Origin of the sequence: Thiohalophilus sp. (assembly GCF_034522235.1) — a bacterium.
Classification (GTDB): domain Bacteria; phylum Pseudomonadota; class Gammaproteobacteria; order UBA6429; family Thiohalophilaceae; genus Thiohalophilus.
Genome location: NZ_JAXHLN010000002.1, coordinates 342040 through 397158, shown reverse-complemented (window position 1 = coordinate 397158; position 55119 = coordinate 342040). Strand labels below are relative to the sequence as shown.

The 55119-nt window shown below is 55.3% G+C and carries 61 protein-coding genes and 2 pseudogenes (2 of these 63 cut by a window edge); 26 read left to right on the top strand and 37 right to left on the bottom strand.

What is annotated here, in order from left to right; all coding sequences use genetic code 11:
* On the bottom strand, nt 1-547 hold the 5' portion of the coding sequence (locus tag U5J94_RS02160; protein WP_322564010.1) for a carbamate kinase. It extends 365 nt beyond the left edge of the window; the window shows 547 of its 912 coding nt (coding positions 1-547); it begins with the start codon at nt 545-547; its stop codon lies beyond the left edge, outside the window.
* Between the two features lie 85 nt (nt 548-632).
* Between U5J94_RS02160 and U5J94_RS02155 the strand changes: the two genes are divergently transcribed.
* Complete coding sequence (locus U5J94_RS02155; RefSeq protein ID WP_322564009.1) at nt 633-839, top strand: dodecin; 207 nt, start codon at nt 633-635, stop codon at nt 837-839.
* 101 nt (nt 840-940) lie between these two features.
* Here U5J94_RS02155 and U5J94_RS02150 read toward each other — a convergent pair whose 3' ends face one another.
* The 3 genes from U5J94_RS02150 to U5J94_RS02140 are packed head-to-tail and all read right to left on the bottom strand — an operon-like array spanning nt 941 to nt 2803.
* Nucleotides 941-1198 carry a hypothetical protein gene (locus tag U5J94_RS02150; RefSeq protein WP_322564008.1) on the bottom strand — a complete coding sequence of 86 codons (258 nt, stop codon included), beginning with the start codon at nt 1196-1198 and terminating at the stop codon, nt 941-943.
* A 52-nt stretch (nt 1199-1250) separates the two neighbouring features.
* Nucleotides 1251-1520 (bottom strand): RNA-binding protein, encoded by a 270-nt coding sequence (locus U5J94_RS02145; RefSeq protein WP_322564007.1) that lies wholly within the window; start codon nt 1518-1520, stop codon nt 1251-1253.
* Between the two features lie 14 nt (nt 1521-1534).
* Complete coding sequence (locus U5J94_RS02140; RefSeq protein WP_322564006.1) at nt 1535-2803, bottom strand: DEAD/DEAH box helicase; 1269 nt, start codon at nt 2801-2803, stop codon at nt 1535-1537.
* Between the two features lie 412 nt (nt 2804-3215).
* On the opposite strand from U5J94_RS02140, the gene U5J94_RS02135 reads away from it, so the two are divergent.
* From U5J94_RS02135 to U5J94_RS02120, 4 genes are all read left to right on the top strand, one after another.
* The gene (locus U5J94_RS02135) at nt 3216-3419 is read left to right on the top strand and encodes a cold-shock protein (RefSeq protein ID WP_322564005.1); all 204 of its coding nucleotides are present in this window, start codon (nt 3216-3218) and stop codon (nt 3417-3419) included.
* Between the two features lie 134 nt (nt 3420-3553).
* Complete coding sequence (locus tag U5J94_RS02130) at nt 3554-4207, top strand: TetR family transcriptional regulator (RefSeq protein WP_322564004.1); 654 nt, start codon at nt 3554-3556, stop codon at nt 4205-4207.
* Between the two features lie 65 nt (nt 4208-4272).
* Entirely contained in the window at nt 4273-5082 is an 810-nt protein-coding gene (locus tag U5J94_RS02125) for an alpha/beta hydrolase (RefSeq protein WP_322564003.1), read from the top strand.
* 135 nt (nt 5083-5217) lie between these two features.
* Entirely contained in the window at nt 5218-5727 is a 510-nt protein-coding gene (locus U5J94_RS02120; protein ID WP_322564002.1) for a heme-binding protein, read from the top strand.
* Between the two features lie 33 nt (nt 5728-5760).
* Here U5J94_RS02120 and U5J94_RS02115 read toward each other — a convergent pair whose 3' ends face one another.
* Together U5J94_RS02115 and U5J94_RS02110 are read right to left on the bottom strand one after the other, a co-directional pair.
* A complete protein-coding gene (locus tag U5J94_RS02115) occupies nt 5761-7140 on the bottom strand; it encodes an ATP-binding protein (protein WP_322564001.1) in 1380 nt (459 codons plus the stop codon).
* A complete protein-coding gene (locus tag U5J94_RS02110; RefSeq protein ID WP_322564000.1) occupies nt 7140-7829 on the bottom strand; it encodes a response regulator transcription factor in 690 nt (229 codons plus the stop codon). Before U5J94_RS02110 ends, U5J94_RS02115 begins: the two co-directional genes overlap by 1 nt.
* Nucleotides 7830-8022: 193 nt before the next feature.
* On the opposite strand from U5J94_RS02110, the gene U5J94_RS02105 reads away from it, so the two are divergent.
* Complete coding sequence (locus tag U5J94_RS02105; RefSeq protein ID WP_322563999.1) at nt 8023-8493, top strand: Spy/CpxP family protein refolding chaperone; 471 nt, start codon at nt 8023-8025, stop codon at nt 8491-8493.
* Between the two features lie 655 nt (nt 8494-9148).
* On the opposite strand, the gene U5J94_RS02100 is transcribed toward U5J94_RS02105, so the two are convergent.
* Nucleotides 9149-9781 (bottom strand): cation transporter, encoded by a 633-nt coding sequence (locus tag U5J94_RS02100; protein WP_322563998.1) that lies wholly within the window; start codon nt 9779-9781, stop codon nt 9149-9151.
* Nucleotides 9782-9964: 183 nt separating this feature from the next.
* Between U5J94_RS02100 and U5J94_RS02095 the strand changes: the two genes are divergently transcribed.
* Nucleotides 9965-10414 (top strand): Rrf2 family transcriptional regulator, encoded by a 450-nt coding sequence (locus U5J94_RS02095; RefSeq protein WP_322563997.1) that lies wholly within the window; start codon nt 9965-9967, stop codon nt 10412-10414.
* Nucleotides 10407-11003, top strand: coding sequence for a CBS domain-containing protein (locus U5J94_RS02090; RefSeq protein ID WP_322563996.1), 597 nt, complete (start codon nt 10407-10409; stop codon nt 11001-11003). The genes U5J94_RS02095 and U5J94_RS02090 overlap by 8 nt, the downstream gene beginning before the upstream one ends.
* A 252-nt stretch (nt 11004-11255) precedes the next feature.
* Here U5J94_RS02090 and U5J94_RS02085 read toward each other — a convergent pair whose 3' ends face one another.
* From U5J94_RS02085 to U5J94_RS02075, 3 genes are all read right to left on the bottom strand, one after another.
* Nucleotides 11256-11753, bottom strand: coding sequence for a bacteriohemerythrin (locus tag U5J94_RS02085; RefSeq protein WP_322563995.1), 498 nt, complete (start codon nt 11751-11753; stop codon nt 11256-11258).
* Nucleotides 11754-11955: 202 nt separating this feature from the next.
* Entirely contained in the window at nt 11956-14037 is a 2082-nt protein-coding gene (gene fusA / locus U5J94_RS02080; RefSeq protein ID WP_322563994.1) for an elongation factor G, read from the bottom strand.
* Between the two features lie 320 nt (nt 14038-14357).
* On the bottom strand, nt 14358-15218 hold the full coding sequence (locus U5J94_RS02075) for a tetratricopeptide repeat protein (protein ID WP_322563993.1): 861 nt from the start codon (nt 15216-15218) through the stop codon (nt 14358-14360).
* 314 nt (nt 15219-15532) lie between these two features.
* Between U5J94_RS02075 and U5J94_RS02070 the strand changes: the two genes are divergently transcribed.
* The 7 genes from U5J94_RS02070 to U5J94_RS02045 all read left to right on the top strand — a co-directional run bounded on the left by U5J94_RS02070 (nt 15533) and on the right by U5J94_RS02045 (nt 19421).
* Entirely contained in the window at nt 15533-15736 is a 204-nt protein-coding gene (locus U5J94_RS02070) for a cold-shock protein (protein ID WP_322563992.1), read from the top strand.
* Between the two features lie 122 nt (nt 15737-15858).
* A complete protein-coding gene (locus tag U5J94_RS02065; RefSeq protein WP_322563991.1) occupies nt 15859-16092 on the top strand; it encodes a hypothetical protein in 234 nt (77 codons plus the stop codon).
* Between the two features lie 207 nt (nt 16093-16299).
* Nucleotides 16300-17244: an MBL fold metallo-hydrolase gene (locus U5J94_RS02060; protein WP_322563990.1), complete on the top strand. Its 945-nt coding sequence runs from the start codon at nt 16300-16302 to the stop codon at nt 17242-17244.
* A gap of 330 nt (nt 17245-17574) precedes the next feature.
* Nucleotides 17575-18117: a cytochrome b gene (locus tag U5J94_RS02055; protein ID WP_322563989.1), complete on the top strand. Its 543-nt coding sequence runs from the start codon at nt 17575-17577 to the stop codon at nt 18115-18117.
* Nucleotides 18118-18139: 22 nt separating this feature from the next.
* Complete coding sequence (locus tag U5J94_RS02050) at nt 18140-18718, top strand: YceI family protein (RefSeq protein WP_322563988.1); 579 nt, start codon at nt 18140-18142, stop codon at nt 18716-18718.
* Nucleotides 18719-18877: 159 nt separating this feature from the next.
* Nucleotides 18878-19159 (top strand): type II toxin-antitoxin system mRNA interferase toxin, RelE/StbE family, encoded by a 282-nt coding sequence (locus U5J94_RS15195; protein WP_416224132.1) that lies wholly within the window; start codon nt 18878-18880, stop codon nt 19157-19159.
* Nucleotide 19160: 1 nt separating this feature from the next.
* A complete protein-coding gene (locus tag U5J94_RS02045) occupies nt 19161-19421 on the top strand; it encodes a helix-turn-helix transcriptional regulator (RefSeq protein WP_322563987.1) in 261 nt (86 codons plus the stop codon).
* Nucleotides 19422-19557: 136 nt separating this feature from the next.
* Here U5J94_RS02045 and U5J94_RS02040 read toward each other — a convergent pair whose 3' ends face one another.
* From U5J94_RS02040 to aceA, 7 genes are all read right to left on the bottom strand, one after another.
* On the bottom strand, nt 19558-22641 hold the full coding sequence (locus U5J94_RS02040) for an efflux RND transporter permease subunit (protein ID WP_322563986.1): 3084 nt from the start codon (nt 22639-22641) through the stop codon (nt 19558-19560).
* Nucleotides 22642-22647: 6 nt separating this feature from the next.
* Entirely contained in the window at nt 22648-23817 is a 1170-nt protein-coding gene (locus tag U5J94_RS02035; RefSeq protein WP_322563985.1) for an efflux RND transporter periplasmic adaptor subunit, read from the bottom strand.
* 215 nt (nt 23818-24032) lie between these two features.
* A complete protein-coding gene (locus U5J94_RS02030; protein WP_322563984.1) occupies nt 24033-24224 on the bottom strand; it encodes a hypothetical protein in 192 nt (63 codons plus the stop codon).
* On the bottom strand, nt 24214-25695 hold the full coding sequence (locus tag U5J94_RS02025; RefSeq protein WP_322563983.1) for a DASS family sodium-coupled anion symporter: 1482 nt from the start codon (nt 25693-25695) through the stop codon (nt 24214-24216). The genes U5J94_RS02030 and U5J94_RS02025 overlap by 11 nt, the downstream gene beginning before the upstream one ends.
* 352 nt (nt 25696-26047) lie before the next feature.
* Complete coding sequence (locus U5J94_RS02020) at nt 26048-26302, bottom strand: hypothetical protein (RefSeq protein ID WP_416224145.1); 255 nt, start codon at nt 26300-26302, stop codon at nt 26048-26050.
* A gap of 65 nt (nt 26303-26367) precedes the next feature.
* Complete coding sequence (gene aceK / locus U5J94_RS02015) at nt 26368-28038, bottom strand: bifunctional isocitrate dehydrogenase kinase/phosphatase (protein ID WP_322563981.1); 1671 nt, start codon at nt 28036-28038, stop codon at nt 26368-26370.
* Nucleotides 28039-28114: 76 nt separating this feature from the next.
* Nucleotides 28115-29446 (bottom strand): isocitrate lyase, encoded by a 1332-nt coding sequence (aceA, locus tag U5J94_RS02010; protein ID WP_322563980.1) that lies wholly within the window; start codon nt 29444-29446, stop codon nt 28115-28117.
* Nucleotides 29447-29873: 427 nt separating this feature from the next.
* On the opposite strand from aceA, the gene U5J94_RS02005 reads away from it, so the two are divergent.
* Complete coding sequence (locus U5J94_RS02005; protein ID WP_322563979.1) at nt 29874-31082, top strand: HD-GYP domain-containing protein; 1209 nt, start codon at nt 29874-29876, stop codon at nt 31080-31082.
* A 46-nt stretch (nt 31083-31128) separates the two neighbouring features.
* On the opposite strand, the gene U5J94_RS02000 is transcribed toward U5J94_RS02005, so the two are convergent.
* The gene (locus U5J94_RS02000; RefSeq protein WP_322563978.1) at nt 31129-31293 is read right to left on the bottom strand and encodes a hypothetical protein; all 165 of its coding nucleotides are present in this window, start codon (nt 31291-31293) and stop codon (nt 31129-31131) included.
* A 563-nt stretch (nt 31294-31856) separates the two neighbouring features.
* On the opposite strand from U5J94_RS02000, the gene U5J94_RS01995 reads away from it, so the two are divergent.
* Nucleotides 31857-32219: an FHA domain-containing protein gene (locus tag U5J94_RS01995; protein ID WP_322563977.1), complete on the top strand. Its 363-nt coding sequence runs from the start codon at nt 31857-31859 to the stop codon at nt 32217-32219.
* 76 nt (nt 32220-32295) lie between these two features.
* Here the strand turns inward: U5J94_RS01995 and U5J94_RS01990 are convergent, their stop codons facing one another.
* Entirely contained in the window at nt 32296-33336 is a 1041-nt protein-coding gene (locus tag U5J94_RS01990) for a class I fructose-bisphosphate aldolase (RefSeq protein ID WP_322563976.1), read from the bottom strand.
* Between the two features lie 777 nt (nt 33337-34113).
* Here U5J94_RS01990 and U5J94_RS01985 point away from each other — a divergent pair.
* Nucleotides 34114-35163: a class I fructose-bisphosphate aldolase gene (locus U5J94_RS01985; RefSeq protein WP_322563975.1), complete on the top strand. Its 1050-nt coding sequence runs from the start codon at nt 34114-34116 to the stop codon at nt 35161-35163.
* A 25-nt stretch (nt 35164-35188) separates the two neighbouring features.
* Here U5J94_RS01985 and U5J94_RS01980 read toward each other — a convergent pair whose 3' ends face one another.
* The 4 genes from U5J94_RS01980 to U5J94_RS01965 form a co-directional block, all read right to left on the bottom strand.
* A complete protein-coding gene (locus U5J94_RS01980) occupies nt 35189-35659 on the bottom strand; it encodes a hemerythrin domain-containing protein (RefSeq protein WP_322563974.1) in 471 nt (156 codons plus the stop codon).
* A gap of 27 nt (nt 35660-35686) precedes the next feature.
* Nucleotides 35687-36961: an NAD(P)/FAD-dependent oxidoreductase gene (locus U5J94_RS01975; protein WP_322563973.1), complete on the bottom strand. Its 1275-nt coding sequence runs from the start codon at nt 36959-36961 to the stop codon at nt 35687-35689.
* A gap of 101 nt (nt 36962-37062) precedes the next feature.
* The gene (locus U5J94_RS01970; protein ID WP_322563972.1) at nt 37063-37692 is read right to left on the bottom strand and encodes a class I SAM-dependent methyltransferase; all 630 of its coding nucleotides are present in this window, start codon (nt 37690-37692) and stop codon (nt 37063-37065) included.
* 144 nt (nt 37693-37836) lie between these two features.
* Nucleotides 37837-38712 carry an ion transporter gene (locus U5J94_RS01965; RefSeq protein WP_322563971.1) on the bottom strand — a complete coding sequence of 292 codons (876 nt, stop codon included), beginning with the start codon at nt 38710-38712 and terminating at the stop codon, nt 37837-37839.
* 193 nt (nt 38713-38905) lie between these two features.
* Here U5J94_RS01965 and U5J94_RS01960 point away from each other — a divergent pair, with 193 nt between their 5' ends.
* The 3 genes from U5J94_RS01960 to U5J94_RS01950 all read left to right on the top strand — a co-directional run bounded on the left by U5J94_RS01960 (nt 38906) and on the right by U5J94_RS01950 (nt 40784).
* Nucleotides 38906-39646 carry a sulfite exporter TauE/SafE family protein gene (locus U5J94_RS01960; RefSeq protein WP_322563970.1) on the top strand — a complete coding sequence of 247 codons (741 nt, stop codon included), beginning with the start codon at nt 38906-38908 and terminating at the stop codon, nt 39644-39646.
* Between the two features lie 326 nt (nt 39647-39972).
* Nucleotides 39973-40269: a hypothetical protein gene (locus tag U5J94_RS01955; protein WP_322563969.1), complete on the top strand. Its 297-nt coding sequence runs from the start codon at nt 39973-39975 to the stop codon at nt 40267-40269.
* Between the two features lie 104 nt (nt 40270-40373).
* Nucleotides 40374-40784 (top strand): hypothetical protein, encoded by a 411-nt coding sequence (locus U5J94_RS01950; protein ID WP_322563968.1) that lies wholly within the window; start codon nt 40374-40376, stop codon nt 40782-40784.
* Nucleotides 40785-40880: 96 nt separating this feature from the next.
* On the opposite strand, the gene U5J94_RS01945 is transcribed toward U5J94_RS01950, so the two are convergent.
* The 5 genes from U5J94_RS01945 to U5J94_RS01925 form a co-directional block, all read right to left on the bottom strand.
* Nucleotides 40881-41843, bottom strand: coding sequence for a GGDEF domain-containing protein (locus U5J94_RS01945; RefSeq protein ID WP_322563967.1), 963 nt, complete (start codon nt 41841-41843; stop codon nt 40881-40883).
* Between the two features lie 349 nt (nt 41844-42192).
* Entirely contained in the window at nt 42193-42378 is a 186-nt protein-coding gene (locus tag U5J94_RS01940) for a hypothetical protein (protein WP_322563966.1), read from the bottom strand.
* Between the two features lie 142 nt (nt 42379-42520).
* Nucleotides 42521-43381: a DMT family transporter gene (locus tag U5J94_RS01935; RefSeq protein ID WP_322563965.1), complete on the bottom strand. Its 861-nt coding sequence runs from the start codon at nt 43379-43381 to the stop codon at nt 42521-42523.
* 105 nt (nt 43382-43486) lie between these two features.
* Nucleotides 43487-44581: an alkene reductase gene (locus U5J94_RS01930; protein WP_322563964.1), complete on the bottom strand. Its 1095-nt coding sequence runs from the start codon at nt 44579-44581 to the stop codon at nt 43487-43489.
* 52 nt (nt 44582-44633) lie between these two features.
* Complete coding sequence (locus U5J94_RS01925; protein ID WP_322563963.1) at nt 44634-45191, bottom strand: carboxymuconolactone decarboxylase family protein; 558 nt, start codon at nt 45189-45191, stop codon at nt 44634-44636.
* A gap of 249 nt (nt 45192-45440) precedes the next feature.
* On the opposite strand from U5J94_RS01925, the gene U5J94_RS01920 reads away from it, so the two are divergent.
* On the top strand, nt 45441-46037 hold the full coding sequence (locus U5J94_RS01920; RefSeq protein WP_322563962.1) for a TetR/AcrR family transcriptional regulator: 597 nt from the start codon (nt 45441-45443) through the stop codon (nt 46035-46037).
* An 18-nt stretch (nt 46038-46055) separates the two neighbouring features.
* Here the strand turns inward: U5J94_RS01920 and U5J94_RS01915 are convergent, their stop codons facing one another.
* From U5J94_RS01915 to U5J94_RS01905, 3 genes are all read right to left on the bottom strand, one after another.
* A complete protein-coding gene (locus tag U5J94_RS01915; RefSeq protein ID WP_322563961.1) occupies nt 46056-46802 on the bottom strand; it encodes a peroxiredoxin-like family protein in 747 nt (248 codons plus the stop codon).
* A gap of 76 nt (nt 46803-46878) precedes the next feature.
* Entirely contained in the window at nt 46879-47361 is a 483-nt protein-coding gene (dsrE2, locus tag U5J94_RS01910; protein ID WP_322563960.1) for a sulfur carrier protein DsrE2, read from the bottom strand.
* 16 nt (nt 47362-47377) lie between these two features.
* Nucleotides 47378-47608, bottom strand: a complete 231-nt coding sequence (locus U5J94_RS01905; protein ID WP_322563959.1) for a sulfurtransferase TusA family protein — start codon at nt 47606-47608, stop codon at nt 47378-47380.
* Between the two features lie 275 nt (nt 47609-47883).
* Between U5J94_RS01905 and U5J94_RS01900 the strand changes: the two genes are divergently transcribed.
* Nucleotides 47884-48681, top strand: a complete 798-nt coding sequence (locus U5J94_RS01900; RefSeq protein WP_322563958.1) for a transglutaminase family protein — start codon at nt 47884-47886, stop codon at nt 48679-48681.
* Nucleotides 48682-48952: 271 nt separating this feature from the next.
* Here U5J94_RS01900 and U5J94_RS15190 read toward each other — a convergent pair whose 3' ends face one another.
* From U5J94_RS15190 to U5J94_RS01890, 3 genes are all read right to left on the bottom strand, one after another.
* Complete coding sequence (locus U5J94_RS15190) at nt 48953-49120, bottom strand: ClpX C4-type zinc finger protein (protein WP_416224035.1); 168 nt, start codon at nt 49118-49120, stop codon at nt 48953-48955.
* A gap of 550 nt (nt 49121-49670) precedes the next feature.
* Nucleotides 49671-50618 carry a lipase family protein gene (locus U5J94_RS01895; protein ID WP_322563957.1) on the bottom strand — a complete coding sequence of 316 codons (948 nt, stop codon included), beginning with the start codon at nt 50616-50618 and terminating at the stop codon, nt 49671-49673.
* A 45-nt stretch (nt 50619-50663) separates the two neighbouring features.
* Nucleotides 50664-51464 (bottom strand): AsmA family protein, encoded by an 801-nt coding sequence (locus U5J94_RS01890; RefSeq protein WP_322563956.1) that lies wholly within the window; start codon nt 51462-51464, stop codon nt 50664-50666.
* Nucleotides 51465-51690: 226 nt separating this feature from the next.
* Between U5J94_RS01890 and U5J94_RS01885 the strand changes: the two are divergent.
* Nucleotides 51691-52431 (top strand): annotated as a pseudogene (locus U5J94_RS01885) (BCCT family transporter); the annotation flags it as partial.
* 211 nt (nt 52432-52642) lie between these two features.
* Here the strand turns inward: U5J94_RS01885 and U5J94_RS01880 are convergent.
* Nucleotides 52643-53116 (bottom strand): annotated as a pseudogene (locus U5J94_RS01880) (OmpP1/FadL family transporter); the annotation flags it as partial.
* 575 nt (nt 53117-53691) lie between these two features.
* Here U5J94_RS01880 and U5J94_RS01875 point away from each other — a divergent pair.
* Both U5J94_RS01875 and U5J94_RS01870 read left to right on the top strand, forming a co-directional pair.
* Nucleotides 53692-53940, top strand: a complete 249-nt coding sequence (locus U5J94_RS01875) for a hypothetical protein (RefSeq protein ID WP_322563954.1) — start codon at nt 53692-53694, stop codon at nt 53938-53940.
* 20 nt (nt 53941-53960) lie between these two features.
* Nucleotides 53961-54368: a hypothetical protein gene (locus U5J94_RS01870; RefSeq protein ID WP_322563953.1), complete on the top strand. Its 408-nt coding sequence runs from the start codon at nt 53961-53963 to the stop codon at nt 54366-54368.
* A gap of 132 nt (nt 54369-54500) precedes the next feature.
* On the opposite strand, the gene U5J94_RS01865 is transcribed toward U5J94_RS01870, so the two are convergent.
* On the bottom strand, nt 54501-54833 hold the full coding sequence (locus tag U5J94_RS01865; protein ID WP_322563952.1) for a TusE/DsrC/DsvC family sulfur relay protein: 333 nt from the start codon (nt 54831-54833) through the stop codon (nt 54501-54503).
* Between the two features lie 175 nt (nt 54834-55008).
* Nucleotides 55009-55119 carry the final stretch of a chalcone isomerase family protein gene (locus U5J94_RS01860; protein ID WP_322563951.1) on the bottom strand. 465 nt of this gene lie beyond the right edge of the window, so only the last 111 of its 576 coding nucleotides appear in the window; its start codon lies beyond the right edge, outside the window; the stop codon is at nt 55009-55011.

Here is a 55119-nt window from a genome sequence, read left to right as displayed (position 1 = left end):
GGATACCACCACCTCCGGCGCAGATGACACAATAGCCCTGTTTTGACAGGGTTGCGATAGCCTGCCTTTCAACAACTCTGATCGGATGAGGGGAAGCAACCACACGACGTTTTCCTCCTGCCACGGCCTTGAATTGCCAGCCTTGCTGACGCGCCAACCGTTCGGCTCGACCTTCTTCCAGCACCGGGCCGACCGGCTTGGTAGGGTTGGTGAACGCCGGATCCGCCAGGTCAACTTCAACCCGGGTCAACAGCGTGACAGCACGTTCCGTTTGACGATAGTTATCCATGGCCTGTGCCAATCGATAGCCGAGCAGTCCTTCACTCTGGGCATCCAGCATATCCATGGACATATTCGCTTCCACTTCCTGCATGGCCAACCAGCCTACCTGAGGTCCATTGCCGTGGGTAATAATCAAGGTATGTGCCTGTTCCAGATCGACCAGCGTACGGGCAACGGCATCCACCTTGCCCTGATCGATCTGCCCCTGTTGATTATTGCTGTCAGTCAGTGCATTACCGCCAATAGCTACCAGTATTCTCATCATACGACCTGTATCGGAACTGCCGGTTTTCTTCCGATCACATTACTGCTATGTTTTTCACGGAACAAGACCCGACAGGAGATCAAAAATGTCAGATAATGTATACAAAGTGATTGAGCTTGTTGGTTCATCCGCCAAAGGCAGCGATGAAGCCATTCAACAGGCTATTGCCAAGGCAGGCACCAGTCTGCATAACCTCGACTGGTTTGAAGTGGTGGAAACCCGCGGCCATATTGTGGAAGGAAAAATCGGCCATTATCAGGTCAAGATTAAAGTGGGCTTTCGCCTGGACTGAGCAGACGGAAGGGTCCGGCAGAATAGCCAAACCGGTGTCATTTAGCCGGCGACCCGTTGCCGGGCCGGATTGAGGAAACCCGGCCTGAGGCCGGGGCGATACTATTTCTTGTTACGCGAGGACCACTGTGACGGCCCATTGCCACCGCTGCGAGAATTGACATCATCGGCCAACTCCTCCGCATAACGGGTCACCTGGTTCAAGGTCCCCCGGCGCTGACCTACCAGAGTCGAGCCGTTACGTTCCAGCACATAACGGTACCAGTTATTGCCATCGCAGCCGGCCGGCGTAGTCGTCTTCTCCACCGCCTTGACCATATAGCGCGCACTCGTCAAATCGATTGTATTGATGGTATCCATACTGTTCACCTCGGTTGCCGACAGGTTGCCGGGCGACAACCTGCCGGAATTTCTAACGACGACCCCGTGTCTTGCCCTTCATACGCTTGCGCTCTTCGCTGACACGCAGGGCATTGCCTTTAAAGTCACGACCATTCAGACCGGACATCGCAGCCCGGGCCTCATGGCCTTCCATGTCCACTGTGGCATGACCACGGCACTGGCCACTGAAAACATCCATGGCAATCTTGATCCCGCGGACAGTGCCGAACTCGCCGAACAATTGTTCAATTTGCGCATCATCTGTATCGGGGGCCAAATTGGACACAAATAGGGTCTTCATAATCTCTCCCGTGTTTAGGTGTGACGGCTCTGCGCCCTGGCAGGACGGCGTTTGCTCCTGACCGGTTGAGCGGCCGGTGCCGCACCGCGACGGCCGCGGTTCTGGTTCGGTTTACCCGGCCGTGACGCGTCGCGCTCATTTGCGGCGCTGCGTGCCTGGGGTTCAAAACCGGTCATGGTCTTGCCTGGAATCGTGGTCTTGAGCAGCCGCTGAATCGAGGTAACCCGCTGGCGCTCGTCCGCACCGACCAGAGAGATTGCGGTGCCGGATTTGCCGCCACGCCCGGTCCGACCGATGCGATGCAGGTAATCTTCCGGGTTATCGGGCAATTCAAAGTTGATCACCAGCGGCAGGTGATCGATATCCAGACCCCGTGCCGCCACATCGGTAGCAATCAGTGCAGTCACCTTGTGATGTTTGAAATCACGCAACGCCCGGGTACGGGCATTCTGGGTCTTATCGCCGTGGATCGCCGTGGCACGCACGCCGTCGGCCTGCAATTGTTTGGCCAGTTTGTCGGCACCCCGTTTGGTGCGGGTGAAAACCAGTAATTGTTGCCAGTCACCACCGTCGATCATATGGGACAGCAATTCGCGTTTGCGCGGACCATCCACCCAGTAAAACGACTGATCGATGTTCAGTGCGGCGCTGTTGGCTTCGGCCACCTGGATATATTCCGGCTTATTAAGAAAACGGGCTGACATTTTCTTGATTGCGTCGGAGAACGTGGCCGACAGCAGCAGGGTCTGGCGTTCGGCCGGGATCAGCTTGAAAATCTGCTCGATCGCGGGCAAAAACCCCATATCCAGCATGCGATCAGCCTCATCCAGTACCACCGACTCCACCCGGGAGAGGTCCACGGAACGGCGGTTGACCAGATCCAGCAGACGCCCGGGGGTTGCGATCAGCAGATCCACACCGTCTTTCAACTGCTTGATCTGATTACTGATGTTTGTTCCACCGTAAACCACGGTGCTGCGCAACGGCAGATGTTTGCCATAGGTGCGGACGCTGTCCGCTACCTGCTGGGCCAGCTCACGGGTCGGCGTGACCATCAGGACGCGGACGCGACGTGGCGAGTCACTGGTCTGGCTCAGACGCTGCAACAACGGCAGCGTGAATGCCGCGGTCTTGCCGGTCCCGGTCTGGGCACCGGCCAGAATGTCCCGACCCGCCAAAATAGCCGGAATTGCCCGGGATTGAATGGCTGTCGGGGAAGAATAACCTTGATCTGCAATAGCAGTGAGTAGCTCGGTACGCAGACCGAGATCAGAAAACGACATAAATTTCGCCTTATTTGAAAATGAAAAAGCCAAGCATCGAGCCTGGCAGAAAAAATGCGTGACAGGACCGAAACGATTGTGCGGGGAATGGCCCGGGAGGTCATACCACGGCGGGTTTGTGTCCGATCCGGGTAGACTATACCGGCCGACACCTGGATCCCGCCGATGGTTCATGAGCGAGAAGTCAGACAAACTATGTTATTTAGTATACCACAAATCGCCGCCGCTAACCCCACTCGATACAAATATTTGCCCTCAAACGGTGGCAGCCCCCTGCAAAGTGTCGTACATTCAAAAAGGCTGCAGAAATGTCGGGGGATAGATTGATCGTCCCGGGACGCCCTCAAGCTGCTCCGCCTGACAGGCTGCTGCCGCATCCGGTTTGATTTTCAAAGGTTAAAGGTTAAGTGTCATGGCTACAGGTAAAGTGAAGTGGTTTAACGAACGCAAGGGGTATGGTTTCATCGCCCAGGATAACGGTGAAGGCGATGTTTTCGTCCATTTTCGCGCCATTCAGGGCGAAGGATTTCGTACTCTGGCGGAGGGCCAGAGCGTCAGTTTTGACGTGGAAGACGGTCCCAAGGGTCCCCAGGCGACAAACGTGGTCCCCCAGTAATTTCCCTCCCACGACAATCCCGCAGCAATACACCCCCGCTTCGACGGGGGTTCATCATTCGTCTATTCCCTTACCTTTGAAATCCGCCTCGCTTGTTGGCTATGCTTGATCCCAGTCAACCCGGAGGCACCAACATGCCAAAACCAACCGCCGATACCATTCTCGATACCGCCATGCATCTGGCCAACGAGCGTTCGTGGGAAAAACTCTATCTGCACGACATCGCCCGGGAACTGGAAATTCCGCTACACGCGATCCACCAGCACTACCGACAAAAAGACGATCTGGTCGAAGCCTGGTATGACCGCGCCGATCGGGCCATGTTAAAGGCGGCCCAGGCACCGGGCTACAGCGAGCTGACGCTGCACGAACGGCTGCATCTGCTGATCATGCGCTGGCTCGACACGCTGGCTGAATACAAGACCGTCTCCCGCGACATGCTGTTGTATAAACTGGAACCGGCGCATGTGCACCTGCAACTGCAGGGGCTGCTGCGCGTCAGCCGCACCGTGCAGTGGATCCGCGAGGCCGCCCTGCAGGACAGCACCCACCTGCGACGGATTATCGAGGAAGTGGGGCTGACCGGCCTCTATCTGCAAACCTTCCTCTACTGGATGGGCGACAGTTCCGCCGGCCAGAGCAAGACGCGCCGCTTTTTGCATCGGCGTCTGGGGCTGGTCGATCGCTGCGAAAAAGGCATGGCCCGGGTTCAATCCTGGCTGCCCGGCTTCGGCCGGCGACAGGCCCGGCACACCGCCGCTCATGATACCGCGCAACCGGACACCTGAATCCCGGTGACCTGGCGAGCCCGGCGTAACGTACCCCCGGCCCCGGGTTCGACATGTGGCGCACCATGACCACGTGGCTGCTGGCCCTGGCCGGCGGCTATCTGCTGCTGGTGGCCGCGGTCTATTTCTACCAGCCACACCTGTTGTTTTTACCCGCTCTGCCCTCGCGCGAGCTGACACGCACGCCGGCGGACATCGATCTGGTCTACGAGGCGGTGCATCTGTCGACCCGCGATGGCGTGCGTCTGCACGGCTGGTGGGTGGGCCATCCCCAACCACGGGGGACGATCCTGTTTTTTCACGGCAATGCCGGCAATATCAGTCACCGGCTGCAGACGCTGCGCCTGTTCCACGAGCTGGGCTACCGCAGCCTGATCATCGATTATCGCGGTTACGGGCAAAGCGGGGGCAAACCTTCGGAACAGGGCCTGTATGCCGACGCCGAAGCAGCCTGGCGCTATCTGCGCCAGGACCGCCAGTTATCGTCCGGGGAGATTGTCCTCAGCGGCCGCTCGCTGGGTGCCGCCGTGGCGTTGTATCTGGCCGAACAACACCGCCCTCGCGCCCTGATAATGGAATCGGCCTTTACCTCCATCCCCGACATGGCCGCCGTGCATTACGGCTGGTTACCGGTGCGCTGGTTAAGTCGCTATCAATTTGATAACCGCCAGCGCATCGTCAGGCTGGACTGCCCGGTGCTGTTCGTACACGCGACGGAGGATGCGATCGCCCCGTATGAACAGGGCCGAGAACTGTATCAGCTCGCCTCGCAACCCAAACAGTGGCTGGCCCTCAATGGCGGCCACAACGATGCCCAGCTGAACGATTATCAGACCTACACCCGCGGACTGCAGGCGTTTCTGGTCCGCCACTGAACCCGAAAGACCGAATCACACTCGGGTGATTAACCCGAATCGGGTTGCACTTTTCTGGCTGTCGATGGTCTACAGTGTTACGTACGCGTTAATAATCTCTCACTCACAATCAATAAAGCGACGAGGAGCTCTTCCATGAAACTGAACATCAAACCCCTGTTTGCCGCGCTGCTGGGGCTGTCTTTGCTGACACCGGCCGCCGTGCAGGCCGAGAAGATGACCATCGATATCAAGCGTCTGAAGATGCATACCGCCTTGAAAATCGCCGAAGCGGCGATTGAACAGTGCCGCAAGGAAGGGGTGCAGATCGCCGTCACCGTGGTGGATCGCGGCGGCCATATCCAGGCCGTGCTGCGCGATGATCTGGCCATGGACATCACCCTCCCCATCAGCAAGCAAAAAGCCCATACCGCGATGGCCTTCAACAGCCCGTTGTCACAGATGGAAGGTCGCTTCGAAGGCGCCTATTCGGTTCCCAAAATTGACGGCCTGGTGATCAGTGCCGGCGGGATCCCGATCAACGTCGGCGGCAGCATCATGGGCGGCATCGGCGTCAGCGGTGCCCCCTCCGGCGAGATCGATGAAAAATGCGCCGTCGCCGGCCTCAAGGCAGTGGAAACCGATCTGGAAATGGAAGGCATGTAAATCAACCCGTCGACGGAGTGAGGCCGTGGCGCCTCATTCCGTCGGACGTTTTCCCCCCTTCCCCGCGTTGTTCATCAGAGGCAAAGTGAGTTCGATACACAGGCCACCCCCCTCACGCTGACTCGCCGCCACCTGGCCGCCGTGGGCCATCACCGCCCGCTTGGCAATAGCCAGTCCCAGACCGTAACCTTCACGACCGCCGGTCGCGCCTTCGCCCGCACGGACAAACGGCTCGAAAATTGTCGCCAGATCCGCGGACGCCACCCCCGGCCCCCGATCGCAAACCCGAACCATCACTTCAGTTCCGCCCGGATCCGGTTGGACACTCACCACCACATTCGTTTCGGGCGCGGTATAGCGCACAGCGTTGCGAATCACATTCTCAAATGCCCGGCGCAACAACTCCGGTTTGCCAATCAGGTTCGCCTCACCGTCAATGGCCAGCTCCACACCGCGCCCGCTCGCCCCGGCTTCGAAACGGGCGTCTTCGACGACCGTCTCCAGTAAGACCGGCACATCAACCTGCTCATCGTGCTCGCTGTCCACGTGGGCTTCCAGCCGTGACAGGGTCAGCAGCTCGCCGACCAGCTCATCCAGCCGTCCGGTCTCACGCTCGATGCGCACCAGCATCGCGGCCAGTTTATCCGGCTGTTGTTGGCCCAGACCGACCGCCACCTGCAGTCGCGCCAGCGGTGAACGCAACTCGTGTGAGACGTCGTGCAGCAGCCGCTGTTGGGCGGACACCAGGGCCTGGAGTTGGGCCGCCATATGGTCAAAATCACGCCCCAGATCGGCGATTTCGTCACGGCGGCGGCCGATGCGGGGCATCACCCGGGTCGCCAGCTCACCGCGAGCCAGCCGATTGGCGGCCGACTGCAGGTGGCGAACCGGGCGGGTCAGATACCAGGCCAGGACCGCGCTGAACAACAGACTGGCGATTAACGCCGCCACCAGCTGAAAACCCAGTGACATCTGGCGCGAGGGCGTTTGTGGCAACCCTTCGGGGCCGGGACGGGGAATAAAAATGACATATTCATGGCCGTTATGGCCCAGCACCCGGCGCACCCCGGATAACACCTGCGCCCCGCGCAACTGCTCGCGGGCCCGCTCCAGCGCCACAGTGGGCACCGGTCGATCAAAAATATCCCGGCCCTGTTCATCAACGATCAACACCAGTGGCAGACGTTGTCCGGGCCAGCTGCGGAACAGGGACTCCACCGACTCCGGCCCGCCCTGGGCCAGCGCCAGTGCCGTGGCATTGACCACGAAACTGGCCCGCGGCCCCGCCGCCAGATCGGTGATCGCCTCGATCCGGCTTTGATTGTAAAAATGCACGGCCAGCCCGACGCCGATGGCAATCAACACCAGCGTCAGCCAGAAGCCCAGAAAGATTTTCCAGAACAGGCGGCCCATCACTCGTCCTGCAGCAGTTGGTAGCCGACTCCGCGCACCGTCTGGATAGGGGAACGCCCGTCGGCGAGCGTGCCCAGCTTGCGCCGCAGATTACTGACATGCATGTCCAGCCCGCGATCATAGCGCTCCAGCTCGCGCCCGAGCGCCTCGCTGGACAGGTCCGCCTTGCTCACCACCTGGCCGGCATGGCGCATGAGCGTGTCGAGGATATTGAATTCGGTGCTGGTCAGATCGAGGCGCTGCCCGTCCCAGCAGGCCACCCGCTTGCCCGGTTGCAGACTGATGCGCCCCACCATCCGATCCTCGACCCCGCCGGGCGCCCCCGGGGCGGCGGCACGCCGCAGGATAGCCCGCAGCCGGGCCACCAGCTCGCGCGGATTGCAGGGTTTGGGCAGATAATCGTCGGCCCCCAGCTCCAGGCCGACGATGCGATCCACATCGTCGCCCTTGGCGGTCAGCATCAGCACCGGCACCCGCGATTGCTGGCGAATCCGGCGCAGGGCTTCGACACCACTGAGCCGGGGGAGCATGATGTCCAGCACCACCACATCGTGCTGCCCCGACAGCGCCGCCTCGACCCCGGTTTCACCATCGTATACGGCCTCCACCGTGAAATCCTCGGCGCTCAGGTAGTCGCTCAACATCTCGGTCAGCTCGGTATCGTCATCGATCAGCAGGACCCGGTTCATTCGTGCAGGGATTCCGTTATTAACAACCGACGCTTATGTTGCCACAGACCCGACCACAAAATCAGGGATTTACCTACCTTTACATTCATTTACCTCCCCGTGACCCAAGTTTGCGGTCAGCCTGTCCATACTCTGCACATCGGATGACGGCAGAGCGCCCCATCCATACCGATTAACCAGCGAGGAACGGGTTATGAAAATGAAACAGTTCATTGTCACCACGGTCATGACGAGCGGCCTGCTGGCCGGTGCCAGCACGCCGGCCCTGGCCGACAATGGCGACCTCTGTAACAAAGGCGGCAAACATGCCGCATACAAGGATCACAAACGCGGCGCCCGGCCCATGCAGCGGCTGATGGAGAAGCTGGACATGGAACAGGCCCAGCGCGAACAGGTAGAAAAAATTGTCACCAGTCGGCACGACGCCATGCAGGAACAACGCCAGGCCATGCGGGACATTCGCGAAAAACTGCGTCAGATCGTCACCAGTGATGAGTATGATGCGGCGAAGGTCAAACAACTGGCCGAACAAAAAGCTCGCCTGGCAGGCGAGATGACGCTACAGCGGACCAGGATGATGCACAACATCTATCAGCAACTGACCCCGGAACAGCAGAAGAAGCTCCAGGCGATGCGCGGCCAGCATCGCCATCACAAAAGTTAAACCCTTTCTTGTTCATGCTCTCTCTCCCCTGAGTGTGTTTTGCGGGCCATCCCTGGCCCGCTTTTTTTTGCCCGAGCACAAACTTTTGTTTGACGCACAACCTCTCTGCTTGTTATCTCGAGTGTCTCACCACTTGCATCGCCACGGACAAGCCGAAAATAAAACCACCTTATAACTGGAAAGGGGCAGTTACGAAGTCAACATCCATGAATATGCGACCTGCCACGGCCGCTACAACGACGACGGGAGTATCGAACCCGGCGCCTCCGCCGGCAATCCGATCGCCAACCTACCGGTACTGGAGCTGCGCGAAGGGCAGACCCCGCAAGCGATAATCTCGCGCAATATGCGTCTACAGGATATAAAAAACCGCAGCATCATGCTCTCGCGACTGGACGAAACCGCGCCGATGGATGCCATTTCCAGTAAAGTGGCCTGCGGGGCTCTGGAAAACTGAACAGGCGATCCGAATAGCCGTACCGGTGAGAGCCCCATGCCTCCGGACCGTCGGCCAGGGATGTGGCCGTCGAGCGGACAGGGCGGTCGCGACTGCGATCCAGGCAGGCACGGGGCACTTTGTTACCATCACAAGGTTCGGCAATTCGGAATTTCTATTCAGGCACCGCTGGTTGTAGTCGATGGGTCGGCTGTTCCGTCAGCCGACTTTTTTGACTACTGCAGCGCGGTGTAGTTCATTCAACGCCGAGGTAATGACCCGCAGGGCGGAACGCAGCAACAGAATCACCAGAGCCAGTGCCACAATCCAGTCAGGCCAGGGCGAACCTGTTAGCCACACACCGCCGGCGGCCAGGAATACCGAGATGTTCGCGGCAATGTCGTTGCGTGAGCATTCCCATACTGAACTCATGTTGACATCTTCGTGTCGGTGTCGCCACAACAGGTATAGACACACACTATTGGCAGCCAGGGCCAACACGCTGAACAGGCCCATCAGTTCAAATACCGGCACAGCAGGAACAATCAGACGATAGACAAGCTGTCCGGCCACCACACAGGCGGCAAGAAAAATCAGTGCGCCCTTGAACAAAGCCACCCTGGCCTTGATCGTGGCACCCCGTGACACAGCGTAGAGACTGAGGGCGTAGGTCAGGGCATCACCCAGGTTATCCAGACTGTCCGCCAATAGCGCGCTCGAATCCGCATACAGCGCGGCGGTGACAATAACCCCGAACATCACCGCATTAATCAGCAACACCGCCTGCAGCGTGCCCCGTTGACGCGTGTGAAGCTGCTCCACGGAACAGTCGTTGTCGCAACAACCGCTCATCATCGCTCCTGTCCTGTTTGTCGCCTCTGCCCGCCCTGCGGTGAAGTCTTTACTCGCGTAATAACCACACCTTATAAATCACTTTTATCGCATCTATGAGCAGGAACAGGGCAAATGCCAAAAATGACTTTTCCAGTCAAATATAGTAACTTTAATACTACATATATTCAGCGTACAAGAGCCATGCATCTGAAACGTTTTACCGATTTTGCCCTGCGCGTGCTGATCTATCTGGCGCTGCACCCACAACGGATCATTTCGATCAACGAGATCGCCCGGGCATTTGATATGTCACGCAATCACCTGCTCAAAGTCGTCAATGAACTGGTGGCCAGCAAATTAGTCACCACCTACCGCGGTAAAAGCGGTGGTCTGCAACTGAGCAAGTTACCGGCCGACATCAACGTCGGCCATCTGACCAGAAAGCTGGAAGGCGAGTCGCCCCTGATCAATTGTACAAAACCGCTTTGCCCTATCCTGCCGGCTTGCACGCTGAACCAGGCATTGGATGAGGCGCAACAGGCATTTTTTGATCAGCTGGATCGTTATACACTCGCGGATCTGATTGGCAATCAACAGGACAGACTGGTCAACTTGCTGGCTCAAACCGGTTCGGAGGCAAATTATGAGTGATAAGTCATCCCGTGAATTACGCCGAGAGGACTTCCAGCAGGCGCTCAAGGAGTTCGACACCTATATCGACATCACGCTGGAGGATATCATGCAAATTGATCGCATGGCCAACAAGCATGCCCGCCTGCGCGAAACAGAGGTGCTAACAGTCCGTGAAATCATGACCCCGAAGGTGATTACCGTCACACCCGACACACCCTTGTCCGATGCAGCGCGTATCCTTGTGGAACAACGTATCAGCGGACTACCGGTCACCAACGATGAGAGCAAACTGGTTGGCGTGGTCACCGAGGCCGATTTTCTTTGTGCCATGGGTATACCCTGCCATCATCCAACGCACAGCGTCTGGCAGACCCTGGAGAATATGTTCCGACACCCGCCGCGTACCACAGACATGCCTTCGAAGGTGGGTGATATCATGGTTGACCAGGTCGTCAGCATTAATGAAAACAAAACTCTGCATGACGTTATTGAACTGATGAAAAAACACCACATCAAGCGGGTTATCGTCACTGACGATCAAGACCGGGTCTGCGGTATTATCACCCGCTCCAACCTGGTACAGGTCCTGCTCCGGCAGATGTTATAGATCGTTGTCCGCCAGTGAACGCGAACAACACGCTGAAACCGACATTTTTCGCGCTGAATAATAGCCGTCGGACAATCATCTGCGTCAATTTGAGCCCGCGCGAACTACCGCCTTACCGGCCCACCTTCAGCACCGCGATGCGTTCAGCCCGCGGTGGATGGGATATAAACAGACGTAAGAAGCCCTGCCCGATTTTGCCCGAAATCCTCAATGCTGCCAGCTGATTCGGTAAATAGCCCGCCATGGCGTAGTCTATTTGTGTTGCAGGGAATTCCAGAATTTACCCACCCAGGAGCGTTTTTCATAACTTTGCTGGACGCCCCTGGAGATAAAGTGTGACGTATATTGCCGGTCCTCTTCCATGATGTGCTTGGTCAGCCACATCTTGAGAAAATGGAGCAATTCAAAGTTGACCGATTTTTTGCCTTCGGCCAGCTTCTGGCTCAGTGTATGGACTTCATTGAGCAATAATTCATGATGATGCTTGTGCTCGTCATACTCGGGATAACCGAGAATTCGCATCAGGCTCTCTTCGACCGCAAAATGAATTCGAGTGTATTCCAAAAGCTCTGCCAGAATCCGTTGCGCCGCTTCGGAGCCGTGGTGTTCCACGATCGCCTTGTGCAGTTCATTCAATAAATCAACAAGAATTTTATGCTGATTATCGATCTCCTCGATACCGACACTTAACTCTTCGGACCATTCGACCAGTTTCTCTTCCGAACCCATGTTGATGGCAGGTTGCGACATAATGCTTTCTCCGAAAAAATGCCACGCCTTACGACGTGGCAAGGGGCTTGCGATGACTTGATTTGGCTAACACGGCCGATCATACCGAGCTCCGGTGGCCGTATTCTGATCCAGATCAAACCTGTCGCAATTGAGCCAATAATAAACAGATACAAAAAAAGGGACCCGAAGGCCCCTTTTTTATCACAACATAACGCCCGGTTTATCTGGCGTTGCGCTCCTTGGCTTCCTTGATCACCTCTTCGGCGACATTGGCCGGACACGGCATGTAGTGCGAGAACTCCATGGAGAACTGGCCACGGCCGGAGGTCATGGTACGCAGATCGCCGATGTAGCCGAACATTTCGCTCAGCGGGCAATCGGCTTTGACGCGCACGCCGGTGGGGCCCGGTTCCTGGGATTTGATCATGCCGCGGCGGCGGTTGAGGTCACCGATGACATCACCCACGTTATCTTCCGGAGAAAACACGTCGACCTTCATGACCGGTTCCATCAGCTGCGGACCGGCCTTGGGCATGGATTGACGATAGGCCGCAGCCGCAGCCAGCTCATAGGCCACCGCCGAGGAATCCACCGGGTGATAGCCACCGTCGACCAGGGTCACCTTGAAGTCCAGGCAGGGGTATCCGGCCAACACACCTTTATCCAGGCTCTTTTGGAAGCCCTTTTGCACGGCGGGCCAGAATTCACGCGGCACGTTACCGCCGGTGACCACGGATTCAAACTCGAACCCGCTGCCCTGTTCGCCCGGCTCGATGGTGTAATCGATTTTGGCGAACTGACCGGAACCGCCGGTCTGTTTCTTGTGGGTGTAGGTATCTTCCACCTTCTGGGTAATGGTTTCGCGATAGGCTACCTGCGGCTTGCCGACCACGACTTCCACGTTGTGGGTTCGCTTGAGGATGTCCACCTTGATATCCAGATGCAACTCGCCCATGCCCTTGAGGATGGTCTCGCCACTGTCCTCGTCGGTTTCGACGCGGAATGAGGGATCCTCGGCTACCATCTTGCCGATAGCGATACCCATTTTCTCGGCAGCCGCCTTGTCTTTCGGCGCGACCGCGACGGAGATCACCGGATCCGGGAACACCATCGGTTCCAGGGTGGCCGGCTTGTTGGGATCGCACAGAGTGTGACCGGTCTGGGTGTGCTTGAGACCGATCAGGGCCACGATGTCACCGGCCTGGGCAGAATCGCGTTCTTCACGATCGTCAGCGCTCATTTCCACGATGCGGCCGATCCGCTCGGTCTTGCCGGTGAAAGTATTCAGAACGCTATCGCCTTTTTTCAGCTTACCCGAGTAGATTCGGGTAAAGGTCAGCGCGCCGTAGCGGTCGTCCATGATCTTGAAGGCCAGCGCGCGCAGCGGCTTGTCGGGATCGACAATCGCGAATTCACCCGTCTCGTTACCTTCCAGGTCGACTTCCGGCTGCGGCAGGACCTGGGTCGGATCGGGCAGATAATCCACGACTGCGTCCAGCACCAGCTGCATGCCCTTGTTCTTGAAAGCAGAACCGCAATAAGTGGGGAAAAAGTCCAGCGCGATGGTGCCCTTGCGGACGCAACGCTTGATATCCTCGACCGACGGTTCCTCGCCTTCGAGGTATTTTCCCATCAGATCGTCGTCCTGCTCGACGGCGGTTTCGATCAGCTTTTCACGCCACTCTTCGACCTGATCGACCATCTCGGCCGGGACGTCCTGGATTTCGTAATTTTCCGGCAGGCCGGTATCGTCCCAGACCCAGGCTTTACGGGTCAGCAGGTCGACCACCCCGGAGAACTGATCCTCGATACCGATGGGCAACACCATGACCAGCGGGGTGGCGGCCAGTACTTTTTCCACCTGGGCGACCACCCGATAGAAATCGGCACCCACGCGATCCAGCTTATTGACGAAAATCAGGCGCGACACGCCGGATTCGTTGGCGTAGCGCCAGTTGGTTTCCGACTGGGGCTCGACACCGCCGGAGCCACAGAACACACCGATACCGCCGTCCAGTACTTTCAGGGAACGGTAAACCTCAATGGTGAAATCCACGTGACCGGGGGTATCGATGATGTTAAGACGGTGATCCTTCCAGGCACAGCTGGTGGCCGCGGACTGGATGGTGATGCCGCGCTCGGATTCCTGGTCCATAAAGTCCATGGTGGACTCGCCATCATGCACCTCGCCCAGCTTGTGGATTTTTCCGCTCAGCTTGAGGATACGTTCGGTGGTGGTGGTCTTGCCGGCATCCACGTGCGCGAAAATGCCGATGTTTCTGTATTTGCTCAAATCAATCATGTTTCTACCTGCAATTCATTCAATTGCCCGTCACTGAGCCCGGGCCGGTTTGTGAGATGGTAATAAGCCTGGACCACCACCAGGAGACTGCCTGTGCGGCGCTGGCGCCAAAATAAGCCGCGCATTATACCCAAAGTGACAAAAAATGTGCATGACAATCGGGTGCCGGAGGGTCGATTTTACGGAAAATCGGTCGGGCGCAGGCCTGTTTGGCGTTGTCGAGCCGATATGGGGCCGGATTTGCCCGCTTCAAGCGGGGCAGAGGCCGGGATATAAACGGGAATATATATAAATTGGAATCCTTGCCTGTGCCGGGCGAATCAGTGCAAATAGCGGCGATACGCCAGGACAAGCGAGTGCGCTTCCCCCAGCAGGTTGAAAATGCGTCGCATGGCCTGCGCGGCGTACCCCTCTTCAAAGTCAGGGGACTGCTCGAAAATAGTCCCCAATTCCTGCAGCGCCGAGGCGTAGTCTTCGCTTACTACGTGGTGAGCCACCAGCTGCCGGCGTATTTCCAGCGCGCCCGGCGCCTCGCTCAGCTGCGCTTGCAGGCTGGCACAGTCCTGATCGGGATCACGCTCGGCAAAAAACGTCAGCTGATCGTGCAGGCGGCGAATTTCCGGGTGTTCGGCGTGATAATCGGGCAGGCTGTCCAGGACCTTCAGTGCGTCCGCGTAGCGTTGCTCATGCTTGAGCAGTTTGCACAGGGTCAACGGCAGGCGCGGGTTGTCATGATCGTTCGCCACGGCTTCGGCAATCGTCTCGTAAGCGGCCTGTTGCTCACCACGGGCATACAGATCGACCGCGTCGGCCAGCGCCAGATCCGACTCCCGGGCCACGTAGTGATCCAGCAGCCGGCGCACGGCCTGTTCCGGCTGGTAGCCGTGTCGGCTGACCACCACCTCACCGCGGCGAAACAGTTTCAGGGTCGGAACGCTGATAACGCCGTAACGGCGGGCCAGCGCCGGTTCGGCATCCAGATCGATGGTGACCAGCAGGGCACGGCCCTCGTACTGCTGTACCACCTTCTCCAGCACCGGCGACAGATCTGTACAGACGGTTGCGCCGGGCGAGCAGAAGTTGACCAGCACCGGTCCCTGATGGGAGTTTTCCAGCACGCGCGCGGCAAAATTCTCGCCATCGGCGCTCAGGATGTAGGGGGAATCAGGCGTCTCGCTCATCGTCTGTGACACTGGCTTTGCAGGAATTGGGCCATCTACTGAAACACATCCCCCTCTGCGGTTCAATTCGGGCGGCAACTGCGCTGGCCGGAATTAAATTTTTTGTTGTTGTGTGGCGTTGAAACGGGGTATCATGGCCCTACTTCGTGAGAAGTCATGGTTCCGAAAGGCACCGTGTTACTAACTGCATATTATTAAGGTTCTTCAAGAAATACCGGCGCGACCTCAGTTGTACCTTCCCGATTTTTCCTGAATTCTGCCTCAAATGATTTGCACGACCATTATTTACATATAGAAAGATTGAGGTATTTTCCATGACTAACGGTACCGTTAAGTGGTTTAACGAATCCAAGGGTTTCGGCTTTATCACCCCGGAAGACGGTGGCAAGGACGTCTTTGTCCATTTCTCCGCCATTGTCGGTGATGGCTTCCGGACTCTGGCTGAAGGCCAACAGGTCAGCTTTGAAGTCGAACAGGGCCCCAAAGGCCCGCAGGCAGCCCGCGTTACCGCCGCCTGAGCCGGATTTCTACAATCCGCACAGCGAAACGGCAGCCCCAGGGCTGCCGTTTCTTTTTTCGGCTCGCCAAAATATTCCGCCCTTATATCCTCCCGGGGCGAAAATCGCGCTTCGCCAGCGGCGTGCTATCTTTAGCTGACCACCTCACAAATCAGCGTATCGCCGATCTCGAGGGCCGGCCGATCGCTTTTGGTACCCGGGCCTCCGGGTTGCGGATTCTGGCGGCTGACATCCTTGATGGCCTCGGGCTCAGCCCCGAACAGGATTTCGAACCCATCATTCTGGACAGGGCCGCTGACGGACCGGTGCTGGTGCTGGAACAAAACGCCGCCGCAACGGAACGGTCCGTGCGGTAATCACTGTGCCCGGACAGTATTCATGTATAACGCGGACACGTTGTCCGGATAAGACATGGTTCTCGAACAACCCGCCACAATGTTACAGACTTGTTGCAATGTTGCCCGACAAACGACATAGCCCGCAAATAACTCACCGAACCGCTTCACGACAAGCGCCTGCCTGATAGAATGAAATCCATTCACGTTTTGAAGGATTCAAACACCATGTTCCGACGCCTTGTGTGCGGTATATTCAGCCTGACTATTTTACTGGCGACGAGCGCAGCGGCCGCGTCCGAGATCACCATGCAACCGCAACAGGTTGCCGACGGTATCTACGCCGTTATCCCGCCGACCCGGGAGTTACCCAATCCGCAAAATCGTGGCTGGAATTCGAACAGCGCCTTTGTCGTTACCGGCAACGGCGTACTGGTGGTGGATACCGGCAGTTCCACCGAGATCGGCGACGCCTTGAAAACGGCCATTGCCGGGGTAACCGATCAACCGGTGCGCTGGATTCTCAACACCCACGCCCACGGCGATCACTGGCTGGGTAACGCGGCCTTCGAAGACACTGTCGAGCAAATCTATGCGACCCAATCAGTCATCGATCAGATCAAATCACAGGGAGAAAACTGGGTTGCCAGTTTCAAACGCCTGACCGACGGCGCCACCGGCGATTCCAGAATTGTCCCGCCCGACACCCCCATTGACTCACGCCAGGAACGGCTACCGGGTAACAAACGAATCGTGCTGTTTCCTTCCGGTGACAGCCACTCACCGGGCGATCTGCTGCTCTGGTTGCCGGATGACAGGGTGCTGATCAGCGGCGATGTCATCTACGCCGATCGCATGCCCTCGACCATCAATTCAAACCTGCAGCAATGGATCACGCTGCTGCCCGAGCTGGAACAATTGCAGCCCGACGTGGTCATACCGGGACACGGCAGCGTCACGGATGTCCGTGGCATTGAACGGCTGCATGAACTGCTGAGCGCGCTATGGCAGGCCGTGGAAGAAGGGGTTAATAACGGCCTGGCCGCCTATGAGACCGTACCGCTGGTACGCGAACAACTGTCTGATTTTGCCGACAGGTATCCCGGCATGGACGAAAAGCTGCCACGGGATGTGCCGCGGGTCTATTTACAGGTTGAAGCCGCGACTTTTTAATACGCATTCCAATACCAGACGTCGATCAGGTTGCGCACAGCGCTGCCTGACATTTTAGCGACAAGGCCGGGGTATAAAACCCGAACCACGAAGGCTCGAAGTCACGAAGAGTCGTTGTCACTATGCAGACGGTGTAATTGCGGCTCAAGGCAAAACGCCATACTGCGTTCCTTCGTGTCTTCGTGTCTTCGTGTCTTCGTGTCTTCGTGTCTTCGTGTCTTCGTGTCTTCGTGTCTTCGTGGTGAAACTTAACCCGGGATATCATTGTCGCACGCATGCATGATTCAACACCGATGTCCCTTATTCAATCGACAGGAGCTCTATAGTTTTATGCGCCTGGGTAACACGACAAGCGGTTACGGCCCGGTGGCCATTATTCTCCACTGGCTGACGGCGCTGGCCGTCATCGGCCTGTTTGCACTGGGGCTGTGGATGGTGGAGCTGACCTACTACGACAGCTGGTATACCACGGCCCCGGCAATCCACAAGTCGGTGGGGTTGCTGTTGTTTGTGCTGGTCCTGCTGCGACTGCTATGGCGATGGGGCAATCCCCATCCCGAGCCGATCGGCCCACCGCTGGAAAAACGCCTGGCCGGTGTCATGCACTGGCTGCTCTATCTTTTTCTGTTGGCAGTACTGATCAGCGGTTATCTCATTTCCACCGCCAAGGGCAAGCCGATCGAGGTGTTTGACTGGTTTGCCGTGCCGGCCAGCGTGCACGGTTTGCCCAACCAGGAAGATATTGCCGGCCTGATTCATCTGTGGCTGGCCTGGGGGCTGATTGTCCTGAGCAGCGGCCATACCCTGGCGGCACTCAAACACCATTTTTTCGACCGCGACGCTACCCTGCGTCGCATATTACGTTCCACTTAAGACAAATAACAAGGAGTTCATTATGTCACGCATGCGCATTACTTCATTTATAACCGGCCTGTTATTACTTGCCTCCGGCCCGCTGATGGCCGCAGAGTACAAAATCGACACCGAAGGGCAACATGCCTTTGTTCAGTTCCGCATTCAGCACCTGGGCTACAGCTGGCTGTATGGCCGCTTCAATGATTTTGACGGCAGCTTCACCTACGATGAAGATAATCCGAATAACTCGAAGGTCAACATCACCATCGACATGGATAGTATCGATTCCAACCATGCCGAACGCGACAAGCACCTGCGCGAGGAAGATTTCTTCCACGTCAGCAAATACCCCGAGGCCCGTTTTGTCAGCACCTCCTTCGAAGATCATGGTAACGGGACCGCCACCCTGAAAGGTGACCTGACCATCAAGGATGCGACTCGCAATGTCACCATCGACGTTAAACATATCGGTCACGGCGAGGACCCCTGGGGCGGTTATCGCCGCGGGTTTTCAGGCACCACCACCATCAAGCTGAAGGATTTCAATATCGATTACGATCTGGGCCCGGCCTCGACCTATGCCGAGCTGGAACTCTCGATCGAAGGGATTCGTCAGTAACGTTCCGCGCATAACAGCCGACATCTCAAACGGGCCCACCGGGGTCAGGTCTTGCCTTTTGCCTTTCAAGAAAAAACACGCATGACCTGACCCCAGGAATTGGTCGTTATGCGAAAAAATCATTGACATACCATAATTGGTATATATACTATATATAGTATGTGGACTATATATGAACACAGGCGCGTTTCCAAACAACTCGATTCAATTCCAACCGACGTACTAAAACGGTACGAGAAGTGGAAGGATATCGTGACCCTGTCTGGTCCTCATGGATTGCGTAAAATCAAAGGATTACGTGATGAATCGTTAAGTGGGGAGTGGAAGGGGCACAGGTCATCCCGCTTAAATCAGCAATATAGAGTTATCTATAAGGTCGAGAAGGATAGAATTCTCATAGAAGTTGTAAGTGTCACGCCTCACGATTATCGGAGGAAATAGTATGAAAGATTATTCCAAAGCCAAACCACGTATTGATGTCTCCGTAGGAGAATCTGTCAGAATCCTGCGTGAGTTGCAGGAACTCAGCCAAAACGAGCTGGCCGAATTAACAGGCATTCCACAGTCAACGATTTCCGCGATAGAAAATGATCGTGTTCAACTCGGAGTTGAACGAGCAAAAGTATTGGCACGAGCACTGAATTGCCATCCGGCTGTACTGGTATTTCCTGGCTGGGATATTGAGCGCGAATCAGCCGCATAACAATCGGTTCTTCGCGACCGGCTTCCCCGGCGCATGAACCAGAACGTTAACGCTTGATTAATCAGAAGAAAATAATCACTGTTTCGATCACCCCAAAACTGTCCCGGCAGGCCACGGCCGCCGTTCAATCAGTAGGCTAACGCTCACGCTGATGCACAATGGTGTAGAGAACCGGAATCAATACCAGGGTGATCAGGGTCGAGGCGGTCAGGCCGCCAATGACCGCCCGGGCCATCGGTGCCTGGGCATCCGCGCCCTCGCCGATCCCCAGTGCCAGCGGCAACAGGGCGAGAATGGTGGTCAGGGTCGTCATCAGGATCGGTCGCAGGCGGCGGCGACCGGCCTCGATCACCGCCGGCTGCAGCTCGAATCCTTCACGGCGCAGGCGACCGGCCTGATCCACCAGCAGAATCGCATTATTGACCACGATTCCGCCGAGCATGATACAGCCAATATAGGATTGCAGATTAAGGGTCGTCCCGGTTATGAACAATATGCTGATTACGCCGATCGCCGCCAGGGGGACCGAGATCATGACAATGAGCGGATCACGAAACGATTCATACTGGGACGCCAGCACCATGTAAACCAGCAAGACCGCCAGCAGTAAGGAGATCAGCAATTGCTGAAACGCTTCCTGCTGCTCCTCGAACTTGCCGACGATCAGCAGCTCATAGCCGCGCGGCCGCGGGATCTGATCCAGCCGGGTCTGGATAGCCGCCGCCACCGAGCCCAGATCCCGGCCGGCGATATTGCCGGTGACGGTGATCAGCCGCTCCTGATCCTTGCGTTCGATGATCACCGGGCCCTGACTGAAATCGACCGTCACCAGATTGCGCAGGGTGACCTGCTCGCCGCGCGGGGTACTCAGCGCCAGATTCAGCACTTCCTCGATATCGCGCTGCTCGACGTCCTCGATCTGGACCAGAATGCGATAGGAATCGCCTTCAGTACGGTATTCACCGGCCTGCGATCCGGCCACGGCCGTCTCGAAGACCTCGGCCACATCACGCGGACTCAGGCCCAGATCCGCCGCCTTGTTGCGATCGATGTCGATCGCCAGTTGTGGAATGCCGGCACGACGGCTGATTTCCACATCGGTAATGCCCTCGACTTCGGCCACCGTCCCGGCCACCCGTTTCGATAGCTGGTCGATCGTATCGAAATCGAAACCGCGGACTTCCACATTGATGCCCTCTCCCCCGGCCAGCAAACGCTCCAGCAGGAACTGTCCCTGTGGCGCGCGGGTGCGGATTTGCATGCCCGCGATCTTGCCCTCCAGCCGCTGGCGCAAATCCTGTGCGATCTCGGTATTGGAACGCTCACGTTCGGTGGCGGGGACCAGTGACAGGCGGATCTCCCCGCGCGAGGCACCGCCGGCCCGCCGGCTGGCGGTCACCACGCTGGCGACCGAGGAGACCATCTCGGGTACCGCCGCATACACAATGGATTCCATCTTGCGGGTCTGGCGATCCACCAGATCCAGCCGGGTCCCGACTTCCATTTCCCCGCTGATCCGCACCTCGCCCTCGTCACTGGGCGGCAGAAACTCGGTGCCGATAAACGGTAATAACAACAGGCTGCCCAGCAACAATCCGACCGCGCTCAGAATACTGCGGCGCCGATAACGCAGGGCCAGGGACAGTATCTGCTGATAGCGGTCCGCCAGTTTATCCAGCCCCTTGCCACTGGCGTCAATCAGCCGGTTCAACCCGGCATAACGACTGCGATATGTCCCGGAAGCGGACTGCCCCGCAAGCAACCGCCCCGCCATCATCGGCACCAGGCTCAGGGAAACCAGCAGGGCACATAACAGGGAAAATACCACCACCAGCCCCAGATCCTGAAACAGGATACCGGTCACCCCTTCGACGAAGACCAGCGGCAAGAAGATCACCAGCGTGGTGAGGGTACTGGCAATGATGGCCGTGCCAACTTCGCGGGTGCCTTCGACGGCGGCCACCGGCGTAGGCTCGTTGAGTTCCTGGCGACGTCGAAAGACGTTTTCCATCACCACCACCGAGCTGTCGACCATCATCCCGACCCCCAGCGCCAGTCCCGCCAGGGTCATGAGATTGATGGTCAGCCCGGCGAAATACAACAGGGCAAAGGTGGCGATCACCGAAATGGGGATCGCCACCGAGATAACCGCGGTACTGCGGATGTTACGCAGGAAAAACAGCAGCACCAGAATCGCCAGCGCCCCGCCATAGAGCACCGAGCGGGACACATTGGTAATCGAGCGTTCGATAAAGTTACCCTGATTAATCACCGGCACGATCTTCAACTGCGGATAAGCGCGATTGACCGAGTCGATCTCCTGCAAGATCCGGCGCGAGACATCCACGGTATTGGCGCCCGACTGTTTACGCACCGCCAGGCGCACGCCCTGTTTGCCGTTGATCCGGATGATCCGATCCTGCTTCGCATAGGTATCCACCACCCGCGCAATCTGGCCGATGGTGACAAAACCGTCCTCGCGCCGAACAATGACCGTATCGCGGATCTGATCCAGGCTGGCAAACTCGGCCGGGACCCGCAAAGTCATCTGGTAACGGCCCTGATCCAGATTGCCGGCCGGCAGATCGAGGTTGGCATCGCGCAGGGCGGCCAGGATCTGGTTCATCGGCAGTTGCAGGGCATTGATGCGATCCGGATCCAGCGCCACGCGCACTTCCCGATTGAAGCCGCCCCAGGGATCTACCTGCGCCACCCCGGGGATCCGGGTAAAGCGATGGCGGATATGGTCCTCGATGATCCGGGTCAGCTCGACCGGGTCGATATCGCTCGACACCCCCATCAACACCACCGGGAAACTGTCGATGTCGTACTTGCGCACCCGCAGCCCGGTCACCTCGTCCGGTAATTCACTGCGCTCATCATCAAGCCGGGCGCGCATGTCGGAGGCGGCGACATTGATATCCGTATCCCAGGAAAAACTGACCCGCACGTTGGCCGTGCCTTCGGAGGATTGCGAAACGATCTCCTCGACGCCGGGCACCGTGGCCACGATCTCCTCGAGGATCTGGGTAACCATGCGCTCCATGACTTCGGGGCTGGCATTTTCGTACTGGGCGCGGACATTCAGGGTGGGCAGTTCGACACTGGGCAGCAGATCGATCTGCAGCCGGGTCATCGATACCAGGCCGATAATGATGATCGCCAGCGCCACCATGCTGGTGAAAACCGGTCGTCTGACACTGGCGTCGGCAAGAATCATCCGTGCCTACTCAACGACCCTGACAGCAACACCGTCATCAAGAAACTGCTGGCCCAGAGTAACGACCCGGCCACGCAGATCAGCCGGTTCGAGAATGCGCCGCCAGTCGTCCTGGCGAAAGTCCGCAGTCACCGGCTGCCAGCGCACCTGCTGTGTCTCCTCGTCGAGCACGAACACACCCTGTTCACCCTCGCGCACGGTCAGGGCCAGTTCCGGTACGCTGATCGCCGCCTCGAACTCCTGCAGTGTAATCGTGGCACGAATAAACATGCCGGGTTTGAGCCGATGCGTGGGATTATTCACCCGCAACTCAACCCGGGCCTGGCGCGTGGCTTCACTGAACAGCGGGGCGATGCGTTCGATACGCGCCGCGAACGATTCGCCCGGGTAGGCGGCGGTGGTCAGGGTGGCCGGTTGCCCGGCTTGCAGATGGGCATAACCGGCCTCGGTCACCTGAATCACCGCCATCAGGGGATCCGGTTCGACCACGCGCAACAAGGCCGCATTGGCCGACACGGTATCGCCCTCATCCACATAGCGTTCGCCCACCACCCGCAGCTCCTGACCCTCGCTCCATTCCGCCCTGACCCGGGTATAACCCAGCTGGATGCGACTGGTTTCCAGCACCGATTCGGCCTTGCGCAAATTGGCCCGGGCCACCTCCACTTCTGCCTGCTTGGCCAGCTGATTGGCCTTGGCGACATCGTACTGGGTATCGGTGGTCAACCCCTGCTTGCGCAGTTGATCCACCCGGGCCAGTTCCCGCCGGGCGATTTCCAGCGCGCTTTTGGCGGCTTCGAGATTGGCGCGGGCGACCTCGAGATCCGCTTCGGCCCGGGCCACGGCCTGCTGGTACTCTTCATCGTCCAGTTCCGCCACCACCTGTCCGCGGGTGACCGAATCGGCCAGGTCCACATAGAGTTTCTTGACCCGGCCGCTGATCTTGGGCGCTACCACAAACTGGGCGCGGGCCTGCAGTGTCCCGCTGAAGGTCCGCTGCATCTGCATGGGGCCCCGGCGCACCTCGGCAACTTCAACAGGCAGGGCCCGATCGGACTCCCTGCCCTGCTGCCGGGGTGCTTCATTAAGGTTGGTGTACAGCAACCAGCCGATCGCAATCAGCACTGGCAGCAATAACAGCAGCCAGGTTTTTCGTTTACGCCAGATCATAGCCATTCAATTCACTCGGTTACGGGAAACGGGGCACCCCGGGATGACGCCAGTGTCACGGCCAGGCTGTATGGCCAGATGGCAAGGTTCTGATAATAAAGTTTGAGTTCCGACTGGCGCCGGGGTTCCATTCTATCACTGTCAATACGCCGCAGCGCCTGTCGGACCGATCAGGCCGGCAAGGCGGCAATCGCGCCACCGGCATCAGAGTTTTCGTGGTATCACAGGAACTTTGTTCGGGCAGCCAGCGCCTCCTGGCTCAGTGTCACATCACGCAGCCCCGATCCGTCTTCTTCGGCGCCCATCACCACGCCGTTGCCGGAGACGGGAATCAGGCTGTCGATCTGAAAGCGTCCCTCGCTGCCGCGCAGGAAACACTCTTCATCAAAAAAAGACAGGGCGTCAGTTGACACCCAGTTCCAGCACCGACGGCAAGACCAGTGTAATAAAGCCGGTAATCAGTACGGCACCGATGAGATTCAATAACACGCCGACCCGTGCCATCTGTGGAATCGTCACCTGCCGACTGGCGAACACAATCGCGTTGGGCGGGGTGGCGACCGGCAGCATAAACGCAAAGGAGGCGGCCAGGGCCGCGGAGGCCATCAACGCCAGCGGTGCAATTTCCGCTGCCAGGGCGAAGCCGGACATCACCGGTAATAACAGCGAGGCGGTCGCAGTGTTGGAGGTGACTTCCGTCATGAAGATCACCAGCAAGACCACCGCCCCCACCAGGATAACCACGTTCGCGCCCTGTAACAGGGTCAATTGCTGCCCCAGCCACTCGGTGAGGCCACTGGCAGCAAAGCCGCTGGCCAGGGCAAAACCCCCGCCGAACAGAATAATAATATCCCAGGGAATACGCACGGCGGTTTTCCAGTTGAGCAGAAACTGCCCTTTTTTGATGTCTGCCGGGATCACAAACAATAACAACGCGCCGAGGATCGCCACACTGGAGTCGGTGATCTCGCTCAGCGCCGGGATATCGTTTATCAGGCCCCGAAACAACCAGACCAGCACCACGAAACCGAACACGATCAACACCCGCTTTTCCTGCCTGCTCATCGGCCCGAGTTCATCCAGTTGCTGGCGGATAACACGACGTCCCCCACTTAATCCCTCGGCCATGGTCTGGCGAAACGCCACCCGGGTCAGGAACCACCAGGTAATAAACAGCATTACCACCGACAAGGGCGCGGCGAACAGCATCCACTCGGCAAAACCGATGCTGTAGCCGTACTGTTTTTCCACCACGCCGGCGAGGATCGCATTGGGCGGTGTCCCGATCAGGGTGGCGATCCCGCCGATGGAAGCGGCATAGGCAATGCCCAGCATCAGTGAAATGCCAAACCAGGTCGGTGTCAGGGCTTCATCTTCCGCCGGCTGTTCCGGCGATAACTGGCGCAGAACCGCGATGCCGATGGTCACCATCAACATGGCGGTGGCGGTATTGCTGATCCAGCAGGACAAAAAGGCCGTCGCGAGCATAAAGCCCAGCAATACCCGGCTCGGCGTGGTGCCGACCAGGCGAATGGTCTGCAGGGCGATACGTTTGTGCAGTCCCCAGCGCTCGATCGCCATGGCGATCAGAAAACCGCCCATGAACAGATAAATCAGATGATTGGCGTAGGAGGCCGTGACCTTCGCCGTGGGCATCACGCCCAGTAACGGAAACAAAGCAATGGGAATCAAGGCGGTAGCCGGAATCGGGATGGCTTCGGTAATCCACAGGGTCGCCATCAACAGGGTGACCGCCGCGGCCTTCTGGCCTTCGGGTGACATCCCCTCCGGGGTAGGCAACGACAGCATTAGTGCAAATAACAAAGGGCCAAGCACCAGCCCGATCAATTGCCGCCGACTGAAACCAGTATCCGCAACTCTCATTACCCCCCCCCTGTTATTGTATTTTCATCAGGTTCACAATGGTCCGCTGCATCTACCATACTGAAACCGCCCAGGCCGGGCAATCATCAGCATATGTGGATACAACCTCAGAGTTTATGTCAAACCGTCAGGGTATTGGCAATATTAGCGATAGTAAAAATACTCTTCCTGGTGGATGCTGGTGGATGCAATATCGCAAAATTGTGCTACAAACCAGAGAAATTAAATCTCGGAGTATTACATGTCCAAAGCCGGAAAATTGCTGCTCGCATGCCTGATTTGTATCTCAGTAATCTGGGGGATTGTCTGGCTGGCCCAACAGGTGCTGTAAGGTTTTTTAGCCAGAGCAGAATTATGCGATTTTAATTCTGACCACGCTCATCACTTCCATTTCTATGCCTGCTACGCTTATTTGATCCGGGTAATAGGTCAGATTAACTCGCGCGCCGGTCAGGTCCTTGTATTTTTTCTTGCGCTTATAACGAAACGGAACATCAACCTCCTCAATCATCACGGTATTGATTATCCATTCACCTTCCTCTCGCTGCACATGTGAGACAACCTTGACATCCTCCGAATGAACAAGCTTGTCATGCCTGGCCAGCATTTTTTTCGGATTGGTGGCGGTTTTCTTTCGCACAAATATACCCTTAGTCTGGCTAGCACCCGCTATTATTCAGGAAAACGTTCTTCAGCGACGTAATGCTGGAGCTTTTTCCAGTATTCCGCATCAAGCAATTCGGGATGCAGTTGTTCAAATAACTCTCGCTGTACAGGATCGGGGAACAGAAAAGTCGCAAATTCTTCCGGAAAAACGTCATTCGGACCGACAGAATACCATGGCTCGGAGGCAAGTTCATCCTCGGGGTAACGGGGAGGTGGAATCTTGCGGAAATTGCATTCAAGCAGCGGCTGGATTTCGTCATAATCGTAAAAAATCACCCGGCCATAGCTGGTGATACCGAAATTTTTAGGCAGCAAATCGCCAGGAAATATACCGGCTGCGGCAATATCCCGGATAGCGTCGCCATAGTCCTGTAGTACATGGCGTAGTCCCCCGCCATTGACATGTTTAAGATACAGGTTGAACGGTTCAAGACGGCGTTCGATAAACAGATGTTTTACAACCAACTGGTTATCTTCTTCCGATATTTGCGATGGCGCCTCGGTATACAGCTCTTCCAGCAGCTCGGGAGTAAACCGCTGCAACGGAAAAGCCGTATAGGAGAATTCCCAGGCATCGGAAAGTCTGCCGACACGATCATGCTGCTTGACCATATGATAGCGGTCGATAACCTTCTGGCGGGTGGTATCCTTCGGGGGCCGAAACTCATCACGAATCAGTTTGAAAACATAGGGATAGGACGGGAGAGTGAATACCACCATGACCATGCCCCTGCTACCCGGCGCAGTCTCGATCGGATCCGATGAACGTTGCAGATGATCGAGGAAATCACGATAGAACTCCGCCTTACCCTGCTTGTGAAACCCGATCTGGGTGTACAGATCGGCGGCGGTCTTCTCCGGCAGAAATCCCAGAAGAAAACGAATCAGCGCGGATGGCACCTCGGTATCAACCAGAAAATAGGCTCGTGCCGAGGTGAACATGCTGGCCACCTCATCACGCTCACAGACGAGTCTTTCGACATATGCTGTGCCATTTGTATTGCGTCGGATACGCAAAATAAACGGCAGGCGATCCGGCCCATTAATAATTCGCCCGACCAGATAGGCCGTGCGATTGCGATAAAACGGCTGATGCAACATCTGGACTTGAAAATGCCGCGCCAATTTCCGCGGCAGACTGGAGTGTTGACGGATATCCCTGGTTATTTGGCGCAGATCCGCATGCAGATCGCCAAAGGGCAAACCTATATCGGCCTCCTGTAAAATTTTCAGCAACGTCGCGCGCCAGCCTTCCCGCAACGGGTAGAAACTGTGATAGACCGGATCATCACTGTCCAGGCGCTCCGTGGAGACCGAGGGACGAACAAATATAAAATCATTATTGTAATAATGCCGCTCGAACAGCCCGACAAAAACGGAATTGTAGAATGTTTCGGCAAGCTCCGGTTGACGATGGCCGTAAAGCAGCCCCATATAATGGAACTTGATCTCCTGCCATAATTCGGCATTGAGCACATCAACATCAAATCGTTGACGCAGTTCCCTGATCGCCTCACGAACCCGATTGTCATACAGATTAATACGGCGGATTGCCGCATGCCGGCTGGCCATCCAGTCGCCGTTAATGAAGTTATCGCGTGCTTCACGGGTCATATCACGGAAAATAACAAAATGCCGGTTAAATCCTTCCAGAATTGTCTCGGCAATTTCCGTCACCAGCGGTTTGCCTGCACCATCTGTCGGCACGGAGTGCAGAGGCCGGTTCCGGTTGTCTGGCCCGGTGTTTACGCCCTCAGGATCTGGTGTTTTTCGAGTCGTCGAACTGCTCCTCTTCGGTTGATCCGGTCAGCGCTGTGACCGAGGAAAATCCACCCTGGATTGTGCTGGTGACATCATCGAAATAACCCGCACCCACTTCCTGCTGATGCGAAGCGAATGTATAACCTTTCTCGCGCGCGGCAAACTCCGGCTGCTGCACTTTGTCAACATAATGTTTCATACCCTCACCACGGGCATAGTCATAAGCCAGATCGAACATGTTAAACCACATACTGTGAATGCCGGCCAGGGTGATAAACTGATATTTGTAGCCCAGCTCGGCCAGATCGTCCTGAAAACGGGCGATTGTTTTCTCGTCCAGATTCTTGCGCCAGTTAAAGGAGGGTGAACAGTTATAGGCCAGCAACTTGTTGGGATTTTCCGCCAGTACCGCCTGCGCAAATTCACGCGCAAAGCCGAGATCGGGCTTCCCGGTCTCACACCACACCATGTCGGCGTAGGGGGCATAGGAGACGCCGCGCGAGATGGCCTGTTCCAGTCCGTTTTTGACCCGATAAAAGCCCTCGGCAGTGCGGTCGCCGGTTAAAAATGGCTGGTCATGCGGGTCGATATCGGAAGTCAGCAAATTGGCTGCCTCGGCATCGGTGCGCGCGAGCACGACCGTCGGCACATTGCAGACATCGGCGGCCAGCCGTGCGGCAATGAGTTTGTGAATCGCCTCCTGGGTGGGTACCAGTACCTTGCCGCCCATATGACCGCATTTTTTGACGGCAGCCAGCTGGTCCTCGTAATGCACCCCGGCAGCACCGGCGGCAATCATGTTTTTCATCAGCTCAAACGCGTTGAGAACGCCCCCGAAACCGGCCTCGGCATCGGCAACGATTGGCAAAAAATAGTCAATATAATCCGTATCCCCCGGCCCCACGCCTTTCGCCCACTGGATTTCGTCAGCCCGTTTGAAGGTATTGTTAATACGCCGAACCATGGTCGGCACTGAATCATAGGCGTAGAGCGACTGATCCGGGTACATGGTCTCCGAGGTATTGCCATCGGCTGCCACCTGCCAACCGGACAGATAGATGGCCTCGACGCCGGCCTTGGCCTGTTGCATGGCCTGCCCCGCGGTAATCGCCCCCATACAATTGACGTAGCCTTTTTTCGCTTCACCGTGTATTCGGCGCCAGAGTTTATCGGCGCCCTGCCGTGCATAGGTAAATTCCGGCTGTATTGAGCCGCGCAGGCGCACCACATCGGCGGCCGTATAACCTCGCTTTACATCTGTCCAACGGGGGTTTTGCACCCACTCCTGTTCAAGCTCACAAATCTGTTCCTCGCGTGTTTTCATCTCGATTTTCCTTACGGCAAATTTGGGTAATATCGGCTCGCTGCCATCAACCAGCATGGTGGTCAGATTGAATTATCGGCTTAGGCATGGTTCTTATAAGTACCATCATCTATCTTATAAATTAAAGATAGATGCAGATTGCTCAGCCTGCCAGCATTACCTCCTGCCTGCCCGGCCTCCGGCAACCGTGGTATATAACTCTTTGATATATAATGGATTTTAGGTATCAGCCGGCATCGCCCTGCCTGGTTGACCCGCGTTCAGGGTCGACACGCAACGCCTCGAAGCAACCCGAATCGTTATTTTTGGCCGCGCCTCTTCCTGAGCGGGTTCACCGGCACCCCTTACCTGTTCCCGGGCTTTACTATCGCCTGGAATTTGTCACATAATTCATTGATTTTTGTATAACTTCCCATAGAGTAAGCACATGCCAATTAAAAAAATCCCGTCAGATCACGTCGAAATCGGCATGTATGTCTCCAGTCTGGATCGCCCCTGGGTCGAAACACCTTTCATGTTTCAGGGCTTCGTCATTAACAATCAGGACGACATTGATGAGCTGCGTCGTCACAGCCGGCATGTTTACGTAATCGTACCCGATGAGGAAATCGAGCTCACCAGAAGAAGGGATTCCGATCAGCCCGAGCCTTTAACAGAGACGGACGTTCTTCATCAGACAAGCTATACGGATAAGACAAACGTCGATGATGAGATCAAAAAAATCCAGAATTCTCATCAGGTCTTCTCCGAAGTTTTCACCGAAGTCGAGTCACTCATTCGCTCGGGAGGAACCTTACCGTTTGAACTTTTCAAACAACCTGCTGAGAATCTGGTGCAAAGCGTCACCAAGACTCCTGACGCCTATATCTGGCTGACGCGACTCAAAAAATTCGACTCTTTCTTGTACAAGGACTCACTCACCTCGGCCGTCTGGGCAACCGCCCTGGGCAGAAAGCTGGGTATAGTGGAAGAAGAGCTGCAAAATCTGGCGATTGGCTGCATGCTGATGGATATCGGTAAACTCAGCTTGCCGACAGAACTCTTGCATAAATCTGAACGTCTCACCAATGAAGAATGGGAGAAGATGAAAAGCCATGTTGATCTCGGTCTGAAGCACATCCAGGACAACACCAGTTATCCTTCGGGCGTCCTGGACATTGTCCGGACTCATCACGAGCGACTTGATGGCTGCGGCTATCCGGATGGCCTCAAAGGCGCGCACATTCCTCTGTTTGGACAGATTGCCGGCATCATCGACCAGTATGTTGCAGTGACCAGCCCCAGGCCGTATGCACAAGCCATCTCGCCCTCGAAAGCCGAAGAGATGCTCTATAACCAGAGAGGACGGTTATTCGATGAAATGCTGGTGGAATACTTTATCCAGACCCTGAGTACTTATCCGACCGGCTCGCTGGTTGAGCTGAGCTCCGGTGAGGTTGGTATCGTCAAAGCCCAGAAATCCGGTCAGAATCTCAGGCCGGATATCATCTTGCTACTTGATCCGGATAAACAGCCTTATGGCAACTTTGCCTTAATCAATCTGGATAATTATAGCCACAATGATACGCCGGTGAGAATTGTCAAAACGCTCGCCGATGGCGAATACGGTATTGATGTTGAAGAGCTGTCATTTTAAGCAATCCAGACGGATAACTGTCAGAAATAGACGACTTGCTCCTTAGCTATCCCGCCAAGGCCGGTTTCCCCTGGTTTCTGAGTTTATCCGACCAGCGGTATCTTATATCACCATCATCATAATACTCCACCTGCAAGGGCAGCTGATCCCCGACTTCGGGGAGCGGCTGACCAAACGGCAAAATAAGGATGTCCACCAGTTTTTCAGCCACTTCTGTTCTGTCTCCCCGGGTTCACCCTGTACCTTGCAATGCGGGCACAATTTCCGGACCAGACGCTGAGCGATCACCAGTACCAGGGTTGAGAAAATATCCTGACCACTCAGATCATAACCTTGCTCGATGACGGCAAGAAGTTCCTGAACAAGCGGAGTATGCAGAGTACGCGGCCAGTTTCTGATTCCACAGGCCCGGGCGCCTGCTCTGCAGGCTCACCGTCGTGATACTGACTCATCGTAACACCTTACAAAACACTAAGTTAAATTCACCTTAACGAACACAAGCGACATCTCATCAATTCAATAGTTATTTTGTAGGATTTTTGACACAATTTACAAGTCCCGGCGACCATCACAATGCCGATGACTCCACAGCCAGACTTTCGAAAACCGCTCAACCCGACCCTGATTCCCGGAGCAGGGATACCCGTTATCCATTAGGTAATTACCCTGATTTTTATTTTTTACACAAAAGCGTATAATGGTGGTAACGAGCTGTCATCAGGCAGTCAGAAACAACCCATTATTATTTAGTAACCGGTGGAACGGGGTAAAACCATGGCCAGAATCTCAGTGCTATATAACAGCGAAGAGATCAATGTGTTCGAGGTTTTCGCCGGTACACTCACCATCGGCCGCGCAGGAGACAATACCGTTCGACTCAATGACAAAACCGTCAGCAAACATCACGCCCAAATCGTCACCTATTTCAGTGCCACCCACATCGAAGATCTCGGCAGTACCAATGGCACCTATGTAAACGGCAAAAGGGTTAACATGCATGTACTGCAAGCCGGTGACACACTAAGTATTGGCAAGTATCAGCTCAAAGTTGCCGCCGATACGGTCGTTTCATCGGCCGATACCCATGCCTCTGCCTCACAGGGTAAAGCAACACTTCTCCCGTCACAAAACAATTAGTGGGCCACATCAAAAAGGCCGGACGGTGGCGTCATCACCGTCCGGCCAGGCCCTGAGACACGATTGTCGGTCCCGTTCAGGCGGCTTCCTGCCGTTCCATTTCATCCTTGTATTCGCCTTTACTTGCCAGCGAATTCAGTTTAGCGCGATGTAGTAATGCCTTGCGAGCAGCATCGATCTGGGCGGGATCGCCCTTCCATGTAGTTAATGCCTGATGCTGCAGGGCACGGGCGTAGGAGAAAGTGAGCTGCCAGGGCAAGGCTAACTCCTCAGCCAGCCTATTCATGGTATTCAGGTGTTGCGTGGCATGCTCGTCGCTCTGACCGCCGGAGAGAAAGGCAATACCCGGCACGGCCGCAGGCACTGTCTGTTGCAGGCATTCGACGGTACGATCGGCCACTTCCTGGACACCCGCCTGTTTGGCGTTATCCTTGCCGCTGATCACCATGCTGGGCTTAAGCACCATCCCTTCGAAGAAAATATTCTGCTGATAAAGCTGTTCGAAGACCGTGTGCTGGGTCTCCCGGGTGATGGCAAAACTGTCCTCGATGGAATGGCTGCCATCAAGCAACACTTCGGGCTCGACGATCGGCACCAACCCGGCTTCCTGGCAGAGGGCCGCATAACGGGCCAGCGCATGGGCATTGGCTTCCATGCAGGCACGGCTCGGCAAGCCTTTGTTCGTGTCGATGGTAATCACCGCACGCCACTTGCAAAACCGTGCACCGAACCCCCGATATTCTTCCAGCCGTTCACGCAGGCCATCCAGCCCTTCGGTCACCTTCTCCCCCGGATGCAGTGCCAGTTCCTTGGCCCCGGTATCGACCTTGATGCCCGGAATAATGTCCTGTTCTTGCATCAATTCAGTAAAGGCGCGCCCCGCCGGATTTTTCTGGCGGATGGTCTCATCGTACAAAATGGCGCCACTGATATAGTCACCCAGCCCCGGCGTACCGAGCAGCAAATCCCGGTAGGCAACCCGGTTGGGCTCGGTATTCTCGACGCCCACGGACTGCAGGCGCTTGCCGCAGGTGGGGTTGCTTTCATCCATCGCCAGAATGCCCTGACCGGGTGCCACCATGGCACGGGCGGTCTGTTTCAGTGCAGCGTGATCCATAGTGCGACCTCCTGTAATTATTTGACGTGTACTCTCCGTCCCGCGGCCGAAAGCATTCGGTGCGGCCCGGGGCCGGTAACGCGCTGAATTTTCTTAGCCCTAAAACTAGCGTACAAACTCGCTGACGGCTAAAAAATATTGTTTATGGCCTGCAGTGCGACGGAAGTCATCACTTTCAGTGCAACATGATAAAGGCACAAACATGGCGCCAGACGGGCGTTCACAAGTCAGTAAAAAGTACCGGGGAATAAGGTGTTACAGAAAGTGCAGGATTGTGGCTGTTTGATAACTTCAGTTTATTGACTAAAAAAGCCAACCAGTAACCGCGTTCAGCGCGAGGGTACCAGGATAAAAACACGGATCTGTCACGGGATGACAGATCCGTCTGTAGCGGGCGGTGAGAAAATCGGCCTCAGAACTTGTAGACCGCGCCAATAGAAATGGAGGAAGGACTGCCACCGGCGGCGGTGGTCAGCTCGTCGCCGTGACCACCTGAGCATGACCAGTTCCTGATAGATTACACTGGCATCATTATCGGATAAGGTGTGAAGGACACAATTCCACGGCTTCTTTGACCCGTTTGTCGATATTTCTCCCGTTTACGGTACAAACGATCTTGGCTACAGTGCGTATTTGCACTCGGTTGTTCGCACTGCACAGGAGCGACAAGTTGACTATGCTTTACTTACAAGACTTAGCGGATCGCGCATGTTGACATATTCCGCACCTTAATCCGCCTTGTTCCGGCATACCAGCGATCATATAACAGGTGACATCATGACCGACATTACCACATTACTTGGCCACGAAGCCGACGACCTGTTAAATCATCGCTGTACCACCCTGCCCGATACGAACCTTCACCTGCCCGGCCCCGATTACCTGGAACGGGTGGTAGCGCATAAGAACCGCAAACCGGCGGTCTTGCGCAACCTCAATGCCATTTTTCAGCATGGCCGGCTGGCCAACACCGGTTATGTCTCGATTCTGCCGGTGGATCAGGGTGTGGAGCATACCGCCGGTGCATCCTTCGCCCCCAATCCCGCCTATTTTGATCCGGCCAATCTGTTTGAACTGGCGATACAGGGTGGCTGTAATGCCATCGCCTCCACCCTGGGGGTGCTGCAATCGGTCGCCCGGGACTATGCCCATAAAATTCCGATGATCCTCAAGATCAATCACAACGAGGTGCTGAGCTATCCCAGGCACTATGATCAAACCCTGTTTGCCAGCGTCGACCAGGCCTTTGACATGGGCGCCGTGGCCGTCGGTGCGACGGTCTATTATGGCTCGCCCGAATCCCGGCGCCAGATCATGGAAATCAGCGAGGCGTTCGAATATGCCCATTCACTGGGGCTGGTTACGGTGCTGTGGGCCTATTTGCGCAACAACGACTTCAAACAAGAGGGTAATGACTATCACACGGCGGCGGATCTGACCGGTCAGGCCAACCATCTGGCAGCAACAATCGATGCCGACATCATCAAGCAGAAGCAGGCGACACTCAATGGCGGGTTTACCGCCATTGGTTTTGGCAAAACGCATCCCGACATGTATGACAAACTGGCCTCCGAGCATCCGATTGATCTGGTCCGCTACCAGGTCGCCAATTGCTATATGGGTCGGGTCGGCATGATCAATTCCGGCGGGGCGTCCGGTGAAAACGACTTGCAACAGGCCGTTCGTACCGCGGTCATCAACAAACGGGCCGGCGGTATGGGCCTGATCAGTGGCCGCAAGGCATTTCAAAAGCCTATGCAAGAAGGCGTTACCTTGCTCAACGCCATTCAGGACGTCTATCTGGACTCGAAGGTGACCATCGCCTGATCGGAAGACCCTCCGCAAGCTATACTCAAAACTCCCAGTTGCGACTGACGCCCGGTTTGATGGACTCCAGTTGCTGAACGATTTTATCGCGATTGGTCAGCAAGGGCTCGTCACCCATGCGTTTGAGAACCTCTTCTTCGTGAGCGTTGTGCTCAACCATCGCCTCATAGAGCGGCTCCAGGGAGGTCTCAAAGTGATCAAAATTCCGGTTTTTAATCACCTTGGCCAGATCGTTCAGCAATCGTTCCAGATTGTCGTGTTCATACATCAGATCCCCGATATCATCGTCCGGATCCGCGACTTCCTGTTTGAAAAACGGATAGATTACCTCGTCTTCCATTTGTATATGCAGTTTCAGATCATCAATCACACTGTTGAACAGCTGCACAGCCGCTTTCCAGTCCTCGGCGCCGGCCGCAAGCTCGCATTGTTTGACGGTCTCCTCGAAACGGCGATGATCGTGTACCAGCCAGTTATCGGTGCTCTTTTCCGACATCGCTCCTCCTTATATGGATAGATCCGCCTACTTTTTCAGTCGGACGATCCCCATCATCTTCAATGCCATTTTTTCAAACATCGGCTCGGAAACGCCCCGCTTGATCTTGTACAGGAAATATTTCTCAAAGCCAATCTTGGCCCAGTGAACCCACTTGCCTTTTTTGAACCAGGTGACATTACGCGGTGGAATCTGGGGAATCGCCACAAACGCGGCACCGGTATCGCCCAGGTCCGCCAGACAGAAGGCGTTCCAGCTGCCCTTGGATTCGACCGGCTTGCCCTCCAGCTCGGCTTTAATGTTATTTACGATCGCGGTCACCATGGATTCGATCATATAACCGGTCTTGGGCGCGCCGGTCGGTACCGGGGTCGGCTCCACCGGCGGGATGGCAATACACACACCGGCCGAGAAGATATTCGGATACTGGGGGCTGCGTTGATATTCATCAACCTTGACGAACCCGCGCGGGTTACACAACTCCGGCACGTTGGCCACCGCATCGACGCCCTTGAAGGCCGGCAGCATCATGGCATGTTTGAACTCCAGCTCATGCTGCTTTTTGACTTCGCCGTCTTCATTGAGCTCGTCGACATACATCTTGCCGTCTTCGACCCGGGTCGTTTTGGCGTTGGTGATCCAGTTGATATGCCGGTCACGAAACTCGTGTTCCAGCATGCCCTTGGAATCCCCGACGCCGCCGAGGCCAAGGTGGCCGATATAGGGCTCGCTGGTGACAAAGGTAATCGGCACCTTGTCGCGAATTTTATGTTTTTTCAGGGCCTGGTGCAGAATCGCCGCATATTCATAAGCCGGTCCAAAGCAACTGGCGAACGGGGCAGCGCCTACAATGACAGGGCCGGGATCCTCCAGTAACTTCTGATAGTCAGCATAGGATTTTTCCGCGTGGTCGACGGTACAGACCGACTGGGTATAGCCGCCATCGGGACCGGTTCCCTCCACTTCGTCGAAAGCCAGCTTCGCCCCGGTGGTAATCACCAGATAGTCATAATTGACCGTTTCACCACCTTCGAGGTTGAGGGTGCTGTTGTCCGCATCAATGGCATCGACCCGTTTGGCAATAAAGTTGATATTACGCTTCTCGAGATAGCGGCCGATCGACACGGTAATCTTGGGTCGGGTGCGCCAGCCGACCGCCAGCCAGGGATTGGAGGGGACAAACTGAAAATAATCCGTCGCGTTGACGACGGTAATCTCATGCGCCTTGCCCAGCGCCTCGCGCATCTCGTAAGCGGCGGGAACCCCACCGATACCTGCGCCCAGAATCACAATATGCGCCACAGCAAACCCCCTTCATAATTTATGCAAGTTATTTAAATATATTGGCATAAAAAACCGGAAAAAAAATTGACGAAAATCAGAAAATCCCGGTTTTTACGAATTTACCCTTCTGTGCCCCGATAGGCATACAAAGAGAAGCAGAATGCCTGGGTTTTTCCCGCCGGAGTTGTATGTTTCTCCTCACGAGAGCCCAGCAGCTCGAATTCCTCGCCCAGGGTCTGATTGAGCAACCCGGCGCTGTAGCGGCGTACCGGGAGACCGCTGCACATCGGCGGTCCATCGAGCGTAAAGGCGCCAATCACCAGGTGGCCTCCCACCTGTAGCCCTTCGCGTAACGCCGCAATATACGCCTGACGGTCGGCTTCCCCGGTCAAAAAATGGAATACCGCCCGATCGTGCCAGATCCGGTACTTGCGCTGCGGCGCATACTCGGTAATGTCAGCCTGGATCCACGCCACTTTTACCGCCTGTCGGCCAAGCCGCTGCTGCGCCGCGAGCAGTGCCGGTTCAGCAATATCCAGCACGCTCAGATCCGTATAGTCAGCTTCCAGCAGCCAATCGACCAGGGTGGAGGCACCACCGCCGATATCGATCAACGGGGCGTTACGGCCACAACCGGCACGTCGGATCAGCTCCAGTGAGACCTCGGGACGGGGCTGATACCAGCTCACTTCCCGGGTCTCCTTGTTCCGATAAACCTGTTCCCAGTGCTGGCGACGCGAAATGGACATGCTGTGTCGAGTTCCCGATTTGACAAGGCCCCTGTGCAGGCGATTAGCCACAATACTCCCCTTTATCGATCATACGGGAGCATGATGCCTTGATCGGGATCAAATCAGATCAGGGAGTGATGCAGGCTGTTGAAAAACAAACGGTTACTCGGTTCGGCCGACATCCGGATTGGCACGCTCGCTGGCCACCGCATTATGCAGGGCCCGGATTTCTTCGCGCAGAGCACGGATCTCCTGTTCAATCGCCCCGCTTTCCTGGTGGATGGCGTTTTCAATCTCGCCACGATCCCGGGTATGCTCGGCCTCATGCATGGTCTGCATGGTATCGACAATAATCCCGATAAACAGGTTGAGCATGGTAAAGGTCGCGATCAGAATAAACGGCACGAAGAACAGCCAGGCATGGGGATACTGTTCCATTACCGGTCGAACAATCCCCATCGACCAGCTCTCCAGCGTCATGATCTGGAACAGGGTGTACATCGATGCGCCAATCGAACCGAACCATTCGGGAAAGGATTCACCGAACAGGCCGGTAGCCATCACCGCGAAGACATAAAACAGCAACAGCATCAAGCCGGCGATGGAGGCAATCCCCGGCACGGCATGCAACAGTGCCTCGACGATAAAGCGCAGCTTGGGAACCATAGAGATCAAACGCAGTACACGCAGCACACGCAAGGCACGCAGTACCGCCAATGGTCCACTGGCGGGGATCAGGGCGATGGCCACGACGACAAAGTCAAACACATTCCAGGCCACGCTGAAAAACCGCAGCCGGTAGGCGAACAGCTTGATCGCAATCTCCAGCACAAACACAGCCAGGATAACCCTGTCGGCCCGGATCAAGAGGGGCCCGAGATGCGCCATCACAGTACCGGAGGTCTCCAGCCCGAGGATCACCGCGTTAATAATAATCAACGCAACAATCGCGTGCTGGATACGCGGCGATTCAATCCAGCGCCCGGCACGGGCGCGTAATGAGGCGGGATCCAGATCCCGGAGAATAACATCGACCATGGTAATTACAACTCAAACAATATTGACTGACACACCAGACTGCCGCCACTGACAGACTGCACTCGCCCGGCTCTGTGGCCCGGAGCAGACGCAGTTTACCAGCTTTTTTCGCACTCCCGGTAACCCTGTCGCCGTACCAGGTACCCCCGCGCAGAATAGGCACCCCTGCCCAAGGATGGTAAACTACCCGCCCATGTCCCCATCGTTCCCCCTTGAGCTGCTGCTGGCGACCAGCGCCATTCTGCTCGCCGCCTATATCTTTCGTGGCATCACCGGCTTTGGCTCAGGTTTGATCGCGATTCCGCTGCTGGCACTGTTCATGCCTTTGACTTTCGTGGTGCCATACATCAGTTTCGTGGATGTTACAGCATCGCTGGTACACGGCTGGCGTCACCGCCGTCACACCGCATGGCAAGAGGTATTGACGGTCTTGCCGTTCACCATACTCGGTGTTGTTTTGGCCTTGTACTTGCTGAGGAGTCTGGATACCTCGACTCTGGCCAATGCCCTGGGTATGTTCGTTTTGTTATTTGCCGTCTACAGTCTTGTCGGGCCAACATTAAAACATCAATGCAGTACCCGCTGGTCCGTTGCCGCCGGCTCACTGGGCGGCATCATCGGCACGTTATTCGGCACCGGTGGGCCATTGTATGTGATCTATTATCAGTTGCGCGGCCTGCCAAAGAGCGTATTTCGCTCCACCATTGCCACGGTCTTTTTAATCGAAGGCGGCATCCGCCTTACCGGTTATGCTGTGGCCGGGTTATACAGCCGGGAGATACTGCTCTGGATCGCTATCTCGTTGCCGCTGATGGCGATCGGCTTGTATATCGGGGGGCATATTCATACCACGATCACCCAGCGCCAGTTTCAACGAGCCATTGGCATACTGCTAATTATCAGCGGCATCGCCCTGCTGGGAAAATCCTCATAACTACCCGTTACGAGCGACAGATATACATCACTGCGGCGGTTTCGACGCCAGAGGCCTTGCTTATCAGATGTATGTGCCGAACAGACTCCAATGACATCGCCTTGTCCAGGCTGGAGAACAATACATATTATTACTTAGTTATATGCTTAACCTGCTTCATCAAGATTCAGCAATAAAGCCATCCTGTGACTTGTAACACATTCTATGCGTACTATTATTTAAGGTAACAACAATCCCGCTAATTCCCCGCTGCTCGGTCAGGGAAAAATGTTAACTGCCGCACCGGCCGGATTAGTAAACACTGTTTTTCCGGAGGGCCCCCATCCATGGAAAACATCAGCTTAATCATCACCATACTGGCTGTCGCCATCATGTTATATGCCTTATGGCAGGTCTTCGCATTAAAACAACACATCCAGGGCGGGATGGTCGGCCGACGCTGGAAAATCCTGGCCGGACTGGTGGTGTTGTTTGCCCTGGGTTATATAGGCATGCCGTTCATGGGGAAATTGCCACCGGAGACCCTGAACATCGTGGTCGCGGTGATTTTCCTGTTCGGGGCTGTCTATGTCGTGGTTACCATTTCACTCATCAAACGTATTATTCTTGCGCTCAGCGAGTAACCGCGGGAAGTTCTGTTATGGATACAACCCTTGTCTTCTCAAAGACCCGATTTGGCGAACAAGCGATCGCAACGCGAAGCGCGAATCTCGATCGGAAACTCCGCATGGTTTTGATTTTGGTGGATGGTCAGTCGGACATCAATCAATTGCACAACAAAGCCGTGGGGGTTGACGGCCTGGAGCAGGCTCTGGAACGCCTCGCACTGGACGGCTTTATCGAGGCCAACAACAAGGCCTGGCAGCCACTGGACGTCATACCGGAACAGACCGATGAGCTGGAGAGTGACGGTTCATTCGATGCCCGGGCCGTCAAAGCCAAGCTGGTCGACGCTGCGATTCTCGTGCTCGGCAATGACGCCGGGAAAATTACCAAAATGCTGCATGAGGCCCCGGATACGCCTGACGGCATTGAGGCGGCCATCCTGCGCTGCAAGAAAATGGTGGATCTGACTATCGACGAAGGCCGCTCTGCGGAGTTAAAGCAGAAGTGTCTGGAGATCATCGGGAAGATGTAATACAGGAATCAGAACCCGAGGGACAAATTACAGGCCGCCCATTATCATTTTTTATCGACTGATTAAAATGCAATGTGAGTGACTAAGGCAGAGTTGTTATGACGCTTCCCATACCATAACTCGATCGCGCCCCGCATTTTTCGCTATATACAATGCCGCATCGACCCGGCTCAATACGCGTTCAGATGTATCGCCATTTGTTATTGTATAAACTCCTATAGAGACGGTAACCGCAGGCAGAACTCCGCCATCGTAAGTTTCCACCTTGTTTTCACGAATCAACCTGCCCAACCGCTGCGCAATCAGATCGGCATTATCAGTATTTGTTTCCGGAAGAACGAGAATTATCTCTTCGCCTCCATAGCGGACTGCCGCATCGTTTTCCCGCAGATTGTCCCGAATAACTGTCGAAACATTCTGTAACACACTATCACCTGCCAGATGGCCATGCCGATCATTGAAGTCCTTAAAGTGATCGATATCCATCATCACAACACTGCACGGTGCGAGCCCCGCATCCTGCGCCCCAAGTATCTCAGGTAACTTTTCTTCCAACCAATAACGATTGCGCAGCCCTGTCAGCGAGTCTGTCTGCGCCTTTTCGGAAAAAATAAGCTGCTTCTGCATCCCTTCAGTAATCAACTTGTTATCCTGGCGAAGCCGCAAGGAGACGGCGCGAAGAAAATTTCGTGCCGCAATATGAGAACGCTCGATCAATTCCCACCATATACTGGCATGTATTGCCAATAACCTCACTTTTGTATCCGTCATAACAGTGGCGGAAGGACGCATATTATCGATCACCGACATCTCGCCGACCCATCCACCCTTGTCAACATACGTCAACATTCCCCCACGCTGCCGATCAAACTGGACAGTTAACCGGCCATCCATGAGAATATAGATAGTATTGTTATCCTCATCCGGCGAAAGCAGAACCTGATCCTTTTCCATGTGAATTACATCACAATGGTGCAGCAGCCATTTCAGGTCGGCCTGATTAACCCCCTGCAATAGAGAGAGTTTGGCAAGTTCGTCGGTAAAAACCCTGCAATCCATGACACATCATTTCATAACGTACACGGCTACTACTATATTCTGTTTTGTACAGGCTGGCATGGACGGTTTTTGCTACACACGGCACAAATCCCATTGATAAAATCCAAAAACGACCAGGTAATTACCCTAAGATCTTGTCAAATTGTGTGTTGTCGGTGTAAATATTGCCACACGTACATTCGACCTTTTGCCTGCACAATAACTATTGGCCTGAAGGTCCGACGGAACCCGTCGCGGCAAATATCCGCCTGACCTTCAGGAGTCTGGAACGGCGGGTGCCCAGTCTCAATACAACCAGATTGAGGCCCCGGTCACGGTTTGACCATTCAACCAACACCCGATAGGCATGTCATGTCGCATAGCCCAGGACCAGCATGATGACCAGCAGGCCGAGACCTTCGCCACTGTTGAATAACTTTTGGGACAACACAGCAATACTCGCGTCGGTCCCGCCGAAATAGAGTGCGCTGAACAGAGTCACCAGGCGTATCCAGGCCTTTATCACCACCGCATGAAAGGTGATCAGCAAGGCCATATCAAATTTTCGGGTACCTAAAGCTCTCCCAGTAGGCTATATGCTGTCATTATAGAAATTCAAGCAATCGCTTTAAATGTCAATACCATTGACTATCACCTGTCTTTGTATCTGTCTGCTGTAAAAACCTGCTATACGTGATTCAGCGTCGACGTCCTGCCATATATGTTTCAAATATCGCGGCACCAACCACGATTACCCCACCTATCACCGTCGTCATAGCGGGCAATTCGCCTAACAGAAGTGCCGCAAACAGTGTTGCATAGACGACCTGAAGGCAGGCAACCAGGCTGGCTGTTTTGGCCTTAAAATTCAGCAAGCTGAATGCAAATAATGTGTGCGGTAGAGCGGTAAACACCACGCCAAGCAACAGGAGCTGGCTCCATTGCCCTATATTGACCTCTGGCACCACCTGCGCACCAAACGGCAACAGGACGATAATGGTAATCAGTATCTGGTAGAACAACGCATGCTTGGCCGAATAGGCGGAGAAATAGCGGCCCTGGATAATATTGCGCAGAGAAAACAGCAAGGCCGACAACATACCCCACATCACACCCTGAGTTGTAGTGTCATCCATGCTGAATTCGGGCACCAGCAAATAGATTCCGAACAGCACGGCCAGGGCACTGAGGATATCGAAAAAACGCGCACGTTCACCATGGAACAGGGGCTCGAGAAAAACCGTCATCACCGGGAAGGTATAAAGCGCAATCACGCCCACGGCAATGGAGGACACCTGCATGGCATGGAAGTAGGTTACCCAATGGCCGGCAAGCAGAACGCCCAACAGCAGGACGACGGAATAGTCGCGGCTTGTCTGCAGTCCCAACGGCTCCCGCTGCCAGCGCAGCACCACCCACAGCGCAAGCACGGCAAACAGACTGCGCAACAGCGTAATCTCCAGTGCCGTCAGTGCAATCAGCTTGGAGAACAGCGCGGTCAGCCCAAACAGGAAGACCGCAGAGTGAACGGCCCACAGGCCTTTATGAGTCGCATGCATACTGAGTGTGCCCGGCTACGCCATTCAAATCTTAAGCTAACATACATCCGGGCACACATGACTATGGGACAATCATTAACCCGCTTCGAAAAATGGACTTTACAACTATGAGGATATCGCCTGGCGCGTCTCGTCATAAAAAGGGTAGTCGGTATAGCCTTTTTCATCGCCGCCATAAAATGTCGATTGATCGGGTTCATTCAATGGCAGTTCCTCCTTGAAACGACGCACCAGATCGGGATTGGCCAGAAAAGGCACACCGAACGCCACCAGATCCGCATCGCCCTTTTCAATCACGGTCTGAGCTCGTGCCTTGTCATAACCGTTGTTGGCTATGTAAGGGCCGTCGAATTGGTCGCGCAACACCCGATAATCCAGGGTGCGACTCTGGTTTATCATGTCGCCTTCGAGCAGATGCAGATAGGCCAGACCGCGTGAATTCAACTGGCTGATGAAATAGCCAAAATGATTTTGCGGATCCGAGTCAGCCATATCATTAAAACTGTTCTCCGGTGTCAGGCGTACTCCGACCCGGTTTGCCGGCCACACCGTACACACGGCATCGAGTACTTCGTTTAACAGGCGCAGGCGGTTTTCGACACTGCCACCATACTGATCCTCGCGCTGGTTGGTGCCGTCCCGCAGGAACTGATCGATCAGATAACCGTTGGCGCCGTGCACCTCGATGCCATCGAAGCCCGCCTGTTTGGCCATGTTTGCTGCATGTTCATATTGCGCGACAATCCCCGGAATCTCGTCGATCTCCAGGGCGCGCGGTTGAATAAACGGCTTGGGGCCCTCATAGGTAAAGGCTTCCCCCGCGGGGCGAATCGCGGACGGCGCCACCGGCGTGGCATTGCCCGGTAACAGATCCGGGTGGGAGATGCGTCCGCAATACCACAACTGGATAAAAATATGGCCGCCGGCTTCATGGACAGCGTTGACCACCTTGCGCCAACCGGCAACCTGCGCCTCGCTATGAATTCCCGGCGTCGCCGGGTAACCGATCCCTTCGGGTGAGACCTGCGAGGCCTCGGTGATAATCAGGCTGGCACTGGCGCGCTGCTGATAATAGGTCACCGCCAGCGGATTGGGCACATTGTCCTCAATCGCCCGGTTGCGGGTCATCGGCGCCATCACCATGCGGTTGGCCAGGGTCAGATCCCCGATTTTCGCCGGGTTAAACAGATCGGCAGACATTGACGTCTCCTTCTTCGGTTAAGGTTGGTTATGTGGTTTGCTCAGCCACAATTTATGTGGCGGGACGTTCCCAGGCAAACTCACTCATCGCCTCATCGAGCGGCGTTTGCGCGATGTGATTGAAGTAGTTGCTCAGAGTTTTCATGCCGACGGCCAGAATCACATCGCCCACCTGCTGCATCTCGAAACCGGCATCGAGAAATTCGCGAATATCCGCCTCATTCAGCCAGCCGCGCTTGTCCACCATTTTGGCGGTAAAGCGGCGCAGGGCTTCGAGTTTGGGATCGTCGATGGGGCGATCGTCACGCAGTGCCGCGATCGCATCGGGCGGGACCTGCGCCATATCCGCAATCATGGAGTGAGCGGCGACACAATAGTCACAACCGTTGTAGCGGCTGACCGCGAGCAGGGCCACCTGCTGCTCCTGCGGGGTCAGGCTGCTGTTGGCGTAAAGGCCGGAGAGGGTCAGATACCCCTCGGCCAGGGCGGGCGAATTGGCCATGCCACTGATCAGGTTGGGCACAAAACCGAAGGCCTGCTTGGCCTGTTTCATCGTCGGCAGCGCATCTTGCGGGGCGGAATTTTCATCATGAAAGGTAAACTGGGTCATTGGAGAGCCTCCCGGTTAATTTTGAGTGAATGTTCAATATCGACAGTATGGCATACTTGAACGATTGTTCAAGTATTGTTATTCTTTGTTAAAGTATGATGAAGTAACGAGGTGATCCGGCCTGTGCGTTGGCCAAATCAGGCTGGGCAGCTGACCTTCGGGGAACGTCACTGTCCACGGCGGGGCCGGGTCAAACATCGGGGACAATCCCGTTCCAAGCAAACTGCAAGTTACAGGGTAAACAGAAAAATGCCGCGTCCAATTGAATTCGATCGTGATGACGCTCTGCGCCGTGCCATGAGCGTCTTCTGGCGCCAGGGCTACCACGCCACCTCGGTCAAGGACCTGACCGCGGCGACCCATCTGCAACCGGGCAGCCTGTATGGCACGTTCCGGAACAAACGCAGTCTGTTCATCGCCGCACTGGATGCCTACTTCAGCGGTATCCGCGAACGGATCCAGTCCTGCCTGCACAGTGATGAATCGCCACTGAAACGACTGCGCGCTTTTTTCGACATGCTAATCGAAGAGATGGTGTGCGACCCGGACAACAAGGGCTGTCTGCTGGTCAACACCCTGCTCGAGACGCCGGCCGGGGATGCGGAGATCAACCGCCGGGTGAGCGACATGTTTGCCGAGGTGGAAACGGAGTTTGCTCGCGTGTTGTGTGAGGCGCAATCTCGCGGCGAACTGGACACCAGCCGTGACCCGGCCGCCCTGGCGCGTCTGCTGGTTGCCGGTATCTACGGGCTGCGGGTCTATCACAAGACCCGGCCCGACGCCGAGAAACTCCACGAGATCATCGACAATCTGTTTTACGCCCTTGGCTCGCCGACGCAACATTGAACCGGCGGCTTACCACGCCTAAAGCTGCTTCAAGGCCTCGACAATCGCCGCCGGTTCCATGCGTTCCTTGTAATTCACATCGGCGGTTCCCGCCCGGATCACCCCATCACGGTCGATAATATAGGTGGCCGGCACCGGCAGAACATAACGGCCCTCACCGTTATAATCGGCCAGATCGAGCCCGAAGTTACGCCGGTACACATCGGCCAATTCCATTGGCACTTCAAAATAGAGGTTGTAGGCTTTCATCACCGCACTATCCAGATCGCTCAGGATCTCGAACGGATAATCGTCTTCTTTCACCTGCTCCAGCGACTTGTCCGGCTTCTGCGGTGTCACCGTGATCAGCTGTGCACCCTCGCGTTCGATCGCCGACAGGCTTTCCCGCAGGGTATGTAACTGGAGATTACAGTAAGGGCACCACGCGCCACGATAAAAGACGAGCACGACCGGTCCCTTTTCAAGCTGATCGTACAGGCTGACCGGGTTACCAAAAGCATTTGGCAGAATAAAGTCCGGTGCTTTCTCGCCCACTTCGAGTCCCGGATCCGGCATGTTGGTGGCGAGATCCTCTCCGGCCTGTTGCATGATTTGCTGATCTTCGTGACTCAGCTTCGGTCCCTTCGATTTCTTCCGGCGTTCGGCCTCAAATTGCTCCCGCGCCTGCTCATAGCTGGGAACGGATTCCCCGGCTCCGGCAATTGAGTACATCACCAGGCCGATCACCATAAAAACAGGCAGTGCCAATTGATAGGCTGTGCGCATGATCTGTCCTTTTGTACTGTCGATGGATTGCCTGCTCCTGATTGGTGAGCAGTATGTTTACTTCACTGGTTCTGTGTCAGGTAAACAAACAGATATCCGACTCGCCGGCGAATTCAAAGAACATTGCCGCGCCGCCATATTCAATACCGTCGATGAAACTTGTCTGTTCCATATCAAAAAGATCCACCGTCATCTGACAGGCGATCATTTTCACATCCGCCTCCTGGCAAAGACTGCGAAGATCCTCGACACTTGCCACGCCCTTGCTCTTGAGTTTCTTTTTCATCATCGAGGTCATTATGGACTGCATGCCGGGAATGGCCGTCCCAAGCACCGGAAACCACTTGTCCATGCCCAGGGGCATCGGCATACCGGGGTTACCCAGTGGCGAGACCTTCAGGTCCAGATCCCGGCGCAACAGTTGCAGGCCATAGAAGGTAAAGAATATCTGCACCTGATAGCCCAGTGCCGCGGCAGTGGAGGCCAGAATAAACGGCGGGTACGCCCAATCCAGCGTGCCCTTGGTGGCGATGATGGCCAGTTTCTTTGCATCACTCATAATCGATCTCCCGCCCTCAGGCTTTTTGAATCACAAAATAAAACGTCCCGCTTTCCTCGCGAGACTCCTGCAGTTCATGTCCGGTCTGTCTGGCAAACGCTTCAAAGTCCTTGACCGCACCCGGATCAGTCGCTTCAATGTGCAGCACCTGTCCGGATGCCATTTGCGCAATCGACTTTTTGGCGCGCAGAACCAGCAGCGGGCAAGTGAGCCCTTTGGCATCCAGTTCCTGATCATAGGCGGCCATAACTCCTCCTTTCATGGGCCAGGATTCAGAACGCACGTAATTCATGAACGACTGCTCAATAACTAATTTCACTGTAGCTGTTATTGAGTGATCATTCAAGTACACGACGGATTTTGTCCCGGCAGGTTAAACGCTGCCCCGGGCCAGATTAGCCCCCTGCTGAAGAAAGCCAGGCAAAACGGGAAGTTAGCGAGTGCTATCACTTCAATACTGTCCCTGTTACGCTGCTCAATAGCGGGTGATTCTGGCCCGCCCAACCCGATCGAGGCGCCCGCATGTGGATGCGAACAACCTGCAATCTTGAGTTCCAACTGGCCTATCCCACGCCGTTGATTCTCATGCTGCGTGCCCGCAGCGGGCTGCGGCAGTGGATCGCCCGGGAAAGTTATATCTTTGCCCCCAACGTACCGGTGCAGGAGTACACGGACATCTTCGGCAACCTCTGCCAGCGCCTGATTGCGCCGGCCGGGGAGTTTTATGTTCGCACCTCCGCGGATGTCATCACCCGAGACAGCCTCGAAGAAGCACCGGGCGGCGGCTTTGTCGATATCCCGGATCTGCCCGACAACGTGCTCATGTACTTGCTGCCCAGCCGTTACTGCGAGTCGGACAAGTTCGGCAACATGGCACGGGAGATCGTCGACGGCCTGCCGCTGGGCTACGACCAGGTAGCGCAAATCATCCGCTGGCTGCGCGAGTCGATTCGCTATGCGCCGGGCACCAGCGCCTATCCCCTCTCGGCGGTCGAGGTCAATCTGCAGGGCGAAGGTGTCTGCCGGGATCTCTCTCATCTGGGCATCAGCCTGTGCCGGGCGCTCAGTATTCCGGCACGGCTGGTGGTCGGCTATTTGCACGCGCTGGAGCCGATGGACATGCACGCCTGGTTCGAGGCCTATGTGGACAACCACTGGTACACCTTCGATCCCACCGAGAGCACCCTGCGCGGCGGTCGACTGGCTGTCGCCTACGGCCGCGATGCGGCCGATGTGGCAATCTACACCCAGTTCGGCCCACCGGCCACCTTCAGCGATATGCAGGTCAGTGTCGAGCTGCTTGATGCCCCACCCGGCTAATGCCAGCAACCCCGTAGCGCCGACTGTCGGCGGCCACCGGGGACATGCCAGTCGTGAATCACCGACAACACGAGGGCCGATCTCTCCTGCCCCTGTCTCCCTGGCTGTTATGTAGCGGGGCACCGGGCGTATTCAGCTTCATTTCAGTTCACTCTGGCAGGCTGAATACAATTCATTGAGGAAGTCGCCATGCTTTATACCATTGAAGTGCGACACAGCGCCTGATGGATACATCAAATAGCGTAAAAATCACCGTTTTTCAGTCACGACCTTAACTTACAGCACGCCGGGAGGATGTGTTCTGCCTGGCATAAGGTCTGATAACATAACATTCATGGTAGTAATCGATACATCCATAACAAATATAAGAACCATCGCCAGAAATCAGCTTTTCATAACTGGAAAATATTTTCCCACAAAACGCACAACGGGGGTCCATGGCGTACTCCCCCTGGCATCTTGCGGCCTCCTGCGGCGTCAACCATTTAACCGACACTGAGGGATACTCAACATCGGCATGACGCGCGGCCTCATCAAGACTGCCAAAGTGTCTGGCATGCAAGGTTTTCCAACTATCATCACAATAATACAACGCGAACCCAGCCCCCTCGTTTTTTTTGCATATCGCCAGCTGCGTAATACCATCGGGACGCTGCGTAGCCTGATTGCATATTCCTATCGAGGACTGTTCAGGAGCGTTATCCAACACAGAAAAAAGTTTGACTGCGGCACAATTCAAAATTCGCGGTATATGCCTCATGAGAACCTCCTTGAGCGGACTCTGTGGAGAAAGGATTCAAAGTATAGACCGCCAGGAGAGACACAGAAAAATAAAAACAAACAAATAAAGCATCATCTTTCCTGTTAACAACCCAAACCGGCCGGCTCAGCCTGTTCTCATAACTGGCCACGCGTCGGGTAATTCAGAATAATAAGCAATACTTATATTAGTAATACTTATCAAAGCAATAAAAACATTATAATTATTATTATTCCATCGCATGCCCATCTTGGGGCGCATCATCAAACAGGTTGAACAGGTTGAACAGGTTTAAATCGAGCTTGAAAGACTCACGCCTTGCAACAGGCAACTTGGACTCCACTAAGGATAAGTAGTACCCCATCTGGTGGTTTTGCAGATTACTTTCGGAGGGCAGCTGTTTGGTGAAACCAAAAACACGCAACATACTGTCAGTACTATCTAAAATCGCATAGCGATTGTCAGGAAGCAGGATTACTTCCATGCCAATATGCCAGTATATATCCAGATCGTTGATATCCACGGGATCCAGAGGTGGTACCAATGGCACCAGGTCGTTGGGGGCGACCACGCGGAGAATGTTCAGATGGCCGAACCTTGCAGCTCCTGCAATATTGGTCACCTTCGGCTGTCCAAAGGTGACAACCTGCGTCACATCAAACTGGTCAAGATCCAGATACATGGCAAGAATCAAGGCCACAGCGCCTCCCAGGCTGTGGCCGGTGACGCTGACTGTGTAATCGGGCTTTAGTTGTGGCTTGATTTTTCGATATATTTTTTCCGCAGCCAGGGAAAATCCCCGATGCAGGCGGATGCCTGCATGTGCATCAGTCACCAGTTTGACGTCCATATTGAGTAAAGTATTTTCAATATTGGACGTCCCTCTGACTACAACTACCTGAGATTTATCCTTGTCACTTCTGAGCAAATAGTAGGTAACAGAGAGTTCAGGAATATAGCCATGATAGATGAGGTAATGCTGCTTTGACTGACCAACCTCGTCAACTCGGGATTTTCCCTGGTAGGAGGCTTCCGAGAAGTCAGCATAATTTTTTATCTGTACGAAATCGACCGCAGCCCTCTCTGTACCTGATGCGCTGGAAATCGTGCTCATAACGCCAGAAATCACCAGGGCGAGTGTTATCCGTGTCAGTTTGATCAGGCGGATAAAGAACATTTTCGATTTATTGGCTCGCGTGCATTGTCATGAATCTCCTTCAAACTAATTTAATAATCGCCTGAGCTTGTCTTCCGCCTTTTTCTTCTCTTCGTCGATCTTGCTATCCGCCTCGTCTTTAAGCCTGGCTTTCTCTTCTTCTACTTTTTCCCTGGCCTCGGATTTGAGTTTATCCAGCTCGGCATCGATCCCTTTTTTCCTGATTTCATCTATTGTGACATCAATCAGCCGCTGCAAAATCTCCCGGGTCAGTTCACCTGGCGTTGCCCCCTGGCTGCCACCGAGATCGGTCATATTGATATTGGGGAGATTGAGCTCATAGTCCTTGTTGAGCGGTGTCACTTTAGCGGCGATCCCGCCTTGCTCGAACGTAATTCGTCGGATAATCAGCCGTGGCTGCTTTGCAGCGCTCTTTTCTGTTTCCGAACTCTCCTTCGCGGCAGGTTGACTCATGACGAGATTTTTCTTCAATTCATTCAGGTTGGCTTTTGTGTTTGCGTTGACTTCGAAGAAAACACGGGGACCCCGCACAGTAATATGGTTAATCACATAGGGCTCTTCACGAATTGATTTGAAATCAATTCCCATCGCCGTCTCACCCAGGGAGATAGCATGTGCCAACTCAAAACCTTCGGGATTGGCGACGGTCAGACCATAGACAGCCCCATCACCCTCGGTAAGCTTGATTTTGACTTTGTCCACCCGGATGGCAGTCTGTGTCGCCTCGGATCCGTATTTCTCAATGGTGTCTTTGACGATTGCATCAAGGTTGGTCAAAACATAAAAGACAGCAGCGGCAATCGCTATCACTACCAGAGCAAAAAGGCTGAGAATGACTTTTTTCATTTCATATAATCCAGTTCGGGTTGGCCGGCTATTCATGTTTCGATTTAGCAAAAATAGTAGATTGTCGGTACCTATTCAACGCTTTATACTGAAATCGTCTGGCAAAAATCAGATCTGCTTTATCAGAGCTGAACTGTTTTTCACCATCGGCATAATAACCCGGTATTCTATAGCAGGGCAGGTCAAACAGACGAATTCAGCCACAAACAGGCCCGCGGAGGACGCTATGTACAATGTCGCCACTCATGGCCCTTTCAAGGGCTTAAATCCACGTGCCGCTTTTCTCTCCATTCTCTGGGTGCTGATTATCACTCTGCTGGCCCTCTACCGCACAGCCGATCTCGAACATTTCGTTGCCTCCAGTCGTACTTTTCTTACCCCATTTCTGGAATGGTATTATGTAGTCGTTATGGCGTTCTTTCTTGCCATGGTGATCTGGCTGGGGATGGGGCGTTACAAAAACGTGCGCCTCGGTCACGATCAGGAAGTCCCCGAGTTCACCACCCTCTCCTGGCTCGCAATGCTGTTTGCCGCCGGCATGGGCGTCGGGCTGCTGTTCTGGGCGGTCGCCGAACCCTTGAGTCATTATAACGATAATCCATTTTTGATTGGCGATAACAATTCTGCCTCCGCGGATATGTCGATGGTTCTTACCTATTTTCACTGGGGACTGAATGCCTGGGGCGTATTTGCCCTGCTGGCGTTAATCCTCGCCTACTTCGGCTATCGTAAGGGCCAGCCGCTGGCGCTACGCTCGGCGCTGCACCCCTTATTGGGCAAGCATACTCACGGCTGGGCCGGTGACATGGTGGATCTGCTGGCAATTTTGGCCACCGTCTTCGGCATTGTCACCACTTTGGGGTTGGGGGTACAACAGTTCGGCGCCGGGCTGGAACACATTACTGGTATAGGTAACAGCACTACCAATCAACTCTTTATTACTATTGTTCTGACCCTGAGGGCAATGCCCCACTGGCGGAACAAGGCGATATGGAAAAAGATGATACTGCCGATCACCGGGTAGGTTCAGGCATCGAGGAGTCGTCGCGTTCAGGCTGATGCCTGCTGCAACTCGTGATTGGCATTATCAGGAAATCAGTAGACAGAGATGATATAAACTGGTTTTGGGCTGGTGCTCGCGCACTCAGCCCAAAACCGTCGCCAGGAATGGTTAACGCTTAAAAACGGGAACCGATATTGAACCCCATGGATTGCTCCGAGAGGCTTATCTTCGCACCGTTGTCGGAGGCGGTCAGGGTCTTCTCCGGTACGAGCATGTAGTGCCAGCCCAGATCCCAATGGTTATTGAGCGCGACGCTCATGCCGACGGTGTAATGGGTCTCGACAATGGCCGGCAGAAGAAGATTGCAACTGACCTTGTCTTCATCGAACGGCGCCTCGGCATAATTGTAACCGGCCCGCAGCGTCACGCGTTCACTGGCATCATAGGCGACACCCAGCGCGTAGATGGTCTGATCCTCCCAGCCCGGGTTCATCGGAAACTCGTACCCACCCGATCCCTTGACCGACAGCTTGTCCATGGTATCCGACCAGTTGATCCACTTGATGTCGGCAGAGACTGTCAGGTTCTGGTTTGCCCGGGACCCGACGCGGGCCAGGCCGGCCGGATTGGAGACCGCGGTCATCGCGCTGCCGGGATTGGCGGTTACGGCACCGCCGAGGCTCTTTTGATAGGCGCCGACGCCAAGGCGACATCATCGCGCCCTTGCGCGAGCACAGGGAACAATTACAGCGCAGGCCTTTATCGATCGGCTCGGCCTCGAATGAAAAGCCGACTGCGCCGCAATGGCAGCTTCCATGGTAGTGCATCTCATCACACTCCTTATAAAGGCGGACCAGGTATCAGGGAGGAATATAGTCAGTCCATGCTCTTGCGGCAAACTCACCACCCCCGGAGGACGGATAAGGGTTTATCGGTTCTGAATAATCTCGGCATCTGGCGCCACCGCTATCCTGAAATATCAGATTTTCGAGCTTCGGCCAAAACATGCCGTTGTCCTGGCATATTGTGGCATCCAGCTTAACCCTTAGCCGGGTTCTGGTGTCGGGCTGTTCAGACAAACCGTGCACCAGGTCACGTTGTGAGAAGGGATGCAATACATTGCGAATTGTGTCTAATTACAGTCTGTCAATGCCTTGTAAAGTAGCCATTAACCGCGTTCGATGGCCTCCGCAAACAGCACACGGAAATAATACTCAACATGTCATGGAAAAAAGCATCCGCCGCCAGCGCGTGGAGCTCGCGCGCGTATTGCGCAAGCCCATCGCGGATCTGAGTCGACAACTCGCACCGTTCTGGGAAAACCGTTACCGGCTGGAGTCCCTGCTCGCCAGATCGACTTTGACCTGCGCGACCTGCCTGTCACGGCAGGGCTTTTCAGACAATCTGCTGAATGACGCCAGATCAAAGGCGATCCGGCAATCAGAGGACTGGTATTTCAGCAATCCCGCGTAGAAAGTCCCCTGGACAGGAACATGGACCAGGTTATGAGCATCCTCGAAGAGCTGCTTACCCAGAACGGGAGCTTCCAGGTACAGATTCATTTCGCCAGCAGCCAGGCGATTATCTGGCTGACACTCGACCCTTATCGCTACCGCCTCCTGGATATCGATGCCCTGACCGATCCGGATATCTGCCTGATATACCCTCACGAGTCCTATCCCTCGCTTGCTCTGGTGCAGCCTGAGCAAATCGCCAAAATCCTCGATACCTTCAAGGCATTGCGCACCACTGACAACACCTTCTATCTGCGTCAGGCTTCGATCAATATTTTCAGTGGCTTGATTAGCGTTACCTTCTCATGCGACGGTACACACTACAGGCGTTATGACGAATTTCTCGAGAAAAGCATCGCCTTCTGGTTCGGAGCCTCGATCGCTTGATCATTCAGCCACAAACAGCCGCAATCCATACTGGTCAAAGCGACCGATACCGACAGTTCCTGATTGGCGCCGGACGCCCGATACAGTTCAGACCACTGGCTGTTCCCGATCCGATTTTACGACTTACACGGATTACATATCATTGAGATAAGATTTGGCCTCCTCACCAGGATTGGGCAATCCGGCAATACGCCATGCGTTGAGGCAACTTTGAAACAAATCATGTACCCAGAACTTTTCTTTACCCAGGCGATGGCAGACGCTGTTCATGGCCGGCGCCACCCCGAATTTCTTGTAGTAATCCCGCAAACTGTAGATCACCAGCCAATGGTTGTCTGTCAGCGGCGCCACCTTCAGTTGCTCCGCAATAGTGTTAGCGGCCTCTTCCGTCCACTGCGCCGGATCGACGATGAGCCCGGCTTCATCCATTTCCGGCAAATTTGTATTTTGTCTTACGGCGGTCATACGTTCCTCCTTGCGGTATTCACCGGGGAACTATGTGGGTTTCATGACTCCGACTCTTCCTTCAAGTATAGACGACAACGGCACACGTAAAACGCTGAGATAAAATCATCTTTCCCGAGGGGAATTCAGGCTGATCTTTCCTGCCCCAATGTCAGGTGAAAGGTAGCCCAGCAAACTACTCCCGTCCCAACATTGCCCTCTTCAGCCTGCCGTCCACCGGTGATTCCCCCAGCCAGATAGATAGCAAGGCGCGCTGAAAATCGGCACCACTGATTCGGGTTTTTTC

What these genes read in the sequence shown, in the direction of transcription:
- fusA (WP_322563994.1), bottom strand. Translation starts at nt 14,037, where the DNA reads ATGATTGATTTGAGCAAATACAGAAACATCGGCATTTTCGCGCACGTG.
- U5J94_RS01905 (WP_322563959.1), bottom strand. Translation starts at nt 47,608, where the DNA reads ATGGCCGCCTATGATCAGGAACTGGATGCCAAAGGGCTCACTTGCCCG.
- U5J94_RS01980 (WP_322563974.1), bottom strand. Translation starts at nt 35,659, where the DNA reads ATGTCGGAAAAGAGCACCGATAACTGGCTGGTACACGATCATCGCCGT.
- U5J94_RS02110 (WP_322564000.1), bottom strand. Translation starts at nt 7,829, where the DNA reads ATGAACCGGGTCCTGCTGATCGATGACGATACCGAGCTGACCGAGATG.
- U5J94_RS02055 (WP_322563989.1), top strand. Translation starts at nt 17,575, where the DNA reads ATGCGCCTGGGTAACACGACAAGCGGTTACGGCCCGGTGGCCATTATT.
- U5J94_RS02100 (WP_322563998.1), bottom strand. Translation starts at nt 9,781, where the DNA reads ATGAGCGGTTGTTGCGACAACGACTGTTCCGTGGAGCAGCTTCACACG.
- U5J94_RS01945 (WP_322563967.1), bottom strand. Translation starts at nt 41,843, where the DNA reads ATGGATTGCAGGGTTTTTACCGACGAACTTGCCAAACTCTCTCTATTG.
- U5J94_RS02105 (WP_322563999.1), top strand. Translation starts at nt 8,023, where the DNA reads ATGAAAATGAAACAGTTCATTGTCACCACGGTCATGACGAGCGGCCTG.
- U5J94_RS02130 (WP_322564004.1), top strand. Translation starts at nt 3,554, where the DNA reads ATGCCAAAACCAACCGCCGATACCATTCTCGATACCGCCATGCATCTG.
- U5J94_RS01915 (WP_322563961.1), bottom strand. Translation starts at nt 46,802, where the DNA reads ATGCGCACAGCCTATCAATTGGCACTGCCTGTTTTTATGGTGATCGGC.
- U5J94_RS02095 (WP_322563997.1), top strand. Translation starts at nt 9,965, where the DNA reads ATGCATCTGAAACGTTTTACCGATTTTGCCCTGCGCGTGCTGATCTAT.
- U5J94_RS01895 (WP_322563957.1), bottom strand. Translation starts at nt 50,618, where the DNA reads ATGTTCTTTATCCGCCTGATCAAACTGACACGGATAACACTCGCCCTG.
- U5J94_RS15190 (WP_416224035.1), bottom strand. Translation starts at nt 49,120, where the DNA reads ATGGACCCCCGTTGTGCGTTTTGTGGGAAAATATTTTCCAGTTATGAA.
- aceA (WP_322563980.1), bottom strand. Translation starts at nt 29,446, where the DNA reads ATGAAAACACGCGAGGAACAGATTTGTGAGCTTGAACAGGAGTGGGTG.
- U5J94_RS02005 (WP_322563979.1), top strand. Translation starts at nt 29,874, where the DNA reads ATGCCAATTAAAAAAATCCCGTCAGATCACGTCGAAATCGGCATGTAT.
- U5J94_RS02125 (WP_322564003.1), top strand. Translation starts at nt 4,273, where the DNA reads ATGACCACGTGGCTGCTGGCCCTGGCCGGCGGCTATCTGCTGCTGGTG.
- U5J94_RS01875 (WP_322563954.1), top strand. Translation starts at nt 53,692, where the DNA reads ATGGAAAAAAGCATCCGCCGCCAGCGCGTGGAGCTCGCGCGCGTATTG.
- U5J94_RS01990 (WP_322563976.1), bottom strand. Translation starts at nt 33,336, where the DNA reads ATGGATCACGCTGCACTGAAACAGACCGCCCGTGCCATGGTGGCACCC.
- U5J94_RS01940 (WP_322563966.1), bottom strand. Translation starts at nt 42,378, where the DNA reads ATGGCCTTGCTGATCACCTTTCATGCGGTGGTGATAAAGGCCTGGATA.
- U5J94_RS02075 (WP_322563993.1), bottom strand. Translation starts at nt 15,218, where the DNA reads ATGAGCGAGACGCCTGATTCCCCCTACATCCTGAGCGCCGATGGCGAG.
- U5J94_RS01930 (WP_322563964.1), bottom strand. Translation starts at nt 44,581, where the DNA reads ATGTCTGCCGATCTGTTTAACCCGGCGAAAATCGGGGATCTGACCCTG.
- U5J94_RS02050 (WP_322563988.1), top strand. Translation starts at nt 18,140, where the DNA reads ATGTCACGCATGCGCATTACTTCATTTATAACCGGCCTGTTATTACTT.
- U5J94_RS02020 (WP_416224145.1), bottom strand. Translation starts at nt 26,302, where the DNA reads ATGCTGGCCAGGCATGACAAGCTTGTTCATTCGGAGGATGTCAAGGTT.
- U5J94_RS02060 (WP_322563990.1), top strand. Translation starts at nt 16,300, where the DNA reads ATGTTCCGACGCCTTGTGTGCGGTATATTCAGCCTGACTATTTTACTG.
- U5J94_RS01925 (WP_322563963.1), bottom strand. Translation starts at nt 45,191, where the DNA reads ATGACCCAGTTTACCTTTCATGATGAAAATTCCGCCCCGCAAGATGCG.
- U5J94_RS02025 (WP_322563983.1), bottom strand. Translation starts at nt 25,695, where the DNA reads ATGAGAGTTGCGGATACTGGTTTCAGTCGGCGGCAATTGATCGGGCTG.
- U5J94_RS01970 (WP_322563972.1), bottom strand. Translation starts at nt 37,692, where the DNA reads ATGTCCATTTCGCGTCGCCAGCACTGGGAACAGGTTTATCGGAACAAG.
- U5J94_RS01865 (WP_322563952.1), bottom strand. Translation starts at nt 54,833, where the DNA reads ATGACCGCCGTAAGACAAAATACAAATTTGCCGGAAATGGATGAAGCC.
- dsrE2 (WP_322563960.1), bottom strand. Translation starts at nt 47,361, where the DNA reads ATGAGTGATGCAAAGAAACTGGCCATCATCGCCACCAAGGGCACGCTG.
- U5J94_RS15195 (WP_416224132.1), top strand. Translation starts at nt 18,878, where the DNA reads ATGTGGACTATATATGAACACAGGCGCGTTTCCAAACAACTCGATTCA.
- U5J94_RS02045 (WP_322563987.1), top strand. Translation starts at nt 19,161, where the DNA reads ATGAAAGATTATTCCAAAGCCAAACCACGTATTGATGTCTCCGTAGGA.
- U5J94_RS02040 (WP_322563986.1), bottom strand. Translation starts at nt 22,641, where the DNA reads ATGATTCTTGCCGACGCCAGTGTCAGACGACCGGTTTTCACCAGCATG.
- U5J94_RS01870 (WP_322563953.1), top strand. Translation starts at nt 53,961, where the DNA reads ATGGACCAGGTTATGAGCATCCTCGAAGAGCTGCTTACCCAGAACGGG.
- U5J94_RS01920 (WP_322563962.1), top strand. Translation starts at nt 45,441, where the DNA reads ATGCCGCGTCCAATTGAATTCGATCGTGATGACGCTCTGCGCCGTGCC.
- U5J94_RS02155 (WP_322564009.1), top strand. Translation starts at nt 633, where the DNA reads ATGTCAGATAATGTATACAAAGTGATTGAGCTTGTTGGTTCATCCGCC.
- U5J94_RS01900 (WP_322563958.1), top strand. Translation starts at nt 47,884, where the DNA reads ATGTGGATGCGAACAACCTGCAATCTTGAGTTCCAACTGGCCTATCCC.
- U5J94_RS02070 (WP_322563992.1), top strand. Translation starts at nt 15,533, where the DNA reads ATGACTAACGGTACCGTTAAGTGGTTTAACGAATCCAAGGGTTTCGGC.
- U5J94_RS02150 (WP_322564008.1), bottom strand. Translation starts at nt 1,198, where the DNA reads ATGGATACCATCAATACAATCGATTTGACGAGTGCGCGCTATATGGTC.
- U5J94_RS01950 (WP_322563968.1), top strand. Translation starts at nt 40,374, where the DNA reads ATGGTTTTGATTTTGGTGGATGGTCAGTCGGACATCAATCAATTGCAC.
- U5J94_RS02135 (WP_322564005.1), top strand. Translation starts at nt 3,216, where the DNA reads ATGGCTACAGGTAAAGTGAAGTGGTTTAACGAACGCAAGGGGTATGGT.
- U5J94_RS01965 (WP_322563971.1), bottom strand. Translation starts at nt 38,712, where the DNA reads ATGGTCGATGTTATTCTCCGGGATCTGGATCCCGCCTCATTACGCGCC.
- U5J94_RS02145 (WP_322564007.1), bottom strand. Translation starts at nt 1,520, where the DNA reads ATGAAGACCCTATTTGTGTCCAATTTGGCCCCCGATACAGATGATGCG.
- U5J94_RS02090 (WP_322563996.1), top strand. Translation starts at nt 10,407, where the DNA reads ATGAGTGATAAGTCATCCCGTGAATTACGCCGAGAGGACTTCCAGCAG.
- U5J94_RS02115 (WP_322564001.1), bottom strand. Translation starts at nt 7,140, where the DNA reads ATGGGCCGCCTGTTCTGGAAAATCTTTCTGGGCTTCTGGCTGACGCTG.
- U5J94_RS01960 (WP_322563970.1), top strand. Translation starts at nt 38,906, where the DNA reads ATGTCCCCATCGTTCCCCCTTGAGCTGCTGCTGGCGACCAGCGCCATT.
- U5J94_RS01995 (WP_322563977.1), top strand. Translation starts at nt 31,857, where the DNA reads ATGGCCAGAATCTCAGTGCTATATAACAGCGAAGAGATCAATGTGTTC.
- U5J94_RS01955 (WP_322563969.1), top strand. Translation starts at nt 39,973, where the DNA reads ATGGAAAACATCAGCTTAATCATCACCATACTGGCTGTCGCCATCATG.
- U5J94_RS01890 (WP_322563956.1), bottom strand. Translation starts at nt 51,464, where the DNA reads ATGAAAAAAGTCATTCTCAGCCTTTTTGCTCTGGTAGTGATAGCGATT.
- U5J94_RS01985 (WP_322563975.1), top strand. Translation starts at nt 34,114, where the DNA reads ATGACCGACATTACCACATTACTTGGCCACGAAGCCGACGACCTGTTA.
- U5J94_RS02035 (WP_322563985.1), bottom strand. Translation starts at nt 23,817, where the DNA reads ATGGCTATGATCTGGCGTAAACGAAAAACCTGGCTGCTGTTATTGCTG.
- U5J94_RS01935 (WP_322563965.1), bottom strand. Translation starts at nt 43,381, where the DNA reads ATGCATGCGACTCATAAAGGCCTGTGGGCCGTTCACTCTGCGGTCTTC.
- U5J94_RS02120 (WP_322564002.1), top strand. Translation starts at nt 5,218, where the DNA reads ATGAAACTGAACATCAAACCCCTGTTTGCCGCGCTGCTGGGGCTGTCT.
- U5J94_RS02140 (WP_322564006.1), bottom strand. Translation starts at nt 2,803, where the DNA reads ATGTCGTTTTCTGATCTCGGTCTGCGTACCGAGCTACTCACTGCTATT.
- U5J94_RS02085 (WP_322563995.1), bottom strand. Translation starts at nt 11,753, where the DNA reads ATGTCGCAACCTGCCATCAACATGGGTTCGGAAGAGAAACTGGTCGAA.